Genomic DNA, 55,316 nt, shown 5'->3' on the forward strand with positions numbered 1-55,316 from the left:
CTACATCCTCGGCCATCGCCGTGACGGTGTCGAAGCGAAGATCCCGCTGATGCGCTGCTCGATCGGCGTGATGGAACTGCCTGCGGGCGTCGTCGTCAGCGATATCGACCGCATCAGCAGCGAAATCGCCCATGTGAAGGCACTCGCCAAGAAGAGCACCGCGGGGTTGAGCGTCACCCGCTTCGGCGACGCTCTTGCCGCTGTCGCCTGATGATCCCGCAGGCTTTCATTCGTCGCTGAACCGGCCTATCTCTCCGAACATGCAATCCGGAGACTGCCATGGCCCTTCCCTCAGAAATGCGTTTCATCGATCTGCCGCAACCGGGCGGTCCCGAGGCCATGACGCTCGCGACCGGGCCTCTGCCCGAGGTAAGGCCGGGTGATCTCCTGATCCGCGTCGAGGCATCAGGCGTCAATCGCCCGGATGTCGCCCAGCGCTCGGGCAGCTATCCGCCACCGCCAGGCGCGAGCCCGATTCTCGGCCTCGAAGTCGCCGGCGAAGTGGTGGCCGTCGGCGAGGGCGCACAGGGTTTCTCCATCGGCGACAAGGTCTGCGCGCTCGCCAATGGCGGCGGCTATGCCGAATATTGCACCGTGCCCGCTACCCAGACCCTGCCCTGGCCGAAGGACTATGATGCGATCCGCGCCGCAGCCCTGCCCGAGACCTTCTTCACCGTCTGGGCCAATCTTTTCATGATGGCCGGCCTGAAAGCCGGCGAGACAGTGCTGATCCACGGCGGCTCCAGCGGCATCGGCACGACCGCGATCCAGCTCGCCAAGGCGATCGGCGCGACGGTCTTCACCACCGTCGGCAATGAGGAGAAGGCCGAAGCCTGCCGCAAGCTCGGCGCCGCCAGGGCCATCAACTACAAGACCGAAGATTTCGCCGCCGTCATTAAGACTGAGACCAAGGGCGGCGTCGACGTGATCCTCGACATGATCGCCGCCGCCTATTTTGAGAAGAACCTCGCGTCCCTGGCGAAGGACGGCCGGCTTTCGATCATCTCCCTCCTCGGCGGAGCCATCGCGGAAAAGGCCAATCTCGCGCCGATCATGGTCAAGCGCCTGCACCTCATGGGCTCGACCATGCGGCCGCGCTCCGCCGCCGAAAAGCAGGAAATCCGCGACCAACTGCGGGAGCGAGTCTGGCCGCTCATGGAGGCTGGCAAGGTCGCGCCGGTCATCTACAAGATGTTCGATTTCGAGGAGGTCGTCGACGCGCACCGACTGATGGAATCGAGCGACCATATCGGCAAGATCATGCTGAAGGTTGCTTAGCGAATCTTGTTTCCAGATTGGGAACATGCTATTTGAGAGTGAATGCATGTAATCGCCAAATCGGCCCTGGTGGAATTCTGGGATCGGCAGCCAGCCGGCGCTCCTCGGAGTTCGGCAAAGGCAGCGATGATGGAGTGGTATACGACCGCCTCGGATGCGAACTGGAAAGATTTCGCCGAACTCAAGAAGACCTTCAACTCTGCTGATTACGTGGCCGATGGGAAGGTCGTGTTCGACATAGGCGGCAACAAGTATCGCCTCGTGGGCCTGATCGGCTTTAGAACGAAACGCGTCTTCGTTCTCTTCGTCGGAACCCACGCGGAATATGATCGGATAAACGTTGCAGACCTGTAGGAAGCCCAATGCTTGATCTTTCTGTCCTCCGGACGTTACAGAGCGAAGAAGAATATCGAGCGGCATTGAAAGCCGTGCGGCCGTACTTCGAGAAAGAACCCGCCGCCGGCACGCCCGAGGCCGGGCATTTCGACGCATTGGTGCTGCTCATCGAGCAATATGAATCACGGCACTATGAAATCCCACGCGCGGCTCCGGTCGATGTGTTGAAGTCGGTGATGGTCGCCAATAACTACAGCCGCGCCGATCTCGTCGAGATCGTCGGTTCAAAATCCCGTGCGGCGGACCTTCTCAATGGTCGACGGGAAATCAATCTCGACCAGATCCGCAAGATTAGCCGCGCCTGGGGCATCCCGGCTGGCGCGCTCGTGGGAGTGACAGCGGCCTGAATTCTACAATTTCCGCTGTCACTCGGGGCAGCAGCTCAACACGCCTCTCCCCGACCGCATTGTCACCAGGGCTGTTATCGTGTACCCAGCCGGGAGATCCCATTTCCCCACGAGAACGAAGATAGATGCCTGGTTTTGACCTGATCCTTTTCGATTGCGACGGCGTGCTCGTCGATTCCGAGATCATCGCCGCCGAAGTGGAATCGAAGCTGCTGCGCGATTCCGGCTTCGATATCACCGCGGAAGACATGTGCATCCGGTTCGCCGGCATGGACTGGAAGAGCATCCTGCTGACGATCGAGCAGGAGGCCGACATTCCGATCTCGGCCCAGCTTCTCGACAAGTCGGAGAAGCTGCTCGACGCAGCTTTGGCCCGCCGCGTCAAGATGATCGAAGGCGTGCCCTTCGCACTGTCGAAGCTGCGCGAGCAGCGCTGCATCTGCTCGAATTCCTCGACGCCGCGGCTCGACCTGATGCTGACCAAGGTCGGCCTCAAGCCGTTCTTCGAAGGCCATATCTATTCCGCCAAGGATCTCGGTCCCGACCGGACAAAGCCGCGCCCCGACATCTATATCCATGGCGCCAAGCAGTTCGACGCCGATCCTTCGCGCTGCCTGGTCATCGAGGATTCGGTGCATGGCGTGCATGCGGCCCGCGCGGCCGGGATGCGGGTGATCGGCTTCACGGGCGGCAGCCACACCTATCCCACCCATGCCGACCGGCTGATCGACGCCGGCGCCGAAACGGTGATCGCGCGCATGGTGGAACTTCCGCAGATGGTCGAAGCGCTGAAGAGCTTTAACGAGCTGGTGTAATTGGGATTTACCCCTCACCAAGCGCGCCCAGGCATTCGACCTCTGGTCTCATGCGGGCTTGCTATCCTCTCCCACAAGGGGAGAGGTAGGGTGCCGAACGCTCTGCCCCGGTTGAGGCGAAGCTCTGCCGCGGTTACCTCTCCCCTTGTGGGAGAGGATACGAAGGCCCGGTGAGCAAAGCGAACCGTTGGCCGAAGTTGGTGAGGGGTCAGTCCCACAGCCGCGGGGTGCCACCCCTCACTTCGTATTATACGGACCCTCGTCGATCCCAGCATAGAGCCGGGTCATCGTGCCGATATTGGCCAGCACCACATTGTCCTTGGTGAAGGTGAATTGGGTGCTGCCCTGGCCAGCCGGGACCGTGACCTGGAATTTCGTCAATTCGGAATAGAGCGTGGCGTCGCCGTCGGTCGCCGCGACCCGGAGCGGCAGCGTGTAGGTTCCATCCTTGCCGGACGGCCCCGTGATGACACGGCCACGGACGACGACGGTGACGACGAGGCCCTCGGCCGTCCTGTGGCACTGGCGGGTCGTGGCGTCGAGCGTTGCCTGGATCACCAGCTTGTTGGGATCGGCAAGGCCCTGCACGTCCTTCTTCACGCCGCGGACATATTCGCGATAGACCGCAGTGCCCTCGCGCAGATAGACCTGCGGGCAGGCGCCCTGCATGACGACGATATTGGGATCGTTGCCGGCGGTATCGCTCTCTTTCTTTTTGCTGACACTGGTGAACAGGCCGCTGGTGTCAGTGGAACTGCAGGCGGCCAGCGCAGCCAGGAGCCCGAGCGCGACTATCTTCTTCACAACACTGCCAGACACGTCTACGCCACCCCATCGTCTAGGCCGAAACCAGTCCCGGCTTCAGCAATCAGTCGCTATTTCAGGCCTTTTCATGGCCAAGGAGATCGGTCTATATCAGCCGCGAAACAAAAAATCGACTGAGCCGCACAATTATTCAAGCCAAAAACCCCGGCTTTCCGGACGCAATCCGGACAGGCCATGACGCGGGTTGTTGCTAGAACATGCGGCGACGGACACGAGCTTTTTCGAGGATACGACGTGCGCTATGTTTCGACGCGGGGCGAAGCCCCGGAACTGAGCTTCTCCGACGCATTGCTGACCGGGCTCGCCCGCGACGGCGGTCTTTATGTGCCGAAGGAATGGCCACATTTCTCCAAGAAGGAGATCCGGGCCCTTCGTGGCAAGAGCTACCAGGAGATCGCGCTCGCGGTGCTCACGCCTTTCGCCGGCAAGGATGTGGGCGAGGCCGATCTCAAGCAGATGATCGATGCGGCTTACGCGACCTTCAAGCATCCGGCCGTTGCGCCGCTGGTGCAGAGCGGCGCGAATTCCTTCATCCTCGAACTTTTCCACGGCACGACGCTCGCCTTCAAGGATGTGGCGATGCAGCTGCTCGCGCGGCTCATGGACCATGCGCTCGCCGCCCGTGGCGAACGCGCGACCATCGTCGGCGCGACCTCGGGCGACACCGGCGGCGCCGCGATCGATGCCTTCGGCGGCCGTGAACGCACCGACATCTTCATCCTGTTCCCGCATGAGAAGGTCTCGCCGGTCCAGCAGCGGCAGATGACCACGACCACGCATGGCAATGTCAATGCCATCGCTGTCAGAGGCACTTTCGACGATTGCCAGAACCTCGTCAAAGCGATGTTCAATGACCACGGCTTCCGCGACAGGATGCAGCTTGCCGGCGTGAACTCGATCAACTGGGCGCGCATCATGGCCCAGATCGTCTATTATTTCACGGCCGCGATCTCGCTCGGCGGCCCCGACCGCAAAGTCTCCTTTACGGTGCCGACAGGTAATTTCGGCGATATCTTTGCCGGCTATGCAGCCAAGCGCATGGGCCTGCCTGTTGGTAAGCTGGTGGTCGCCACCAACGAAAACGATATCATGACCCGGACGCTGAAGACCGGCCGCTACGAGATGAAGGGTGTCAAGGCGACGACCTCGCCGTCGATGGATATTCAGATCTCGTCGAACTTCGAACGCCTGCTGTTCGAAGCCTATGACCGCGATCCGCAGAAGGTCCGTGCCGCCATGGACGGCCTCAAGCAGTCGGGCGCCTTCGAGATCGAAAGGCATGCGATGAAGGCCATTGCCAAGGACTTCCGCGCCGGCCGCGTCAGTGAAAAACAGGTCGCCAAGACCATCAAGGACACGCTCGCCGAGACCGGATACCTGCTCGATCCGCACACCGCCGTCGGCATCTTCACCGCGAAAAAGTTCGAGAAATCCAACGCTCCGATGGTCACTTTGGCCACCGCGCACCCGGCAAAATTCCCCTTGGCAGTAAAAACCGCTTGCGGTATTGATCCAGCCTTGCCATCGTGGCTGGACGGACTGATGCAAAGGGAGGAGCGCTTCGAAGTGCTGGATGCGGACATTAAGACGGTGGAAGAGTTCATCGCCCAGCGTGCCCGGATCGGGAACTGACGCGGCGCCGTTTTAGAAGCGATGAATGTTGAAGTAACCAGGCTCCCCTCGGGGCTTACCGTCGTCACTGAAACCATGCCGCATCTGGAGAGCGTCGCTCTCGGCGTCTGGGTCAAGTCGGGTTCACGCAACGAAGCTGAGGATGAGCATGGTATCGCCCATCTTCTTGAGCATATGGCCTTCAAGGGCACGGCCCGCCGCTCGGCGCGCGACATCGCCGAGCAGATCGAGAATGTCGGCGGCGAAGTCAATGCCGCCACGTCTACCGAATCCACATCCTATTACGCCCGCGTGCTTCGCGATGATGTCCCGCTCGCGGTCGACATTCTCGCAGATATCCTGATCGAGTCCGCCTTCGAGGAAGACGAACTGGAGCGCGAAAAGAGCGTCATCCTGCAGGAAATTGGCGCAGCCAACGACACGCCTGACGACGTCGTCTTCGACAAGTTCTCCGAGACCGCCTTTTCCCATCAGACGATCGGCCGCGCCATTCTCGGCACGCCGGAATCGGTGATGGGCTTCGAGCCCAACCAGATCCGGCGCTACCTCGCACGCAACTATCTCTGCGAGCGCATGTATGTCGTCGCTGCCGGTGCTGTGAAGCATGACGAGTTCGTGACCGAGGTCGAGAAGCGCTTCTCGGGCCTCCCCACCCAGTCCTCCGTGCCGCAGATTATCGAGCCGGCGCGCTATATCGGCGGCAGCATCCGCGAGGCGCGCGATCTCATGGACGCCCAGGTCCTGCTCGGCTTCGAGGGCAAAGCCTATCACGCCCGCGATTTCTATTGCTCGCAGATCCTCGCCAATGTGCTCGGCGGCGGCATGTCGTCGCGCCTCTTCCAGGAAGTGCGCGAGTTCCGCGGCCTCTGCTACTCGGTCTATGCCTTCCACTGGGGCTTCTCCGATACCGGCATCTTCGGCATCCATGCCGCGACCGGCGGCGAGAACCTGCCCGAACTGATGCCCGTCATCATCGACGAGTTGAGGAAGTCGTCCGAGGCAATCCATCAGTCCGAGATCGATCGTGCCCGCGCGCAGATCCGCGCCCAGCTCCTGATGGGTCAGGAAAGCCCGGCCGCCCGTGCCGGCCAGATCGCCCGCCAGATGATGCTTTACGGCCGTCCGATCTCGAATACCGAACTGATGGAGCGACTGTCGGGCATTACCACCCAACGCCTGACCGATCTCTCGGGCCGTCTGTTCTTCAACACGACGCCCACGCTTTCGGCCATCGGACCGGTTGACGAGCTCGCCTCGATGGACGAGATATCCCAGCTCCTCAATGGCAGCGCGACTGCGGGGCACAAGACGGCAGCCGAATAAGACGGCATCCAGGCGGCAGGTATGGCAAGATCAGTCTTCGGTTTCTTGGCCAAGCCCGGTGCGCCGGAGGAGGCTTCAGGCCGGGACCATTATCTTCGCCTCCCGCGCAATGCCGACTACAAGGCCTGGCACAGGCTCAGAAGCGACAGCCGCAGCTTCCTCGAAAAATGGGAACCGAGCTGGGAGCCGGACGCGCTCACGGAGGCCAATTTCCGCGCTCGCGTCATCCGCTCAGCCCAGGAATTCGCCTCGGGTGTCGCCGTCCCGCTTTTCCTCTTCTCCCGCAGGGATCACGAACTCGTCGGCGGGCTCACCATCGGCCACATCCGCCGCGGCGCGGCGCAATCCTGCATGGTCGGTTACTGGATGGGTGAGCGCTATGCCGGACAGGGACATATGACCGCAGGGCTCCAGCTTGCGATCGACTACATCTTCGGCCAACTTGCCTTGCACCGGATCGAGGCAGCCTGTATTCCGGAAAACGACCGTTCCATCCGACTGCTTGAAAAAGCCGGATTTCAGCGTGAAGGCTATATGAAAGAATATTTGAAGATCCGGGGGGAGTGGCGCGATCACCTGCTCTTTGCCCTGATTTCCAGTAATCAGAACAAGAGCGGGAAGCCAGTCATCTGATGTCTTATTCGAGGGAGCAGCAAGCCTCCGGCCGGGGCCGGGTTGGCGCATGCCTGGGCATGCTGCTTTTTCTCGTGCTGTCGCTTCTGCCGATCCAGGCGATGGCACTCGAAGCGGTGAAAATCTCGCGGGAAGACAAGGCGCTCGACCTCACCAAGGTGATCGAGATCCATTCCAATCAGGGTGAAGCTTTCCAGGTCTCGACCGCCGCCGGCACCGACGGAATCGTCCGCCGCATCGAGGTGCGGGCGAGCTCCGAGAGCCATGCCGGCGACTGGGCGGTCTTCGCACTTGCCAATGTCTCCGACGAGCAGCTCGAACGGTTGATCGTCGCACCGCATTACCGGCTGGTGAACTCAAAACTGTTCTGGCCCGACCTCGGCTCCGACCGCATCATCTCGATCACGCCGAGCGAAGGTTTTGCGCTCGACCGCGAACCGTCCAACGACGCCGACGTCTTCTCGATCACGCTGAACCCGGGCGCCGTCATCACCTTCGTGGCCGAGATCACCTCGCCGCAGCTGCCACAGCTCTATCTCTGGGAGCCAGAGGCCTACAAGGACACGGTCAACGCATTCACGCTCTATCGCGGCATCGTGCTCGGCATTGCCGGCCTGTTGGCGGTGTTCCTGACCAATCTCTTCGTCATCAAGGGCACCTCGATGCTGCCTGCCACGGCCGCGCTCGCCTGGGCCGTTCTTGCCTATGTCTGCGTCGATTTCGGCTTTCTCGAGCAGCTCTTCGGCCGCAATGCGCTCGACGAGCAGATATGGCGATCGGGTGCGGAAGTGGCGCTCGCCTCGGGCCTCGTCATCTTCCTGTTCACCTATCTCAATCTCAGCCGCTGGCATGCCAATCTTGCCTATGCGACGCTTGCCTGGGTGCTGGGCCTCGGCACGTTGTTCGGCGTGGCGATCTACGACCCATCGATCGCCTCCGGCATCGCGCGCATGTCGTTTGCGCTGACGGCGCTGGTCGGCATCGTGCTGATCGTCTTCCTCGGCTTCAACCGCTACGATCGTGCGATCCTGCTGATCCCGTCCTGGCTCGTCATCATCGCCTGGATGCTGGCGGCCTGGCTCGCCATCAGCGGTCAGCTCGACAATGATATCGTCCAGCCGGCGCTGGCCTTCGGCCTGGTGCTGATCGTGCTGTTGATCGGCTTCACGGTCATGCAGCACGCCTTTGCCGGCGGTGCCTATCAGCAGGGTCTGTTCTCCGACCTCGAACGCCAGTCGCTGGCGTTGACCGGCTCCGGCGATACGATCTGGGATTGGGATGTGGCCCGCGACCGCGTCACCACCATCCCCGATATTGCGCTGAAGCTCGGCGCCGTGCCTGGCGCGCTGCATGGCCCGGCGCGCAACTGGCTGCCGCGGCTTCATCCCGATGATCGCGACCGATTCCGTGCCACGCTCGACATTCTCCTCGCCCAGAAGCGCGGCCGGCTGTCCCACGATTTCCGCCTGCGCGCCGAGGATGGCCAGTATCACTGGCTCTCGATCCGCGCCCGGCCGGTGCTGGCGGGCAATGGCGAGATCAGCCGCTGCGTCGGCATCGTCGCCGACGTGACCGAGCAAAAGAACATCATCAATCGCCTGCTCAACGACGCCCTGAGCGACAATCTCACCGGCCTGCCCAACCGCCAGCTCTTCCTCGACCGCCTGCAGGCCATGCTGGCGCTAGCCGGAGCCGACGAGAGGATGCGGCCGACGGTGATGACCATCGATATCGACCGCTACAAGCAGGTCAACGACTCTCTTGGTATTGCAGCTGGCGACAATATCCTGATCGCGCTGACCCGTCGCCTGCGCCGCCTGCTCAAGCCGCAGGATACGCTCGGCCGCCTTGCCGGCGACGAATTCGGCATCATCCTGACCTCCGAAACCGACCCCGGCCGTGTCGCCGATTTTGCCGATGCCGTCGCCAAGGCGATCTCAGTGCCGATCAATTTCGCCAATGACGAATTCGTGCTGACGGCCTCGATCGGCATTGTCTCCTGGACCGATCCGAGCGTGAATGCCGAGGGCCTGCTCAACGACGCGGAACTCGCCATGTATCGCGCCAAGAAGTCGGGCGGCGACCGCGTCGAGCCGTTCCAGCCCTCGTTCCGCATGGCCGTCTCCGACCGTCTGCAGCTCGAAAGCGACCTCCGCCGCGCGCTTGAGCGCAAGGAAATCTCGATGGTCTACCAGCCGATCGTGCGGCTTGATGATGCCGAGATCGCCGGCTTCGAGGCGCTGATGCGCTGGGACCACCCGCGCCGCGGCAATATCCCACCGGGCGAGTTCATCCCGATCGCGGAAAGTTCGAATTTCATCTCCGAGCTCGGCATGTTCGCCATCGAGCGCGCCACGGCGGATCTCTCAATCTGGCTCGCGCAGATGGGCGATATTCCATTTTTCATGTCGGTCAATGTGTCGAGCACGCAGTTGATCAATTCCAATTTGGCCGACGACGTGCGCCGGGCGCTCGCTCATGCCGATTGCCCGCCGGAGCGGCTGAAGCTGGAACTGACCGAAACCATCGTGATGGAGAACCCGGAGCAATCGCGCCTCGTGCTGGAGAAACTGCGCGAAGCCGGCGTCAGCCTCGCCATCGACGATTTCGGCACCGGCTTCTCGTCGCTCGGCTACATCACCCGGTTTCCCTTCGATACGATCAAGATCGACAAGGCGCTGATCCGCGACCCCTCGGAAAAGCGCGACGTGCTGCTCCGATCCATCGTCTCCATGGCCAATGAACTCGGCATGTCACTCGTCGCCGAAGGCATCGAGAGCGAGGAAGACGCGATCAAGCTCGGCGAGATGGGCTGCCAGTACGGCCAGAGCTTCTATTTCGGCCCGCCGATCGGCTCGGATTCGGTGCAGCGATTGTTGAGGGAACGCTTCCCGCTGCTCAAGCGCGGATAAGCGTCCTGATCCGTCATTTCGGCAACGCGCCTTCGGCACTACCCGATCGCGGTAATCTCCAGCTCCTGGTCGCCGACGCTGATCACATCCCCGACGGCCTTGCCCATCAACCCGCGCGCCACCGGCGACACGAAGGAGATTGATCCGGCCTTCGGATCGGCCTCGTCCTCGCCGACGATCCGGTAGGTCTGCACCCGCCCGTCGTCGCGCTCGAACGTCACCGTGCTGCCGAAGGCAACCACCTCGAAGGAGGTCGGGCTCGGCATCAACTGGGCCGTGCTGACCCGCTGGGCGAAATAGCGCGCGTCCCGGAGCGGGATCGCCGCCTGCCGCCGCCGCTCGTTGACATCCTCGATCGCATTGGTCGCCTCATAGGCGTCGCGCGCCTCAAGAAGCTGTTGCTCCAGCGCCTTCAGACCCGTTTCCGTCACAAGGTTCGGATGCGGTGATATCTCACGGTCGGGAAGCTGGGTTTCCGAAGCTGTTTCGGCACTCTCTTCCTTCATGAAGGCAACGCTCAATGTCGATCTCCGTCCTGCGCCCTGGCCAAGCGTTCATTGATGCCAGAATCATAAACCAGACCCTTAGATAGGAACGCAAGCGATGGATCGCCAATCGCGACGCTCGGCAGCAAAAGCAGGCAGGTACTGAATGCGGTGGCTCACTGAAACGTACCCTGACCATTCGATATCAGCCGACTCGGAGGTCCATGATGCGCACGGCCACTCTCGCCCGGAAATTCACCCTGCTCACTGCCGCGTCAATCCTCGCGGCCTCGGCATCTGCCGCTCATGCGCGTGACCCGGTCGGCAAATATTGCGGCGAACTCCTGTCGTCCGGCGTGGCGTCGGAGGTGGAGACCCGCTTCGTCCGCAACGTCAGCAACGGCACGATCACCGGTTCCTATGTCTTTGACGATCTTGGCCAACCGGCCGAGGGCATGCTGGCGGAAGCCGGCGACGATGGCGATGGCAACGACCTGACCCGTCTCTTCATCTGGCGCGACAAATATGGCTACGGCAGACTGGTCCTGACATTCACGCCGGATTTCTCCGAATTCCAGGGCAAGTGGGGCGATACCGCCTCGGCCACCGCGCCGTGGAACGGCAAACGCTGCAGCAGCGTCAGCAGCTGACGCCGAACCAGCGCTGCTGCCTAAGCCGCCAACATTCCGGCGCGCGCGACATGCGCGTGGATCGCATTGCGGGCATCGGCAAGCGACGAAAATCGCCGGCCATCAAGGCCCATGACATGGAATTTCACGGCGAGGAAGGTGAATGAATCATCCCGGGGCACGAGAACCCCGACCGGGATGCCGGCATATTCGACGACCTGCTTGAGCATGGCTGTTTCCGGACGCGCCGGACTCCTTGTTGTCAGTGGGGGAAGGCACGCATGTCTGCGTCACATTCGCTCGCGACAACCACGCTTGGCACCGATCATACGGGGAGACGGCATGCTTGCGCACAGTTCCATCGCAATCTCCTTTCCGGTTTCAGCATCGCCGCTTCGACGGCGTAGGGTGAAGACTATATTATCTACCAAAATTGTCAATTACAATGATCGTGGATTCGGAATAATTTTCCGTCTTACGTCTTTTATGCACTGCAATATGAAATCCTGTTCTCGAAAACTTAAACATCCGAGATCGCTCATGAACGATTCGCTGCTCGCTCTTGGCCGCTGCTCGATTTGGCAAGAGATCGGCGACCGTGTCGATCACCTCGCGTAATTGGGGTGATGAGCGATGCGGCTGTTGGCCTGAGAGCAGACTTCCGGTAGAAGGCGCTCTCCTATCCCAACGCCGCATCGCAAGAGGAATCCCCATGGAATATCGTCGTCTTGGAAAATCCGGCCTCAAGGTCAGCGAGTTCTCGTTCGGCTCCTGGGTCACCTTCGGCAAGCAAGTCGACGGCGGCGACGCCGTCTCCCTGATGGCGCATGCCTATGACAGCGGCATCAACTTCTTCGACAATGCAGAGGGCTATGAGAGCGGCAATTCCGAGATTGTCATGGGCCAGGCGCTCAGGACGCTCGGCTGGAGCCGCGACAGCTTCGTCGTCTCAAGCAAGGTCTTCTGGGGTGGTTCGAAGCCGACGCAGCGCGGCCTGTCGAACAAGCATGTCACCGATGCGGCGCACGCCGCGCTCAAGCGCCTGCAGGTCGATTATCTCGACCTCTATTTCTGCCATCGGCCGGATATCGATACGCCGATCGAGGAGACGGTGCGCGCCATGCACAATCTCGTCACCCAGGGCAAGGTGCTCTATTGGGGCACGTCGGAATGGTCTGCCCAGCAGCTGACCGAGGCCTATGCCGTGGCCCGCCAGCACGGACTGACGCCGCCGACCATGGAACAGCCGCAGTATAATATCTTCGAGCGCCAGAAGGTCGAAGCCGACTACCTGCCCCTCTACGACCTGATCGGTCTCGGCACGACGATCTGGTCGCCGCTGGCATCGGGCATCCTGACCGGCAAATACAACAACGGCACCCCCAACGACAGCCGCCTCAACCTGCCGGGCTATGAATGGCTCAAGGAGAAGTGGTCGAGCGAAGCCGGCCGCGACCAACTCGCACAGGTTCGCGAATTGACGGCGCTCGCCGAGGAAATCGGCCTGTCGATGACTCACCTCGCCCTGCTCTGGTGCCTCGCCAACCGCAACGTATCGACCGTCATCCTCGGCGCCTCTCGCCTGTCCCAGCTCGAGGACAACCTCGCGGCGCTGGACGGCAAGGCCAAGCTGACACCCGATGTCATGGCCCGGATCGACGAGATTGTCGGCAACAAGCCGGCAGCGCCGCAGCGGTTTTGATGGGCCTGCCGGCATCCTGGTCCTAGACAGATTACCCCTCACCAACTCCGGCCAAGGGGAGAGGTAGGGGTGCCACATGCGCGGCCTTCGCACGTGGCGAGGCGTTGCCGCGAGTCTACCTCTCCCCTTGTGGGAGAGGATAGCAAGTCCGAACGAGACGAAGTCGAGTTCTGGACGCTCTTGGTGAGGGGTGATAAATTCTCCCAAAATTTCCGCGCATTCACCAGCAAAAACAATCCACTAACCTCGATTTTCCACGGGGTTCGAAGCCATGCGAGAATCACTCAGTCCCGTATCGGCTACCACGCATGGCGATGCGTCGAGGCGGGGCCGGTGCCTGGTGTGGAGAGACGACGCAAAGCTCCATGCCCGGGCCCGTCGCAGAAAATGGTCCTCCTCGGTGCTGAAAAAGGTGCCGGCGTGCCTGTGAGGCATAGGAGGCATCGGATGCCAGGCGGGTTGATGGTCCCGCAAGCCCGACATGCCAGCGATGGATGGCGGGTCTCACATCGCGGGCGTGGAGGCTGAACAAGCGTCTGCGTACCCAAGGCATCCGGTGACGCAGAAGGACCGGAGTTGCGCGGGAAAAACCACCGAACGGGGCACGGAAACGGGCCTTATCGGCTGCCGCGAGGCAGTCATTACTAACGTGGCACGGTTTCGTGCCCCGGCCGACATCCTTTGCGAAAGCGGGGGAATCGGGAGACGTGCATGGTCAAACCACGGGGCAGGAAGGCTGGCGTGAACGAGGAGGTATGTCTGGATGAAAGTGCAAGAGATTTACCCCTCACCAAGCGCGCCCAAGCCTTCGCCTGCGGCTCATACGGGCATGCTATCCTCTCCCACAAGGGGAGAGGTAAAGTCGCGGTTCCGCCTCGCGACAAGGGAAGGCCGAGCTTGCGGCGCCCTACCTCTCCCCTTGTTGGAGGGGATAGTAAGCCCATGCGAAGTAAAGCTGAGCACTTGGGCACACTTGGTGAGGGGTTGTTTCGATGTCTGCATCAACGGGCTCGGCTGCGCTCACGCCGACCGTTCCTCACCCATGCCCCGCCTGCATCGAAAGCATTGCCGGATGAATGCCCATCAGCGCCAGGGCGCGCTCATACTTGTTGTCGAGACCATGATCGAAGATCAGGTTCTCGTCGGCCGGGCAGGACAGCCAGCCATTGTTGGCGATTTCGTTTTCGATCTGGCCGGCGCCCCAGCCGGCATAGCCGAGCAGCAGCGAGGCCTTTTTCGGGCCCCTGCCCCGCGACATGGCGCGGATGATGTCGACGGTGGCGGTCAGGCAGATCTCGTCGCTGACGGGAATCGAGGATTGTGTGAGATAGTCGTCCGTATGCAGCACGAAGCCGCGGCCGGATTCGACCGGGCCACCCTTCTGGATCGGGAAATCACGCGTCTCGTCGGGCAGGAGAATTGCATCCTCGTCGCCGACGATCTTCAGATGCTGGAGGATATCGACGAAGCTCAGCTGCTGCGGCTGATTGATGATGAAGCCCATGGCGCCTTCGGCGGAATGGGCGCAGATATAGATCACGGCGCGCGAAAAATTGCTGTCGGCCATCCCCGGCATGGCGATCAGGAACTGACCGTCAAGGAAGCCACGCTCGCCCTTGCACTTCAATGTCTGCAGATCAACCATGCGCGCAGCCTATCAATTCGCGGTGAAATGAAAAGGACGAAGATGCGCATGGCGCGAAAATTTCGTACTAAAGCCCAATTGCGACCGCAAGAATTCACTTCGATCGCTGCCACCGGAATTGCCCGCCTCATGCCTTTCGTCCGCGCTATCCTCGCAATTTTTCTCGCTTTTCTCGCGCTCGTCCCGCTCTCGGCGCATGCCGCCATGGCGCCCTGGGCGACCTCCGAGGGTGGCCGCATGCGGCTCGTCGCCCTCTCCCAGCCACGCAATGGAATTGTCACCGCACTGGTCCAGATCGAACCAAAAGCCGGCTGGAAGACCTATTGGCGCAATCCGGGCGCGGCCGGCATGGCGCCGGAACTCGACTTTTCCGGCTCAACGAATCTTACACTGAAGTCGATTTCCTACCCGGTTCCGGAGATCGGCCAGGACGAGGCTGGCCGCTTCATCGGCTACCATCGCCCGGTAAGCCTGGTCATCGAATTCGAAAAACCCAATGAGACTGCACCGGCGGCGATCGACCTCAAGGCGCTGATCGGCATCTGCGAAGCGGTCTGCCTGCCCTTCATGGCCGAATTCAAACTGTCGCTTGATCCCACTATTCCCGAGGGCGAGGAATTTTCCGCATTGATGATGGCGCAGTCGGAAATGCCCGAGAAACCGCGAGCCGACTTCGCCGTCCGAAGCCTGAAGAAATCGGCGGACGGCAAATCGCTCGTTGCCGATGTCCTGATACCCGATGCGACCGGCGTCGAAGTCGTGGCTGCGGCATCCCGCGGCGTCGATCTCGGCAAGGACCCGACGGTCACGGTCGAGGGCCGCAATGCCAAGGTCATCGTCCCCGTCAAGCAGATCGAACAGACCGGCGAGCCTCACCAGATCACCCTGCTCGTCAAGTCGGGCAAACGCGCCATCGAGACCACGCTGGCCCTCGACTAGCGCCCAGGAATATCCGACAACCACAACCACTCACATTGGAGACATAGTATGACGATTGCGATCGGCGACACCATTCCTGCAGCAACTCTCAAGGAGAAGACCGCCGACGGCGTGTCCGACATCGATCTCTCTGCCTTCCTCAAGGGCCGGAAGATCGTGCTCTTCGCCGTGCCCGGCGCCTTCACACCCACCTGCTCGATGAATCATCTGCCGGGCTTCCTGGAAAACCGCGACAGCTTCTATGCCAAGGGCGTCGACGAGATCGTCGTCATCGCGGTCAACGACCATCATGTCATGCAGGCCTGGGCAAAGCATTCGGGCGGCGAAGGCAAGATCCGCTTCTTCGCCGATGGCTCGGCCGTCCTCACCAAGGCGCTGGGCCTCGAAAATGACATGTCGGCCGGCGGCATGGGCATCCGCTCCAAGCGCTATTCGATGCTGATCGAAGACGGCAACGTGACCCAGCTCAATCTGGAGACCGTCCCCGGCCAGGCCGAGGTTTCGGGTGCAGCGACACTATTGGGGCAACTTTGAGACTGTGACATTGAGAATAGGGCGAGCTCCCGGGCCGTTGCCCGGGCACTCGCCGCCATAGTCACTGCGTCTGGTGATGCTTATGGGCGTCATCGCCCGGCTTGGCGGCGTCGACCTTGAACTCGACGTCGATGGCGCCGGCCTTTTCGAAGGTCAGCGTCGCCTTCACGGTCTCGCCTTCCTTGAAGGGCGCCTTGATGCCCATGAACATGACATGCAGGCCGCCCGGCTTGAGCTCGACGGTCGCACCCGGCGCGATTTCGAGACCATCGGGGATCTCGCCCATCTTCATGACGCCATCCTCCACCTTCATCTCATGGACCTGGATCATGTCCGAAACGGTGGAGGTCACCTTCAGGAGGCGGTCGGGCTCGGTGCCAGTGTTGGTGATCTTCATGAAACCGCCGGCGACAGGCTGGCCGGCAAGCGTTGCCTTGGCCCAGGGGTGCTTGATTTCGAGATTGCCCAGCTTGTAGCCGTGGGCGAGTGCCAGCGTTGCGGAAAAAGCGACGGCGAGAAGCGTCGTGAGGACGCGGGTGAACATGGTCATGGATGTCTTCCTTCGAATTCGATTGGTCCGGCGCAGGCCTGCGCCACGGGTTCAAGCGATGAGCGAAGGTGGGCCGCGAACGGGTGAGCCGGGTCGCGGAAGGGCGCTGCAGAGGAAAGCCGTGCGGAGCGAGAATTCGATGCCGCGGAAATCCTGTGCTGCAGACGCATGGTCCGCCGGCGGCGCCGGCAGCAGGACATTGGAGGCGAGTCGGCAGGCTTCGCAGCCGAGCCTGGATTTACCCGGCTTGCCCTGATCGGTATCACCGCAGAGATCAGCAAAACTGCCATCGGGCAGAGCGTAATAGCTGCTGGCGGGATTGAACGCGGGCGCAGCATAGACCGGCTTGTGCGCGAAGCCGAGCGACAGCAGCAGCGCGGCGCAGAAGATGCGCAACCAGATTGCCGTTCTCGTCGAATTTGCCGTCATGAGCGTCCCTGTTCCGGATCGCTCTAGCGCGCGGCGGCGCAAATGGCAATGCGGATGGCGGACCGGCCAGATAGCCGGTCCACCGTGTTCGAAGCTCAGTTGGTACCCTTGACGTCGACCGGGAAGAACAGCGTCTCGCCCGAGGAGTCATCGACGCCATCATTGTCGGTCACGGCATAGGCCTTGCCCGAGGCGTCGAAGGCGAAGCCTTCAAGCTTGTCGACGACGTAGCCGTTGAGCGCCTTGAGGTCCGGGATGAAGTCATGGACTTCTTCCTTCTTGACGAGCGGCAGTTCGCCACCGAGCTTGGCCGGCTTCAGCGTGGACAAGGCAACGCGGTAGAGCTTCTTGAGCTTGGCCGCATCGCCGATCTGGTTGTCGCGCTCGATGATGTAAGCGAAACCGTCATGGAATGCGATCTCGGAGAGGCCGACCCAGCCTTCGGCGGCCGCTTCGAGCGGGTAGCGAACGGCGCCCCATTCCTTGGACGACGGTTTGTAGGAGACGAGCTTGACGGTGCCCTTCGGATCGTCCTTCCACTCGCGCTGAACAGCCATCCAAAGAACGGTGTTGTCGCCCGTGCCGTCGACGGCGATGCCTTCGAAGCCGAAGCGGGTCTCGCCAGCGAGCAGTTCAGGCGGAAGTGCGATCTCTTCCTTGATCTTGCCCTTCTTGTCGACGTGGTAGAGGCCATGCGGGACCAGCTTGTCGGAATTGCCTTCCGAAGCCAGCCAGAAACCGCCTTCGCCATCAGTCGCGATGCCTTCGACATCGAGCTTCTGGGCGTTGGCACCGTCACGCTTGATGAGAAGCTTGTCGGTGATGACAGCCGGTGAGCGTGTCGCATCGATCGTGAAGATCGCGGGCTGGCCGCCATAGACCGAGTCGGACACGGCATAGAGCTGGCCGGGCTTTTCCGGAACGGCAGCGAGGCCGGACAGAGCGCCCCAGCCGATGACCGCGCCGTCCTTGTCTTCCGAGACGAGCTGCGGATAAGCCGGCGTGCCTTCTGCCATCTCATAGATCATGACATGCGAACGGGCGAGGCCATCCTCGACGAGGTCGACTTCGTTGGCGGTGGCGAGCAGCTTGCGCGACGGAATGGCGACCGCGCCTTCCGGCGAGATGCCCGACGGCAGGATCTGCATAAGAACAGGCTCACCGCCGGTATCCTTGTAGACGGCGACGACCGAGGCCCGCTCGGCGAGAACGGCGAAATATTTCTGGCCGTCGATCTCGAAAGCTTCCAGGCCTTCCGGCTCAATGCCCTTGGGCTTGGCGCGCTTCTCGGGGAAGTGGCCGAGGCGGGCAACCGCGAGTTCGAGCGAAGCGCCGGATTCGTAGAGAACCTTGCCGGTCGAATCGAAGATGGTGAAGCTGCGCGAACCGCCTTCGTAGTCGCCTTCATTGGCAACGACGATGCGGCTGTCGTCCAGCCACTTCACGGCATCGGGCTCACGCAACACGCCCTCTTTCTTCTCGGAGAAATCGAGCTTGCCGTCTGTGGAGGCGTCGATGCCTTCGAGGTCGGTCTTGCCGGCAGAGAAATGGGTCTTCACCGTGCCGGTATTGCCGTCGATGATGACGATCTCGTTGTTTTCCTGCAGCGTCAGCGCGATCTCGTTCTTCGCATTGATGGCAACGAATTCCGGCTCCGGATCGTCCGCGGCGACGCCGGCAATACCCGTAAGCACGACATGCTTGATCGCTGCGCAATCGGCAGCGCCGTCCTTGAGCGGCACGATCACGAGGTCGCCGGCCGGCATCTGCGGGATCACGCCGTCGTTGACATCTTCGTCACGCTCGTTCTCGATCGCGATGACGGCAATGGTCTTGTCCTTGGAGACAGCGATCGAGTCGGGCTGGCCGCCGAGATCGCAGGAGGCCTCGACTTTCTTGGAGGCGAGATCGACGGTCTCAAGATTGCCGGTCGGATGCAGCTTGTCCTTGCCGGTATTGACGGCGACGAGCGCCTTGCCGCCGAGGACGGCGACCGAGGTCGGCTCGCCGTCGAGCATGACCGAGCCGAGCGCCTTCGGCGCATGGGCGTCGGTGATATCGATCAGTCCGATCGCCTTGAGCGGGCTCGACGTGTAGACGAGCGTATTGCCATCTTCGGTCGCCGCGATGATTTCAGCTGATGTTACCGACTTGGCGTCAACATCAGCAGGCGTGTTGGACGCGACCGCGAAGGAGGCCACGCGGTTGAACACCTGCTCGGCCTGGGCAAATGCGGCAGTCGAAGCCAAGAGAGCCGCGACTGCCGCCGCAATTGAAAAGTGTCTCGTCATGGAAAGTCCTCCGTGTTGTTTAGGAGGTATTTGCGCATGTGCATGACAGGCAGATGACAAGGCGATGTCAGATGGATTTGTCGACAGGCATCCTGGTCGATCTAGAACCGCTTCTTGAACGGCGCCATGCCCTCGCGAGCGAGCTCGTCCGCGCGCTCGTTTTCAGGATGACCAGCATGACCCTTGACCCAATGGAGAACCACCTTGTGGCGGTGCTGGGCTTCTTCCAGCGCCTGCCAGAGTTCGACATTCTTGACCGGCTTCTTGTCAGCGGTTTTCCAACCGTTCTTCTTCCAGCCGTGGATCCACTTGGTGATGCCATCCTTGACGTAGACGCTGTCGGTGTAGAGGTCGACTTCGCAAGGGGCCTTCAGCGCCTGAAGAGCGGAGATCGCGGCCATAAGCTCCATGCGGTTGTTGGTGGTGTTGGCTTCACCGCCATTCAACTCTTTCACCGTGTCGCCATAGCGCAGAATGGCGCCCCAGCCGCCCGGTCCCGGATTGCCCGAGCAGGCGCCGTCCGTGAAGACATCGACTTGCTTCATGCCGTCACCTTATCGAGGCCGTATTCGGCGACATCCAGCACATTCTGGTGGAAGCGCAGCTTGCGGAGATATTCCTTGGGGTCCTTCTTCGTCACCATTGCGCCCGGCGGTGTCATGATCCAGTCGTAGAGGCGGGTGAGGAAGAATCGCAATGCCGAGCCGCGGCAGAGGAGCGGCAGGGCTTCGGCCTCGGCGGCGGAGAGCGGTCGCACCGACTGGTAGCCCTCGATCAGGGCCATGCCCTTGGTGATGTTGTAGGACCAGTCCTTCTCGAAGCACCAGGCATTGAGGCAGACCGAGAGGTCGTAAGCGAGGAAATCGTTGCAGGCAAAATAGAAGTCGATCAGACCCGAAAGCTTGTCGTCGAGGAAGAAGACATTGTCGGGGAAGAGATCGGCATGGATGACGCCAGATGGCAGGTCGGTCGGCCAGTGGCTTTCAAGATAATCGAGTTCGGCCGAGATTTCGCCCTTCAGTCCCGTCTCGACCTCGTCGGCCCGGGCCTCGGACTTGTCCCAGAGCGGCCGCCAGCCGGCGACGGAGAGTGCGTTCTTTCGGGTGATCTCGAAACCCTGGCCGGCGATGTGCATGCGGGCCAGTGCCTCGCCGACCTGGCGGCAGTGATGGGCAGCAGGCTTTCTCAGCCACATGCCTTCAAGGAAGGAAATCAGGGCGCCCGGCCGGCCGGCGAGTTCGCCGAGCAATTGTCCATCCTTCCGCGCCACGGGCAGCGGGCAGGACAGGCCGCGGTCGGCGAGATGCTGCATCAGACCAAGGAAGAACGGCAGATCGGCCGGGTCGACGCGCTTCTCGTAGAGCGTGAGGATATAGGGCGCCTTGTCGGTATGGAGCAGGAAATTCGAGTTCTCCACGCCCTCGGCGATGCCCTTGTAGGACATCAGCGAGCCCGCGTCATAGTCACCAAGGAAGCGTCCGAGTTCGTCTTCGGTGATATCGGTATAGACTGCCAACGAACGGATTCCCTTTGATGCTGTCCCGAGCGGCGCAGCGCTCCAATCCTGCTATGTCAGAAGCGTTTTCATCGCAACCGTTTGCGACGATTTCCACCGGGGCAGAGGCGGATTTGGGATGGGCTGGTGCACCCCCTGAGCTTAGCGACAAGAGGGCAGCTTCTTTGCCTCTCCCTCTCCCGGCGCTTCGCATGGCTCCGGGCGCTCGCCGCTGCAATCGATCCACCAGATCGATCGCTCCCGCTATGCGGGTCCGTGGCTCACCCATTTACCCAGGCCATGTCCTCATGCGTCAACTCAATCCGGCGAAGTTCCCGATTAACCGGGAAATGCTCGTTTTCCTCGGCCATTTCGGCGAGTTCGACGGTCGTATCGTAGCGCGCGCGGAAGGCATCAATGATCTCGTTGACGATTACCTCCGGTGCCGAGGCCCCGGCCGAGAGGCCTACGGTCCGGAGCGGGCCAACAACATCCCAGTCGATCTCGTCGGCGCGCTGAACCAGCAACGCTTGCCGGGCGCCGGCCTTGAGCGCGACTTCAACGAGGCGTTTGGAATTGGAGGAGTTCGGCGCGCCGACGATGAGGAACAGGTCGGTGCCGGGGGCGGCGAGTTTCACCGCCTCCTGGCGATTGGTGGTGGCGTAGCAGATCGATTCGGCCGCGGGGTCGTGTAGCTTCGGGAATCGTTCCTTGAGCTTGGCGATCACACCTTCGCTGTCCTCGACGGACAGCGTGGTCTGGGTGACATAGCCGAGGTTATCGGGGTCCGGCGGCGTGTAGCGCTCGGCATCGGCGACGGTATCAACCAGCGACACGGCGCCTTCAGGCAGTTGGCCCATCGTGCCGATCACCTCGGGATGCCCCTCGTGGCCGATGAGGATCACATGGCGGCCGAGGCGCTGGTGACGAAGCGCCTGCTTATGGACCTTGGAAACCAACGGGCAGGTCGCGTCGAGATAGAAAAGGTTGCGCGCTCTGGCGTCCGCAGGAACCGACTTTGGCACGCCATGGGCGGAGAACACGACCGGCTGGGCGCGATGCTCCTCGGGGATCTCGTCGAGTTCTTCGACGAAGATCGCACCCTTGGCCTCGAGCCCCTCGACCACATAGCGGTTATGCACAATCTCGTGGCGGACATAGACCGGCGCGCCATAGGCCTTGAGCGCCAGCACGACGATCTGGATGGCGCGGTCGACGCCGGCGCAGAAGCCGCGCGGGCCACAGAGGCGGATGGTGAGGGGAGCAACAGTCATGTCGGCCTTATTGGGTCGTCGTGGTGGCGGTCGCGGGCGCCGGCTTGCAGCAGTCCGTGACCTCCAGATAGGGATTGGCGAAGGCGATTGTGAGGGCGAGCGCGATCAGTGCCGGCAAGCCCTGTATGATGAGAATGCGGCGGGAAACGGAGTAACCGCCATAGAGCGCCGCAACGATGACGCAGCCGAGGAAGAACATCTTGATGTCAAAGGAGAAGAGCTCGCTCCAGACCGAGACGGCCCAGACCAGCCCGGCGGCAAGGAAGCCATTGTAGAGGCCCTGATTGGCAGCGAGAACTCGCGTGATTTCGGCCTTCTCGGGCGTATTATGGAAAGTCTTGAGGCCAAGCGGCTTGGTCCAGAGGAACATCTCCAGCACCAGGAAGAAGACGTGCTGTGCCGCGACGACGAGCACGAGAATGTCGGACAGCAGGTACATAGCCGGATACTGCATGAGAGGAGTCCCTGATACTGGCTTTCTCTATCGCGCCTTCCGGCGGAATGCCAGCACGGAAACCACCAGCAGAACGGCGGCCAGCCCATACCAAGTGAAGGCGTAGCTCAGATGATTGTTTGGCAGGTCGAGCTGGGTGACGCCGCCTCTGGGCCAGCCGCCCTGATTGGGGGTGGCGTCGGCATCGACGAAGAAGGGCACGAGCTTGCCTTGCGGCACGGCCACATTGGCGGCCATCGCGTCGAGGTCCTTCCAGAAATAGAGCTGTTTGGCCGGCTCGTTGTCCGGCACGGCCCAGGAGGGCTTGGCATCGAGCCTGGCGCGGGCGAGGCCGGTCATGGTCGCCGTGCCGACGGTCTGTCCTTGGGTGCGCCTGGCCGGGTCCTTCAGCGCCTCGGGAACGAAGCCGCGATTGACGAAGACGATCCGCCCGTCGGCGAGAACGAGCGGGGTGTAGACGTGGTAGCCGACGTCGCCCTCGTTGGTGGCGAAGAAATATTGCTCGTGCGCATGTTCGAACGACCCGGATACCGTCACCGGAAGATAGTCGACGTCGGTTCCGGCCTTCGCCTTTTCCTCGACCTCGGCCAGCGTGGCCGGCGGCGCATGACGGCGCGCCTCGATCTCCGCGAGCAGGTGCTCTTTCCACTGCAGCCGGTAGAGCTGCCATGTGCCGAGCGACAGCAGGATGACGAGCACGACGCCGATCGCGACAATGAGACCAGGACCGGCACGGCGGCCGAGTTCAGCCACGGTCGATCTCGCCCTGACGGGCATTGTTGCGATACTGCAGAGCGATCAGCAACGCCTTGAGCACGCGAAGCAGCCAGAGGCAGAGGCCGATGGTGAGCGGGATCCAGAGAAGGAAATGCAGCCAGATCGGAGGATTGTAGTTGACCTCCGTCCAGAGCGCGAGGCCGACCACGACGAAGCCGATGATCAGGATGACGAAGACCGACGGACCGTCTCCGGCATCGGCGAAGGAATAATCGAGCCCGCAACTGCGGCATTGGGGCCGCACCTTGATCAGCCCGTCGAACAGCTTGCCCTGGCCGCAACGCGGACAAGTGCAGGTGAGGCCTGCGCGAACAGGATCTACGGGGGAGAAGAGGGCTTTGTCTTCGCTGTCAGGTGCTTCGGTCATGAATCACTGTTAGCCGATCCCTTCTCGGAAGGAAATGCGACATCAGCGGCTGATCACGTCGTTCCAGTCCGGATGCCGCTCGACCTGCGACTTGAAGAAGGGGCAGAGCGGGATGATCTTCCAGCCGCCCTTGCGGGCTTCCTCGACGGCATGGGCGGCAAGCTTGGCGCCGACGCCCTGGCCGCGATAGATGTCGGGAACCTCTGTGTGGTCGATGATGATCAGGCGCGGGGATGCGCGCGAGAAGGTCATAATCGCTTCCTGGCCCTGCTCGCCTGTTGTGTAGCGGCCACCCTTGGCGCTGTCCTCGCCGTGAATCTCGTCCATGTCACACTCCTGAATCCAAAATGAAACGGGCGGCCCGATCTCGGCCGCCCGCATGTATTTCATGCCTGTCCAGGCTTAGCCATGGGCGAGCGGCGCACCCCAGCCACCCCAGATATAGATGGAGAAAAACAGGAACAGCCAGACGACGTCGACGAAGTGCCAGTACCAGGCAGCTGCCTCGAAGCCGAAATGCCTTTCGGGCGTGAAGCCGCCGGTGGCCGCGCGGATCAGGCAGACCGTGAGGAAGATCGTGCCGACCAAGACGTGGAAACCGTGGAAACCGGTCGCCATGAAGAAGGTCGCGCCGTAGATCGAGTCCTTGAAGCCGAAGGGAGCGTGAATGTACTCGTAGGCCTGCACGGCGCTGAAGAGCACGCCGAGCGCAACCGTGAGCACCAGGCCCTGGACCACGGCCTTGCGATCATTGTGCAGCAGTGCGTGGTGCGCCCAGGTCACGGTCGTCCCGGACAGGAGCAGAATGATGGTGTTATAGAGCGGCAGGTGCCAGGGATCGAGGACTTCGAGACCCTTCGGCGGCCACTGGCCACCGAGAAATTCGACGCGGCTGGCCTGGATGGCTTCGCTCGAATAGAGGCTGGCGTCGAAGAAGGCCCAGAACCAGGCGACGAAGAACATGACCTCAGAGGCGATGAACATGATCATGCCGTAGCGGAGGTGCAGCGAGACCACCCGGGTATGATGGCCTTCATTGCCCTCCTTGATCGTGTCCGCCCACCATGCACCCATGGAGTAGAGCGTGATGATCAGGCCGATGGCAAAGAGCCAGAACTTGAAGACCGCGGCCAGATCGGCGCCGAAGAGCATGAACTCGGCACCCTGCAGCCAGCGCATGTAGCACACCGCGCCGAACATGAGCACGAAAGCCCCGATCGAGCTCAGGATCGGCCACGGGCTCGGATCGATAATGTGATAGTCGTGTTGTTTGCCTTCAGCACTGGCCATGTCTCATCCCCGGCTATTAACTCCGCTGCGCGACCCCCGGCCGCCCAGCCGAACTACAGATTCTTTGACTTGCCGTCCGCCTTGATTACCGAGACAGGCTTGGGCTTGTCACTCGGATAAAAGGTATAGGACAGCGTGATGACTTTGAGATCCTTCGTCTCCGGCTGGTTCACGATGTCAGGATCGACGAAGAAGACGACAGGCATGTCCCTCGTCTCGCCGGGCTTGAGCGTGAGATCAGTGAAGCAGAAGCATTCGAGCTTGTTGAAATAGGCCCCAGCGGCCATCGGCGTGACGTTGAACACGGCCCGGCCGGCCTGCGTCTCGTTGAATGGATTGGCGATGCGGAAATTGACCTGCACCGTCTCACCGATCTTCGGCTCGACGAAGCGATCGATTGCCTTGAAGTCCCAGCTCAGTTCGGACGCCATATTGGTGTCGAGCTCGACACGGATCTTCTTGTCGAGGATCACCGACGAGGCCTGTTCGACGCGCATGGTCGTGCCGTTGTAACCCGTCACGCGGCAGAACATGTCGTAGAGCGGCACCGCGGCAAAGGCCATGCCGAGCATGGCGGCAACAAACACGCCGCACGCGACCATGACGCTCGCGTTGCGCCGGTCGTTCTTGGCAGCATGCGTGGCCGGGGTGCTCAATGCGTTGCTCCCGGAACCATCTTGATGATCGTTACGGCGTAGAAAAGAACCACGAGCGCACCAAGCGCGACAGCGATCGCGACGTTGCGATTGCGGCGCGACTTGCGCTGGGCGTCGGTCAGATCGATCTTTTCGACCATATCAGAGGCCTCCCTTCATGCCGGACCACGCGAGAACAGCGTAGTGGTCGACAATAAGAGAGGAGAACACCGCGAAGAGATAAAGCATCGAGAATGCGAAGAGCTTCTTGGCCGGCACCATACTGGCGTCTCCGTCCGGCATCCGGCGACAGAGCACCGAGAACCAGATGAAGGCAGCGCCGAGAATACCGGCGACGACGCCATAGGCGAGCGAGGCGAAACCGAGAAAGGCCGGCGCGACACCCGCGGCAGCGGTCAGCACGGCATAGATCAGGATCTGGTCCTTGGTGACCTTCTCGCCCGAGACATTCGGCAGCATCGGCACGCCGACGGCAGCGTAGTCGCGCATCTTGAACAGAGCGAGCGCCCAGAAGTGGGCCGGCGTCCAGAGGAAGGTGATCAGGAAGAGCGTGATGCTTTCGATCGACACGCCACCGGTAACGGCGGCCCAGCCGATCATCGGTGGGAAGGCGCCAGCGGCGCCGCCGATGACGATATTCTGCGGCGTCCAGCGCTTGAGCCACATCGTGTAGATGACGGCATAGAAGAAGATGGTGAAGGCGAGCAGGCCGGCCGCCAGCGCATTGACAGCGAGGCCGAGAACGACGACCGAGAAGCCCGAAAGCGTGATGCCGAAGGCGAGCGCCTCGCCGGGCAGGATGCGACCCGACGGGATGGGACGGCTCGACGTGCGGGTCATCACCGCGTCGATGTCGGCGTCATACCACATGTTGAGCGCGCCGGACGCGCCCGCGCCGACGGCAATGCAGAGGATCGCGATGAAGCCGATCACGGGGTGGATATGGCCGGGGGCCACGACCATGCCCGCAAAAGCCGTGAAGATGACGAGCGACATCACGCGCGGCTTGAGCAGTTCGAAATAGTCGCGGAACGTCGCTTCCGAGATCCGGACCGGCTCGGTCACCGCCACGTTTGCTTCGCTTTCAATCAAGGCCATGAAATCAGCACTCTCGTCTCAAGGGAGAAACCGCCCGAAGGCGGTTTCCGGTTTTCAGCGCTTACTTGATGCGCGGAAGCTGTTCCCACTGGTGGTAGGGCGGCGGAGAAGAGAGCTGCCATTCGAGTGTATCGGCACCCTCGCCCCACGGATTGTCGCCCGCGACGCGCTTCTTCATGAAGGCTTCGACGATGCCGACGAAGAACACCAGCACGCCGACCATCGAGATGTAGGAGCCGATCGAGGACACGTAGTTCCACCCGGCAAAGGCATCCGGATAGTCGACATAGCGGCGCGGCATGCCGGCGAGGCCGAGGAAATGCTGCGGGAAGAAGACCAGGTTCACGCCGACGAACATGATCCAGAAATGCAGCTTGCCGAGGAACTCGTTGTACATGTAGCCGCTCATCTTCGGGAACCAGTAGTACCAGGCCGCGAAGATGGCAAAGACGGCGCCGAGCGAGAGCACGTAGTGGAAATGCGCGACGACGAAATAGGTGTCGTGCAGCACGCGGTCGAGGCCGGCATTGGCGAGCTGGACGCCGGTGACGCCGCCCACGGTGAACAGGAAGATGAAGCCGATCGCCCAGAGCATCGGCGTGCGGAAATCAAGCGAGCCGCCCCACATGGTGGCGATCCACGAGAAGATCTTCACGCCCGTCGGAACGGCGATGACCATGGTGGCGAACACGAAGTAGCGCTGCGCCTGCAGCGACATGCCGACCGTGTACATGTGGTGCGCCCAGACGATGAAGCCGACGCCGCCGATTGCCGCCATCGCATAGGCCATGCCGAGATAGCCGAAAACCGGCTTCTTCGAGAAGGTCGAGACGATGTGGCTGATGATGCCGAAGCCCGGCAGGATCAGGATGTAGACTTCAGGGTGACCGAAGAACCAGAACAGATGCTGGAACAGGATCGGGTCGCCACCGCCCGATGGCGAGAAGAAGGTCGTGCCGAAGTTGCGGTCGGTCAGCAGCATGGTGATGGCACCAGCAAGCACCGGCAGCGACAGCAGCAGCAGGAAGGCGGTGATCAGCACGGACCAGGCGAAAAGCGGCATCTTGTGGATGGTCATGCCGGGGGCGCGCATGTTGAGGATCGTGGTGATGAAGTTGATCGCACCGAGGATCGACGACGCGCCGGCGATATGGATCGAGAGGATCGCCAGATCGACCGACGCACCCTGCGAGCCGGTGGTCGATAGTGGCGGATAGAGCGTCCAGCCGCCGCCGACGCCGAAACCGCCGGCCATGCCGGGGGTGAACATCGAAAGCAGCAGCAGCATAAAGGCAGGCGGGATGAGCCAGAACGAGATGTTGTTCATCCGCGGGAAGGCCATGTCAGGCGCGCCGATCATGATCGGCACCATCCAGTTGGCGAAACCGCCGATCAGCGCCGGCATGACCATGAAGAAGATCATGATCAGCGCATGCGCGGTGGTGAACACGTTGAACATGTTCTTGCCGGCGTCGAGCGCAGCACCTTCCTCGAGACCATAGACCATCTGGGCCAGACCGTGGAAGATCTGGATGCCGGGCTCCTGGAGCTCCATGCGCATCATCAGCGACAAGAAGCCGCCGACGACGCCCGCGAAGATCGCGAAGATAAGGTAGAGGGTGCCGATGTCCTTGTGGTTGGTCGAAAAGAGCCAACGCGCAGCGAAACCGGGCTTGTGATGATGATGCTCGTCGTGAGCATCGTGCACGCCATGAAAGTCGGGGGAGGAATGTCCAGCCATTGTGGTCGCTTTCCTTAGAGTATCAATTGCCAGCGACATCGACGGTCTTGGGACCATCGACGGCGGCCATCAGGGCCTTGTTGGCGCCGGTCACGTCGGTCGCCGCGGCTGTGAGCCAGGCCTTGTACTTGTCTTCAGAAACCACACGGATGGCGATCGGCATGAACGCATGGTCCTTGCCGCACAATTCCGAACACTGGCCGTAATAGAGACCTTCGCGGTCCGGCTTGAACCAGGTCTCGTTCATGCGGCCCGGCACTGCGTCGATCTTGACGCCGAAGGACTGCATGGCAAAGGCGTGGATGACGTCTTCCGGATCGGCGGTGACGATGAGACGGACGACCTTGCCGACCGGCAGCACCATCTCGTTGTCGACGGCAAGCAGGCGCGGATACTTGGCCTTGTCTTCCTTGCCGAGGCCGGCGCGATCCTTGTCTTCCAGGATCAGCGAGTCGAAGGCCGGGCCATTCTCAACCGACGTATATTCGTAGGACCACTTCCACTGCGTGGCGATGGCCTTCATCGTAATGTCCGGCTTCTCCGGCTGGGTGAGCTGGTTCGTCAGGATCTGGAACGAGGGAACCGCGAAAAACAGCAGGATGACGACCGGGCCGACCGTCCAGATGATCTCGATCAGCGTGTTGTGGCTGGTCTTGGACGGAACCGGATTGGCCGACTTGCGGAAGCGGATGGCAACGATCACAAGAAGGGCAAGCACGAGCAGCGTAATCGGAACAATGAACCACAGCGTATAGTGGTTGAACCAGCGCGCTTCTTCCGCCAGGCTCGTTGCGGCCGCCTGAAGATCGAGCTGCCACGGATACGGCTGGTCGGCGAGAGCGCTTGTCGCAGACAGAAGGCCCGAACAGATGGCCAGCGCCGCAAGAGCTTTGTTGTTCACGAATATTCTCCCCAAGTGTTTGATCAGGGTCAAACCTAACACGCAGAATCCCTGCAATAAGGCCCTCTTAAAACCATAGTTTGCCGCCAGCCGCAACAGGCTGCGCTTCGGTTTCATGCGGCATTTTTGCGCAATTTCAAGCCCTTCGACTCTACTTTACCGGCGAGCCCGAGGCCAGCGCTAATTCCACTTTGCAGTCAACGAGTTGCCGCGTTTTTGCCTCACTGCTGCTATTCAAGCAGAGTGTGGACAGAGACCTGCACGGTCAGGGCGGCGCAAGGCCCCATGGCCAGAATGATGTGGGAGCAGCGTGGCGGACCGAAAATGCCGCTGGCGCGGTGCCATGCCGCAACTATGATAGCGGTCGATGATTCGAAGCCGAGGTTTTGATGGTTTTTCGTAGTCTTTTGCGTGCAGTCGCCGCAACCCTCGTCGTCTCGGCCGTAAGCCTCCCGGCTTCCGCACAAACCCAGACGGAGCAGAAGGCACAGCAGCCCGGCGTGGTGAAGTCCAACCACGGCGCCTGGTCGATCGTCTGCGATACGCCGGCGGGCGCCAATGGCGAACAATGCGCACTGATGCAGAACGTGATCGCCGACGACCGGCCCGAGGTCGGCCTTTCCGTCGTGATTCTCAAGACAGCCGATCGCAAGGCGACGATCCTGCGCGTGCTCGCACCGCTCGGCGTGCTGCTTCCGAACGGCCTCGGCCTCAATGTCGATGGCAACGATATCGGCAAGGCCTATTTCGTGCGCTGCTTCTCCGACGGCTGCTATTCGGAAGTCGTGCTCGACGACACCAAGGTGAAGGATGACGAGCAGACGCTGAAAGTGCTGCTCGCCGGCAAGACTGCCACCTTCATCGTCTTCCAGTCACCTGAGGAAGGCGTCGGCATCCCCGTGGACCTCAACGGCTTCCGCGAGGGGTATGAGGCGCTGCCCTGACTAGTCGAAGTCCGTGGGCGAGATAAGTTCGACGCCAGGGAAATATGTCCTATACCGCCCTACGTCGCGAGTAAGGACAGGAATTCCTAGGGCTGCGGCGTGTGCACCGATGAAAAAGTCTGGCAGAACCCCTGTACGAGTTCCACCGGCACGACGATATGCTGAGAACGCCTGGCCTGCGAGAAACAATCCAGGCCTCGGGATTTCGATCATTTTCAGACTTGTTCCGGCGATGAACTCCTCCAAATCCTCGATTGTCGGATATCCGACGGCCAGTTCGGAGTAAATCACTGGATTGATCGCAAGCGGGCCTTCCAGCAACGCGCTCTGCAGTCTCGACATGGACCATCTCGCCCAAACAGGGTCGTCCTTTATGACGTCGAGAAGAATATTGCTGTCGACGAGAATCATTCTTCCCCGCGGGTCATGGCCATGATCTCGTCGGAAGTAAGCCCGCCTCGAGCGTGTCCAAGAAATCGCTCAAATGGGTTCCGAGGCTTAGCATCGTTAGCCGCTACCAGGACGATGCTGCCATCCGCCGCCCGCTTGAAATCCACCTTGCTCCCAGGTCCGATCCCGAGAAACTCGCGCACAGCCTTCGGAATTGTTACCTGGCCCTTTGCAGTCACCGTCGTTGCCATAACTTGCTCCGGTAATACCTGTTTTCCATAAGGTATTACCGCCGCCCGCCCGACGCAAGAGGCGATGCACTTGCCTCGCCCCCTCCGCGGGCATACATGGTATCAAACAAATCAGGACGATCGCCTTGAAAACCGACCTTCTTTCCAATTTCGACATCAGCGAAGCGGCGGTCGAGTCCTTCGTTTCCGATACGCTCCAGGGCGCCGATGACGGCGAGCTCTATCTCGAATATTCGCAGTCGGAATCGCTGACCTTCGACAATGGCCGCCTCAAGGGCGGCAGCTTCAATACCGACCAGGGTTTTGGCCTGCGCGCGGTGGCTGGCGAAGCCGTCGGCTATGCCCATTCCGGTGAAATGTCCGAGGGCGCGCTGAAGCGTGCCGGCGAAGCGGTGACCGCCGTCACCCGCGGTTATTCCGGCAGCTATGCCGCCGCCCCTGCCCGTACCAATTCCAAGCGCTATGGCGATGAAAATCCGATCGGCGCGCCGAGCTTCGAGGAAAAGGTCGCGCTGCTGACCGAGATCGACAGCTATCTCCGTGCGGCCGATTCCAAAGTGCGGCAGGTCACGGCGTCCATCGCCGCCTCCTGGGAGACGATCGAGATCATCCGCGCCGACGGCAGCAGGATGCGGGACGTCCGGCCGATGACACGCATCAACTTCTCCGTCGTGACCGGTGAAGGCTCGAAACAGGAAACCGGCTCCTACGGTTTCGGCGGCCGCAGGGCGTTCTCCGAAATTCTCACCGAGGAAAGCTGGAAGCACGGCGCGGACGAGGCGCTGCGGCAGGCGCTGGTCAATCTCTCCGCCGATGATGCCCCGGCGGGTACGATGGATGTCGTGCTCGGCAACGGCTGGCCGGGCGTGATGCTGCATGAGGCGGTGGGCCATGGTCTGGAAGGCGACTTCAATCGAAAGAAGACCTCTGCATTCGCGGGCCTGATGGGCGAGATGGTGGCGGCACCTGGTGTCACTGTCGTCGACGATGGCACGATTGATGGATTGCGCGGCTCGCTCACCATCGACGACGAGGGCACGGCCGCGGGCTACAATGTGCTAATCGAGAACGGCAAGCTGGTCGGCTACATGCAGGATCGGCAGAATGCGCGGCTGATGGGCATGAAGCCGACAGGCAACGGTCGCCGGCAATCCTATGCCCATGTGCCGATGCCCCGCATGACCAACACCTACATGCTGTCGGGCGATAAGACGCCCGAAGAGATCATTTCCTCGGTCAAGAAGGGTCTCTATGCCGTGTCTTTCGGCGGCGGCCAGGTCGATATCACCTCCGGCAAATTCGTCTTCTCCTGCACCGAGGCCTATATGATCGAGAACGGCAAGATCGGCCGACCGGTCAAGGGCGCCATGCTGATCGGCAACGGGCCGGATGCGATGAAGCGGATCACCATGATCGGCAACGACACCAAGCTCGATACCGGCATCGGCAATTGCGGCAAGGGCGGCCAGTGGGTGCCCGTCGGCGTCGGCCAGCCGCATCTTCGCATGAACGACGTGACCGTCGGCGGCACAAGGGCCTGACGCTCACATTCGGCCGAGCAGCCAGTCGCCAAGCAATCGCGCGGCTGGCCGTTCGACGATGGCCGTCGTTGATACCAGGTAGAAAGCGTCTGAGGGCACGAGCGGGATCGTGTCAAGCTCGACCAAGCGTCCGTCGCGAACCAGGTCCCCAGTGATCGACTCCCAGCCCAGCATCACGCCCTGCCCGTCGAGCGCGGCCTGTGTTGCCTGCACATAATTGGTGAAGCGGCGGCTCGGCGCCCGGCTTTCCGATAGTCTCAGGCTCTTGAGATAGATCGGCCAGCCGATCCAGGCAGGGTCGTCGGCATTGACGTGCAGCAGCGACGTGCGATCCAGGGTGACGCCCTCCACTGCCATCCGATCGCGATAGGCGGCGCTGCAGACCGGCACGACGCGCTCGTCAAACAGCTTTTCCACCATGCCATCCGTCCACTTGCCATCGCCATAGCGGATTGCCAGATCGACCGCCGGATTGAGCCGCGGCGCGCCTTGCTGGGTGGTCATGACGTTGACTGACGCCAGCGGATGCTCGGCGGAGAAGCGGGCAAGGCGCGGCATCAGCCAGTAGGTGGCGACACCGACAGAGCAGGCGATCGTCTTCGATTCCTCGTTTGCCTGCATACGGCCGATATGGTCGATGGCGTCGGCGATGCGGCCAAGACCCTCCGTCACCGCGCTTTCGAGAATACGGCCGGCTTCCGTTCGCATCGCCGGTCGCGTCGAGCGGTCGAGGAGGCGTGTGCCGACATGCTCTTCGAGCTGCCGCAGCGACTGACTGACGGCTGGCTGCGTGACATTCAGTTCCGCCGCCGCACGCTGGACGCTGCCACAGCGGATGACGGCTTCAAAGACTGTCAAGAGGCGGAGCGGCGGCAGGGCTGGTGGCATCAATATAATCCATGAGTTATCTTACTATAAGTGTTTCCAGCCTTCATGGAAAGCTGCGAAGCCACTAATCTCAGCGCATCAGGCGGTCGAATCTCGCCAAGAGCCAATCGCATAAATATTAGTCATCGCAGGATCAAAAAATGGACATCAGCCTCACGCAGAGCATCAGGCTCAGGGAAAACGGCATGGACGTGCCGCTGCTCGACGGCACCACGGCCTACTTCAACTATTACTGGCTGCGCGACAATTGCCCGACCTCGTTCGACAGCCAGACGCGCGAGCGGACCTTCGACATTTTCCACGAAGTTGAGGCGCCGCGCCCGGGGCGTGTCGAGATTGCCGATGGTGCGCTGACAATCGAATGGGCCGGCACCGGCCATGTGACCCGGCATGCGCTTGCCTTCCTGGCAAAATACAGCAGGGGCACGCCACGTCCCGATCCGGCAGACCTGCCGCGCCGCGCCTGGTATTCCGATCATTACCCTGCAATCGCCCGTTTCCCCCAGCCGGAACTGCTGAAGGACAAGGTGCTGGTGGCAAAGTGGGTCGAGGCGATGCTGGTGGAAGGCGTCGCCATCATCACCGAAATGCCGGATTCCAACCAGGGCCTCGACGATCTCGCGCGGCTGATCGGCCATATCCGCCCGACCTTCTTCGGCGAATATTTCGACGTGCGGACGCATATCAAGCCGACCAACCTCGCCTATACGGCCAAGGCGCTGGAAATGCACACCGACACGCCGGCCGAGGACGTGGCGCCGGGCATCCAGTTCCTGCATTGCCGGGCAAATTCGGTCTCGGGCGGCGCCAACCTCTTTCTCGACGGCGTGGCCGTGGCCAACGATCTTCGCAAGGAATTCCCTGAGGATTTCAGGATTCTGACGGAGACCGACGTCGCCTATTACTGCGAGCACGACCATTACGACATGCGCTCGCGCCAGCGGGTGATCGAGCTCGACCAGCATGGCGAAGTCTCGGGCGTGACAATCAGCCAGCACATGTTCGACATTTCCGACCTCGATCAGGGATTCCTCGATCGCTTCTACCCTGCCTTCTGCCGCTTCGGGCGCATGCTGCAATCGGACAAGTATCTGATGCGTTTCCGCCTCGAGGCGACGGAATGCATCGTCTTCGACAATCATCGCATCGTCCACGGCCGGGCGGCCTATTCGGCGACCGAAGGCGATCGGTATCTGCGGGGTTGCTATACGGATCGTGGCGAAATGCGGAGCACCTATCGGGCGCTGACGACCGAGGGGCGGTTTAAGGGCTGAGCTATGGCGAGGGGATTTACCCCTCACCAACTTCGGCCATTCGCTTCTCGCGGCTTTGTTCGTCACTGCAATCGATTCACTGGATCGATTGCTCCGCTTCGCGGATCGTTCCTCACCCTCTCCCACAAGGGGAGAGGTAGGGTGCCACGCTCTCGGCCTTCACGTGTGGCGAGCCGGTGCCGCCAACTTACCTCTCCCCTTGTGGGAGAGGATAGCAAGTCTACATGAGACGTCGTCAAATGCATAGACGCGCTTGGTGAGGGGTGAACTACACCACCGCGCCCCCCGGCGTCATCGCCGCCACAGCCTTGTCCTTCAGCTCCCGGAATTTTCCTGAAACCTCGGTCAGCTTGCGGTCCCATTCCGGGTTCGGCACCTGGCCCTCGATGACCTCGAAGTAGACCGCTATCAAAGCCGCGATCGCGAAAGGCTCCAGCACCGCAGCCTTGAAGGCCCAGGCGCAGACGATGGCGGCGACAAAGGACCAGCCGGCGATATGGCCAGGCATGATGTAGAACAGCGCCGCCATCGGCGCGAGCATGACGAGGAAGATAACGATGGCCAGCACATAGAGCATCAGCGTCAGCCAGATCGCGTTCTTGACCATGCGCTTGCCGTTCTGGGCGTAGAGCACCAGGGCGTGGCGGGAGGTTTCCCAGGGATTGGTCGCGCCGACCTTGATGTTGTAGCCGAGGATGATCTCATCGACATAGGTCAGCGACATCCGAATGATCGTGTTGAAGAAGCTCAACAGCCCCTGGAGCCCGGGGATCGGCAGGATCATGGCGACGCCGCCAACAAGGCCGGTGATGGCGCGGATGACGCCCTTGATCAGTTGGTCGAGCACGAAGAGCACATTGGCCTCGCCGAAGCGGGCGGTGACGACCTGGCGGGCGTGTGAGATCTGCCCCTGCCCTTGCGGCAAAGGCTTGCCCTGCATCAGCTCGACCATGACGGCGATATGACCGGCCTTGAGGACATAGAGGATATATTCGCGGATCCAGTAGACGGCGATCGAGACCACGCCGATGCCGATCACGGCGCCCCAGACGGTGAAAGCCGTCGGATCGTCGCTGACATGGCCGACGCCATAGCCGATCGCCGCCCCTCCACCGGTCGCAACGATATAGGCGAAGGTGATGCCGAAATAGACCAGCATGCGGAGGAGGATGAAGGGATAGGTCTGCGCCAGAAGCCCGAGGGTACGCCCGATCGAGAAATCCCACATGCCCGCCTGCTCTCCTAGAAGCCCAAGGTCCTTTGAATGTATCGCCAGGTCCGCATGACCGGCGATTTCGTCCAGGGAACGCGGCCCGCCTTCAATCTATTCGCCGAATCCTCGAGAAGTTCGGCGATTCCCGGCTGCATCGCAAGCCGGTCCATGTCGTAGGTCTTCGCGTGGATCGCCTCGCTGCCGAACAGGCGGCCATCCGAGGGCAGCGGATGGAGGCGCGGACCGAGCCGGGCGACCAGATCGGCCTGCAATTCGGAATACCAGGCAGCATCGCGATCGAGTTTGACGACCTGCTGGAAGTCCGCGCCCGCCGTCTTCATCACAGCGACGATCCGCTCGATGTCCTCAGGTTCATGGCAGGCGGTGAAGAGCCGCGAGAACATCATGTCGCTTTTCTTCGGATCGTGCTCGACCTTTGCCGAAAGCGCACGGAGATAGTCGGTGAGTTCGATCGGGAAGGAAAAATTCTTCGGCTTGTCGCGGGATGGCTCCATGCCGTCCAGCCCGAGAATGTCGCGGCAGAAAGCGGTATAGATATCCTGGTTGGCAGCCCGTACCGCCTCATAGTCAAGGACTGCGAGACGCAGCTTGGGATGATCGAGGATCGGGCCGAGCTCTGCGAGAGGATTGAGCGCCTCGGATTTGGCCGGGTCCCTGAGTTGCTTGGCGGCATAGTCCGGGAAGGAGCGCGTGCGGCCGTTCTTCACGGTTTCGCCCCAGACCGACATCAGCATGGTGAAGGGATCGCGCAGCGTATAGGCGATCATGATATCGGACTGGCCAAGCACCTTGCCGAGCTTGACGAAGTCCTTCGGCGTCCATTTGCGAAAACCCTCCGAGGAGATCAGCAGGTTGGCGTTCCTCTTGAGTGCATCGTCGGAGGCTCGCTTGAGCCGCTTGAACAGCGCTCCCTCGCCCGCCAGCACCTCTTCCTTCGACGATACGACCTGATGATGCGCGTTCTGGGCGCGAAGCGAGACGACAGGATAGACCCAGCCCTTGGCCAGCAACTGCTTGCTATTGCGGTAGAAGTTGGACTGCAGATAGGTCGTGGCGGTCTTGCGCGGGCCGATATGGATCACGAACATGGCTTCACCGGAACCTGTTGGTGAGACGTCGCCAGCCAAGAAGTGCCGTGCGCGCTGCACCTGCCATCCGCATGCGGAGGCCGCCGGGGCGGAATTTCCTGGTCAGGTCGTCGAGCAGCGCCTTCACCTTCGGGTCGGACTCAAGCACCGTCTCGTCGTAATAATCGCAGTTTGCCGGGCCTTCGAGGAAGAGCTTGCCGCCAGGTGCCGGCACCATGGCGGGAGTATATTTCTTGAGAAGCTTGCGTTCCATCCTGATGAGGGCCTCGTCGTCACGCGAGACGGTCATCACGCGCCGCGCCTGCGGTACTGCGGCGACAGCGGCGACGATTTCTTGCCGCGTCGACTCAAGCAGCATGTGCTTGAAGACACGGCCGACATTGACGCGCTCGCCGCCCTTCCAGCGACCCATGCGCACCAGCATGGCCCGCATGAACTCCGTGATTTCCAGCGGTTCGCGGTCGTTGGCGGAACCGGCATCGTCGTGTGGCAGCGTGCCAACGCCCAAAATATCTTCGCAGAAGACGTCGAAGATATCGCGGTTCTGACGACGGATCTCGTCGTAGAGCAGGACAGAGAGCGTGGAATTCTCGATCGCGGCAAACTTGTCGATGTCGGAGAGCGGGTCGAGCGAGCGCGACTTGCCGGCCTTGCGGATCTGCTCGTCGTAGTGCTCGGGGAAGGATTTCGGGCCGCCGGTCTTCACCTTCTGCGCCCAGATCGAATAGACGAGCGAGATGGGATCGCGCAGCGTGTAGACGATCTTCAGTTCATGCGGCGCGACAAACTCGCGGAGCCTCGCCAGCGCGTTCGGGCGCCATTTGTCGAAACCTTCGGACGAGAGAAGGATGTTGAGGTTCTTCTCCGCCGCCCGGTCGAGGATCTTGCGGAACTGGGCGACCTTGCGGCCTTTCTCGTCCAGAATTTCCTTCTGATTGTCCGAGAGATCGTGATGGGCGATCGCGACGCGTTCGCCCGTCTGGGGATAGAGCCAACCGGCTTTCTCGAGCGCGGCGGCATTGTGATGGAAGTTCCTCTGCAGCCAGGTCGTCGCTGTCTTGTGCGGCCCGACGTGAAGGACGAACATCAGATGAGCTCCGTGCTCGCGATCTTGATGCCGAAGCCTTCGAGGCCGACATAGTGGCGCTCGCGGGATGACATCAACCGGATCGAGGCGATGCCGAGCTCCTTCAGGATCTGTGCGCCCAGGCCGATTTCGAGCCACTCACTCTCACGCGCCTGCGCTTCGGAATGGCCTTCGCGGCCATGGCCCATCTTCCTGTTGTGTTCGACGGAGCCGACGCCGACCGAGCCTTCGCGGAGATAGATGATCACGCCGCGGCCTTCCTCGGCGATGCGGCCGAGAAAGCGATCAACGGGACGCGGGCTGCCGAACACGTCGGCTGCGACGCTTTCCATATGAAGGCGGACCAGGACGTCCTCGCCGTCGCGGATATCGCCGAAGACCACGGCGAGGTGCTGCATCGGATCCCAGGGCAGGGAATAGGTATGCGCCTTGGCCTTGCCCTGCGGCGTGTCGATGGTGAACGAAGCGACGCGCTCGATCAGCGTTTCCTTGCGCTGGCGATAGGCGATGAGGTCGGCAACGGTGACCTGTTGGAGGCCGTGCTCTTCGGCAAAAGCTTCGACTTGCGGGCCGCGCTTGACCGTGCCGTCATCATTGACGAGTTCGCTGATCACGCCGATCGGCGGCAGGCTCGCGAGCCGGCAAAGATCGACGGCTGCCTCGGTATGACCGGAGCGCATCAAAACGCCGCCCTCGCGCGAGACAAGTGGGAAGATATGGCCGGGCCGGACGAAATCAAAAGCGCTCGCATTGGGATTGGCGAGATTGCGGACGGTGACCGTGCGGTCGTCGGCGGAAATGCCGGTCGTCGTGCCGTGCTTGAAATCGACCGAGACGGTGAAGGCAGTGGTGTGGGCGGAGTCGTTTTCCGCCACCATGGCATTGAGATTCAGGCGCTTGGCCTCCTCTCGCGGCATCGGCGCGCAGACGATGCCTGACGTATGGCGGACGATGAAGGCCATCTTTTCCGGCGTACAGTGGACGGCAGCCACGATCAGGTCGCCTTCGTTCTCACGCCCGTCGTCATCCATCACCACGACGATCTCGCCGCGCTCGAAGGCACGGATCGCATCGACGACGCGTTTCTGGTCGTAAGCCATATTCTTGAACCCCTGAATTAATCGAGCCGGCCGGTCTGGCCCCTGTCACGCAGATAATGATCGGCGATGATGCAGGCAAGCATCGCCTCGCCGACAGGAACGGCGCGGATTCCGACACAGGGGTCATGTCTGCCCTTGGTGCGGAGGGAAACATTATTGCCGTCGGCGTCGATCGACAGTCGTTCGGTCAGGATCGACGAGGTCGGCTTGACGGCGAAGCGGGCAATGATCGGCTGGCTCGTGGAGATGCCGCCAAGAATGCCGCCAGCGTGGTTGGACAGGAAGACAGGCTTGCCGTCATTGCCCATGCGCATCTGGTCGGCATTCTCCTCGCCGGTGATTTCGGCGGCGCCGAAGCCATTGCCGATCTCGACGCCCTTGACGGCGTTGATCGACATCAGCCCTGAGGCAATGTCCTGGTCGAGCTTGCCGTAGATCGGTGCGCCAAGCCCTGCGGGCACGCCTTCAGCGATGACTTCGATCACAGCACCCACCGAGGAGCCGTTCTTGCGAACGCCGGAGAGGTATTCTTCCCAGACCGGCACGATCTCGGGATCGGGCGCGAAGAACGGGTTGTTGCCCACCTCGTCCCAGTTCCAGTTCTTGCGGTTGATCTTGTGGGTGCCGATCTGCACCAGGGCACCACGGACCGTGACGCCTGATATAACCTTGCGGGCAAGGCCGCCGGCGGCGACACGCGCCGCGGTCTCACGGGCCGAAGAACGGCCGCCGCCGCGATAGTCGCGGATGCCGTATTTGGTATCATAGGTGAAGTCGGCATGGCCGGGACGATACTGGCGGGCGATCTCGCCATAGTCCTTGGAGCGCTGGTCCATGTTCTCGATCATCATCGAGACCGGCGTGCCGGTCGTGATCAGCGTTTCGCCATCCTCGTCGGGCATCACGCCCGAGAGAACCTTGACGATATCGTCCTCCCGGCGCTGGGTGACGAAGCTCGACTGGCCAGGCTTGCGCTTGTCCATCCAATGCTGGATTTCGGCGAGCGTGAAACGGATGCCGGGCGGGCAGCCGTCGACCACACAGCCAAGCGCCGGCCCGTGGCTTTCCCCCCAGGTCGTGACGCGAAAGAGATGTCCGAATGTATTATGCGACATGAACGACTATTTCCGGGCCGCCAGCGGCCAACCCCCGTTGTTTCTCGCGGGCACTCTTAGAACCTCCTCGCGAAAAATAGAAGCGGAAAAGCGCTGAACAATCCGTGCAAAAGAGGCGGTGCACAGTCGGGCACGGACGCCGCCGGTCGCTTGAACAAAGGCAAATTCCTGTTAACACTTCGGGCCGGAATAACCTAAATTCGAAGAAAATTTCGCCACATTCAGGAGCGAGAGATGGGCAAGTCAAGCGTTGCACAGAAAAACGTCCAGGGAACACCCATGCGCTTCATCCTCACTCTCTTTCTGGGCCTATCCGGATTGCTGAACCCGCTCAGCGCTTTTGCCGAAAGTGCTGACGTGGAAGCGGTGATCGAAGGGGTCGATGAGGACAAGCTGACGCTGACGCTGGACGACGGCAAGAAATACCAGGCGCCGGAAGAGTTCAATTTCGATGGACTCAAGAAGGGCGTGAAAGTCGTGGTCTTCTACACGGAGACCGACGGCAGGCGCGTGATCAACGACCTCCAGGTGGTCGAATAAAGACCACCTGCTGAATATGACATTCAGCAAGGGTTAAGAGGCCGCTGATAGGTTCCGGGTTCACATGAAGCGAACTCGGAACGCTATATGCTGCGCCTGATCAAGAGTCTCACCTCACCCGCCGTCAAGCGCACCATCATCACGACGGGGCTCGAAGTCGCTGCCATGCTCGACGGGCTCGGGCTTTCCGGAGGTGCACGGGGCCGGGGCGCGATCTTTACGCTGCACCATGTCCGGCCGCGGTTCGTGCGTCCGTTCCATCCCAACGATATTCTGGAAGTGACGCCAGCTTTCCTTGATGAGGCGCTCTCGACACTGAAGGCGCGTGGCTACGACTTCATCCGCCTCGCGGAGCTGCCGGATCGGCTGGCGTCGAGTTCGGCGCAGCCTTTCGCCTGCTTCACGCTCGATGACGGCAACCGCAACAACAAGACAGAAGCTGCGCCGGTCTTCACGCATCACGGCGCGCCCTTCACCATCTTCATCACGAAGGGCTTTATCGACGGGACGCATTCGCTCTGGTGGGAGACGCTGGAGGCGCTGCTCAACAAGGCGCCGGCGATTGATTTCGATTTCGGACTCGGCCCGGAACCGGTGCCGACCGCGACGCCACCCCAGAAGCTCGCGGCCTTCCAGCGCATCACCGATTTTGTCAGCACGGCGGACGAGGCTTATGCCGTCGAGCAACTCGACACCGAAGCCCACAAGCACGGCATCGATCCGCTGGCGATCACACGTGACCTGACGATGCGAGCTGACGAGCTGCGCGAACTTGCGGCCAATCCGCTCGTCTCCTATGGCGCGCACACGGTCAGTCATCGCGGACTTGCGCGGCTGCCTGAAAGCGAAGCGCGGCGTGAAATCTCGGAGTCCATCGCCGCGGTTTCGACGATGACCGGCAAGACGGCCAATGCCTTTGCCTATACCTACGGCGATGCCCGCTCCGTCTCAGTGCGCGAGCGGCAGATCCTGCGTGACATGGGCATGCGCATCGGTGTCACGACGCGGCCGGGCGTGCTGACGGCGGATTTGCTGGGTGATATGACGGCACTGCCGCGCATTTCGTTCAACGGCCTCTATCAGAAGGGCCGTTACGTGCGGGCGCTGGCGAGCGGGATTCCGTTCAAAGTCATGAAGTAATGGCCCCGGCTGAGAGCCGCGTTGATGCTTGACCTCTTCCTGGAAACATTGAACGGCCTGCTCTCGATACCCTCGCACTGGGGAAGATGGAAACGCTGGCTCGCCGCTTTCGTTCTGATCCTTTGTCTTGTGCTGATCTGCATGGTTGCACTTTTATAGCCTCGATCAGAAAGGGCGGAGCACCCTACGGATACATCCGCACCTTCTCCCAACCCTCCTCCGCCCGCGTGAACTCCATGCGATCATGCAGCCTAAACGGCCGGTCGGCCCAGAATTCGATCGAGACGGGCTTCAGCCGGAAGCCCGACCAGTGGGCTGGGCGGGGGATATGGCCGATGCCGAACTTGATCGTGTATTCGGCGACCGCCTTCTCGAGCGCGAAGCGGCTTTCGAGCGGACGGGATTGTTTCGAAGCCCAGGCGCCGATGCGGCTGCCGCGGGCCCGGGTCTCGAAATAAGCGTCGGCCTCGGCATCCGAAACGGTCTCGATATCACCGCGGACGCGCACCTGGCGGCGCAGCGACTTCCAGTGGAACACCATCGCCGCCTTCTTCTGGCCGAGGAGTTCTTCGCCCTTCCGACTCTCATAATTTGTGTAGAACACAAAACCGTCTTTATCGAAGCCTTTAAGCAGGACCATGCGGACATTGGGCATGCCATCGGCATCGACGGTGGCGAGCGCGAGTGCGTTCGGATCGTTCGGCTCGCTCGCTTCCGCTTCCTTCAACCATGTGCCGAACAGGGAATACGGCTCGTTTTCCTGGGTGAAGTCACTGGTTGTTAACTCATTTCCGCTCATGATGTGGATTAAGCCCTATCCTAGGTCCCGAGTTTTGCAGGCGTAGTTTGCGACACATATCAAAGCCTTATGGCGGCCAAAAGGGCCTTGTCGCGGCCGTGGCGAAATTCGCTGCGGCAGCCGTTGTGCCTTTGCTACTCTCCGGCTGCATGGGTTTCGGCGTCGACGCGACCGACAGCAAGATGACCACAAATTCCGTCGACAATCCATCCAATCGCGCGCCGGCCGATACCGTCTCCGATGAAGCCACGATCCGCAATGCGGTCTCGTCGGCGGATCTCAGCCGCATGAACCAGAGCGTGTCCATTCCCTGGGCGAATACGACGACGGGCAGCGCCGGCGTCATAACGTCTATCCGCGAGGAGAACAACGGCTCCTATGTCTGCCGGACCTTCATCACGACGCGCCATTCCTATCGCGGCATTTCCAACTATGGCGGCAAGGCGTGCCTGGTCGGTTCCGGCGAATGGCAGGTCGTCGCCTTCAAGGAACTTGCCTGACATTCTTCCGAATAGGCAGCAAGCCGCGCGCGTGATTTACCGAACGGATACGAAATTTTGCGATAACTCAAGAAACTGACTTTCGTGACAGGCAGAGCCCGACCCATGGCCGTCGATAACAGGATGCGCGATCCTTATGCAGTTCTCGGTGTCAGCCGCTCGGCTGACCAGACGGAAATCAAGGCCGCTTGGCGGTCGATGGCCAAGAAGCTGCATCCCGACCAGAACCGCAGTGACCCCAATGCGCAGAGCCGCTTCACCGAAGTCGGGCGCGCCTATGACCTGCTCAAGGATCCCGACAAGCGCCGCCGCTATGACGAGATGCTGAACCGCGCCTCCTTCAACGGCGGCTATGGAGCAAGCCCCAGCGGTCAAAGCAGTGGCAGCGCCCGCGCCGGCAAGGAGCCGACCTTCATGGAAAAGCGCGCCGAGAAGGCGCGCCAGGAGGCCGAGGCCCGCGCACGAGCCGAGGCGGAAGCGAGAATGCGCGAGGAGGCGGAAGCCAAGGCGCGGATCAAGGCAGCCGCGGATGCCGCCCGCGCCAGAGCCGAGGCCAGTGAAGCGGAGCCGGTTGAAGAAGCACCCGAGGCAGACGTGACCCCGGAGCAGCATGAACAGTTTTTCGAGAAGCTGTTCGGCAGTCGCAGAAGTTCCGATCGCAGCCGCACCGGAGAAGCACCGCAGGCCGAGCGACGTGGCGCGGCGAAGGGGGAGAAGCCGAGGGCCGAAGCTCCCGGACCCGAAGCGTCGAGGACCGAAACTCCGAAAGCGGAGGCTCCAGAATTCGAAGCCCCGAAATCCGAGGCTCAAAGATCCGAGGCCCCGCGATCGGAGGCTTCTCATGCCGATGAGCGGTCCCACGCCGAGGAACAGGCTCGCTCAGCCTATGCCCAGGAGCCCGAGGAAGCGCACGGCGAGGCCAGCGCTTCGCCAGCCCGCAATCTCTTCAGCTATCTGGTCCAGCGCCTGACGCGCCAGGCATCGGCGCCGGAGAAGGCGCCCGACCACAATGTCGACGCCCATGTGACGATCGAGGATCTGCTCACCCGCGTGAATCCGACCATCACGCTGCCCGACGGCAAGCTCCTGAGCGTGCCGCTGCCCGACGATGCCATGGACGGCACGACGGTGCGGATGGACGGCTATGGCCACAAGCTGCCCGGCATGAAGCGCGGCGACGTGCTGGTCACGCTGCGCATCAAGCCGCACAAGTGGTATCGCGTCGATCACTATGATCTCGTCACCTTCCACGAAATCGACATCGAGAATGCCGTGCTCGGCTGCGATGCCACGGTGGAAACCCCGGACGGTCCGGTCCGCATCCGCGTGCCGGAATGGTCGGGCTCCAACCGCACCGTCAAGATAGAGGGCAAGGGCCTGCCGCGTGGCAATGGCCGCCGTGGCAACCTGATCGTCGAAATCCGCGTCATGCTGTGGGATCGTCCCGACCAGAAGGTCGTCGACCTCATGCGCTCGATGCGCGAGGGTCTTTTCCTGTGACAGTCGTGTGAATTCGCCTGTTGAAAAGCGGTCGTAGCGGATGGCACCACCGCGCTGCCGCAACACCAAATCTTGCTTTTGCTAACATTTGATGATTTGTGCGGCGCTTGAACCGCCTGTCCGCCCGTGCGATAGGCGACAACGGATTTTCAGTTCTGGAGGGCTACATGACCGGATTGATGACGGGCAAGCGCGGCATCATCATGGGCGTCGCCAACAACCGTTCGATCGCCTGGGGTATCGCCAAGTCGATTCATGCGCAGGGCGGCGAGATCGCGTTTACCTATCAGGGCGAAGCGCTCAAGAAGCGTGTCGAGCCGCTGGCGGCCGAAATCGGCGCCATCGTGGCGGGCGATTGCGATGTCAGCGACGAAGCGTCGATTGATGCGGCATTTGCCGAAATCGAGAAGATCTGGGGCAAGATCGATTTTCTGGTCCACGCGATCGGCTTTTCCGACAAGGATGAACTGACAGGCCGCTATGTCGACACCTCGCCCGAGAATTTCGACAAGACCATGCGCATTTCGGTCTATTCCTTCACCTCGGTCGCACGCCGCGCCGAGAAATTGATGACCGATGGCGGCTCGATGCTGACGCTGACATATTACGGCGCTGAGAAGGTCATGCCGAACTACAACGTCATGGGTGTGGCGAAGGCAGCACTCGAGGCGAGCGTGAAATATCTTGCGGTCGATCTCGGCCCGAAGAACATTCGCGTCAATGCGATTTCGGCCGGCCCGATCAAGACGCTCGCGGCCTCCGGCATCGGCGACTTCCGCTATATCCTCAAGTGGAACGAATATAACGCACCGCTGCGCCGTACCGTCACTATCGAGGAAGTCGGCGATGTCGGCCTCTACATGCTGTCCGATCTCTCACGTGCCGTCACAGGCGAGACACATCACGCTGATAGCGGCTATCACGTCGTCGGCATGAAGGCAGTCGACGCACCGGATATCTCCGTCACCAAGGACTGAAACGCCTGAGCCGCACATCATGCCCGTGACCCATTACATCATCCGTCACGGGCAGACCGATTGGAACGCCGAATGGCGGCTCCAGGGCCAGAAAGATATCCCGCTCAATGACACCGGGCGACAGCAGGCCCGCGAAAACGGCCTGCGCCTGAAAACACTCATGGACAGTTTCGAGGGCTACGATTTCGTCGCAAGCCCGCTCGGTCGTGCGCGGGAGACGATGGAACTGGCCCGCGCTGCGGCGGGCCTCGATCCCCTCGCCTATCGCATCGATGACCGGCTCAAGGAAATCTGCTTCGGCGACTGGGAAGGCTATACCGGCCGCGAACTCAAGGCGCTCGACCGCGCGCGCCATCGCGAGCGGCGGGAGAAGAAGTGGGATTTCCTGCCGCCGGGCGATCTCGCCGAGAGCTACGAGATCCTTTCCTGGCGCGTCGGCTCCTGGCTGAAGTCGCTCAACCAGCCGACTGTCGCTGTCTGCCATGGCGGCGTGATCCGCTGCATTTTCAAGCTGGTCGGCGGCGTTGCTCGCGAGGACGCGGCCAGTCTCGATATTCCACAGGACCGGGTGCTGGTCTATTCGGAAGGTCGGCTGGAATGGGCCTGAGAGCACGACTGTCTCAGTTCTGGCCGAAGAGCGTTGACGACACTTTGGCCGCATCACTCGGCGCGGGATCGCTCAAGAGAGAATATTGCAGTTGCTGAGGACCGTCGCCGGTGGCGATTGTGCGCAGGCTCTCCGTCCCGGGAAACTGCCAGGCGCTGTTGGTGTCGGCGAAGGTCACACATCCCTCGTTGAGGACCGAGCCAAAGGCGTATTGGACAATGTAGTAGCCGTCCGGAATGCCGTTCAGTGCAGCGCTGGCATGCGGATACATGTAGACCGCCGCGATCAGCCGCTTGGAAAAAGCGCTCCGCACCTTCACGATCGCCGCATCCTTGGTGTCGTTCATAATCGCGATTTCATGGCCCGGTGCGACGCGTGGATTGATACGGTAGAGAACCTCGCCATTCTCCGGCTCCTTCCAGCAGTGGCGCAGTGCCGAGTCTCCCGGCACGGAATCGTCAGGGACGGATGCTGTCATGGGTTCGACGGCCGGCAGGGCGGTTGCGATGGCGCGTGTCCGCGCTTCGTTGACCTCCCCGAACTCGACTGCCTGAAGGGCAACACCCCCGATGCCGACCGGCAATATCGCGGCGAGCGTAAGGTGCGTCATGGCCGCAAGCGGCTTGATGCGCCAGGGGTCCTTCAGCTTGATCTTCTTCGGGTTTGCGCCGCGCGCCTCCATGTCCTCAGTGAACTCCCGGGCGCCCTCAGCGATCTCACTGTCGTCGGCATCGGTCAGCTTGGTCGCGAGCGCATAGCTAAGCTTGCGGTTTCCCTGGGCCGCAAAAGCGCGGCTGTTCTGCCACAAGAGTTCCTGCTCGGTTTCGAGGTCGCGCGTCCCGCCCAGCGCGTTGCGAGCGATCGCCCTGAGCGTCAGGAACGGAGCGAACGGAACGGCCCACCAGCCGAACAGCGCGGTGGCAAAGGAGGCCCGTACCGAAGCGGTCTGGGCACAACGGGTGCAGAAAACGCCTTCTGTCGGCCGGTGGAAGGAGAAGAAGAGGAAACTAAAAATGCGGTCAAAGGTGAGCACACGGGGTTGCGCAGTGACCTTATGGCAGCGTGAACATTTGACCGGGTGGATACCGAGCCAGGAATGTTCGGCATCATCCAGCGTGAAGCGGCGATCGTAGCGGGCACGCGCTTCGATGTCGGAGAGGATCTTGTAGGCGTTGTAAATCTTGTGGAACTGGAATTCCGAACTGCCACGGGCGGTGTCGGGATGAGTTTCCTTAGCCAACCGTCGATAGGCGTTCTTGATCTCGTCCGGGTCGGCCGCCGGCGAAACTCCCAGGGCGCGGTATAGGCCCTCAGGATCGCTATGTCGCATGCCACCCATCCTCAAGTGCAAATCAGGAAAACACTAGACGAAAATCATCTGCGTTTCCACCGGTTGCATTGCTGCCATCCGCTCGTTTGGAACCGGCCGTTGCCGTCATGCATCGGGTGGGAAGAGCTTGGTCTCTTCGAAACCCTCCGCGACGATCTGATCGCAGAAATCCGACCACGGACATCGACGGCAGGCGCCCCTGATCGAGCCCGCTGCGAAGGCGGCTCTTAGCCTTGCGACCATGGCCCGATCGATCTCGATCGGGCTGCCGAAATCGAGGCCGAGGAGCCCCCCCACCTCCTGGACCGCCAGCCGATCGAGTTCCATCGTTTCCGCCTTGCCGCAATCATGGTTGCAGGCGCGGCGGTCGTCGGCCGTCAGGCCGCCGCATATCGCGTCCGGTCCCTCGGCCAGTTGGACGGGACGGCCGCGACCGATATCGGCGACGATGTCGGTCATGTTGGCGACGAATGCCGGTGTGTAGCCATAACCGCGATAGGTCAGGATGCATAAAAAATGATGCCCGCGCAGTCGCACGGGCATCGTATTCAGTCCAGCAGAGGAAGGGTGGTCAGAGCTGGGCAAACCGTGCAGCGCCCTTGAGCACGCCTTTGGCCATAGCAGCTGCAATGGCAAGCTTCAGCAGATCGGCCATCCAGAACGGGTAGAAGCCGTATTCGAGCGACTTGTCGAAGCCATAGAGATAGGCGAGATAAGCGACGCCAAGGCCGAAGATGACAACTTCGCCGGCAAAGAGGGTGGCGATCATGCCGACCCATCCGCGGGTGACGCCACGATCGGCAAGATAGCCCATGAGCGCGGCTGCGCCGAGGAAGCCGAAGAGGTAGCCGCCGGTACCGCCGATGAAGACAGCCGGGCCAGAGAAGAAACCTGCGAAAACCGGGAAGCCGACAAAGCCTTCCAGCAGGTAGAGCGCGACAGTTGCCGTCGCCATGCGGAAGCCGAAGGTCACGCCGATCAGCATGACGGCCAGCGTCTGCAGCGTCATAGGAACCGGATAGAAGAAGACGGTAATCTGCGACATGACCGCCAGGAAAACGCTGCCGAGAACGACGATCGCCGCCTTCTTGGCGAGAGAACCGCCTGCGAGCGCTTCAAGAGTTGAAATTTCGGTTGCTGCCTGGGCCATCTGGATACTCCCCGTCCGAATGATGATGGGTCTTTCTGTCATGAAAGCATTTCATATTGCAATCGCGAAATGCGTCTTAGCGGTACGGTGCCGGAACAGTCGGTCGGCGCCTGTTGAAAACAGTGGCCATGTGATTTACCGCATCGCCGCCAGCATCTAAGGTCTCGTCATGGCCACCATCCTGTACGAGCACCCGGTTTTCCTCGAACACCACGTTCCGCCCGGTCATCCGGAACGGCCGGACCGGTTGAGAGCGCTCAACGCCTTGCTGGAGCACGAGAATTTCCGAGCGCTCGGCCGCCGCGAAGCGCCGACGGCCAATGAGGACGCGGTGACACTGGCGCATCCCGAATCCTTCCTGTTCGAGGTCATGCGGATGATGCCCGAGGAGGGCGTGCGGCAGATCGAGGCCGATACCCACGCGAGCCCGGAGAGCCTGAAAGCCGCGCTGACCGGTATCGGTGGCGCGATGGCCGGCGTCGACGATGTCTTCACGGGCAAGGCCGACAACGTCTTCGTCGCGAGCCGCCCGCCCGGGCACCATGCCGAGCATGACAAGGTGATGGGCTTCTGCCTGTTCAACACTGTGGCGATCGCAGCACGGCATGCGCAAAAAGTCCATGGCGCCGAGCGGGTCGCCATCATCGATTTCGATGTGCATCATGGCAATGGGACCCAGGATATCTTCCAGGCCGATCCGAGCGTACTCTATTGCTCGACACACCAGATGCCGCTCTATCCGGGCACCGGCGCCAAGGGCGAGACCGGCGTCGGCAACATCGTCAACGCGCCGCTCAACCCGTATGACGGCAGCGCCGACTTCCGCGACGCGGTGCGCGGCCGGGTGATGCCTGCGCTGCACAATTTCCGGCCCGACTTGGTGATTATCTCTGCCGGCTTCGATGCGCATCATCGCGACCCCCTCGCCCAGATCAACCTCGTCGGCGACGACTTCGACTGGATTACGGGCCAGCTGATGGACGTGGCGGCCAAATATGCCGGCAACCGGGTCGTCAGCGTATTGGAGGGCGGCTATGATCTCGAGGGGCTGGCCGAGTCGGCGGGCCTGCATATCTGCCGCCTGATGAAAGGTTAAATGACCGCATGACCGCCGAAACGCCCAATCTCGTGACCGCGCTTTCCTTCGAGCAGGCGGTAAGCGAGCTCGAGAACATCGTTGCACGGCTCGAGCGCGGCGACGTGCCGCTCGACCAGTCGATCGAGATTTATGAGCGCGGCGAGGCGCTCAAGAAGCATTGCGAGACCTTGCTCAACGCCGCCGAAGCCCGCATCGAGAAGATCCGAATCGATCGCAACGGAAAGGCGACCGGAACGGAGCCTTTGGACCGGGAATAATACGATCTCTTGCATCCATGCGTGCAGTATACAGGTGTATTACTGCTCTCCAGTAGTAAAACCTGCCTTTCTTGAAGCCAAAATCAGTATTGTGTGATTAATTTTTGTTCAATTCATTTCCGCTAATTTTACGGCGAGGACGGATTTCCACAATCTTCCAGCTAGTTCCGCCCAGTTAGCTTGATAATCCAAGAAGATTATCCGGGGGATCCGTCATTTGCCCCGGAGACCACGCATGTCCATCAAGACTAGGCTTATCGCCTGCATTGCCATTCTGGCACTTTTCATCGGAGGGCTGATCACTTCCGCCTTCCTGATCACCGGCAGTATTTCGTCGAGCCTCAAAACTGTTGTCGAGGACCGGCTGGTTCCGACAAAACAGCTCAAGACGATCGCCGACCTCTACGCGGTCAACATCGTCGATACCGCCCACAAAGTGCGCAACGGCGGGCTTGGCTGGGGCCAGGGCGAGACATCGATCGAGGACGCATTGGCGACCATCGATTCCCTCTGGTCGGCCTATATCGCGACCTACCAGACCGAGGAGGAGAAGGCGCTATCCGTAACCTTCCAAGGCAAGAAAGAACAAGCGCTGCCCGAGATCAAAACGTTGCTTGGGATCCTTAAGGCCAAGGACCAACAGGCGCTGGATCGCTTCGTCGTCGAACGACTCTATGCCGTGATCGACCCACTCGGCGGCGATGTCAGTGCTCTGATCGACCTGCAGATTCGCGTCGGCAACAATGAATATGCCAAGTCGCTGGAGGCTCAGTCGCTTGGGAACGTGATTCTCTGGGCGGTTTCGGTGTCGGCGTCCCTGGTTACCGCATTTTCGCTCTGGATCGTGATGTTCGGAGTCAGCAGACCTATCTCTGCCATTACCGGTTCGATGAAAGCCCTTGCCTCCGGCGAGATCGAAAGGCCGATTCCTTTTGCCGGACGCACGGATGAAATCGGCTCGATGGCAGTGGCCGTCGAGTTCTTTCGCCAGACGGCCATCGCCAACAAGCGCATGGAGGACGAGACCGACGCCACGCGGCGCCAGGCCGAAGCCGATCGCATCGCGGCGCAGGAGAAGGCCGAAGCCGATGCTGCCCGCAAGCTGCGCGAGGCGACGGCCGGACTGGCGGCAGGCTTGAAGCGGCTGGCCTCCGGAGACCTCGCCTTCCAGCTCGACGAAGCCTTTTCGTCTGAGTTTGAGGCGCTGCGGCACGATTTCAATTCCTCGGTCCGCCAGCTCGGCGATACCCTGCTTGCCATCACCGACGCTGTTTCCAGCATGGACAATGGCACGCGCGAAATCGCGTCCGGTGCCAACGACCTGTCACGACGCACCGAACAGCAAGCCGCAGCCCTGGAAGAGACAGCCGCTGCGCTCGACGAGATCACCGCCAATGTTCGCAGTTCGGAAACGCGGACGGCCGAGGCGCGCGGCGTGGCGAGACAAGCCAACGATAGCGCAGCGCATTCCGCCGATATCGTCACCCAGGCCGAAAGCGCCATGGGCCGCATTGAAACGTCGTCGCAGCAGATCTCCAACATTATCGTCGTCATCGACGAGATCGCGTTCCAGACCAACCTGCTTGCCCTCAATGCAGGCGTCGAGGCGGCCCGCGCCGGAGAGGCCGGCAAGGGTTTTGCGGTGGTGGCGCAGGAAGTCCGCGAGCTGGCCCAGCGCTCCGCCAATGCCGCCAAGGAGATCAAGGGCCTGATCCAGAACTCGACCACGGAAGTGACAGGCGGTGTGAGGCTGGTGCGCGAGACCGGCACTGCCCTCAAGACGATCTGCACCTTCATCGGCGAGATCAACGAGCACATGCAGGCGATCGCGACAGCGACCAAGGAACAGGCCACGGGGCTGGTCGAGGTCAACCAGGCCGTCAATGCCATGGATCAGACCACCCAGCAGAATGCTGCGATGGTGGAGGAATCCACGGCCGCTGCGGCGACCCTGGCATCAGAGGCTGAACGGCTGCGCGGTCTGATCGACCGCTTCAAGGTTGCGGGTGGCGGCAGCGCTGCCGAAGCGCTGCGCTCGACAGCCCGCGCCATGGCTCGCCCGTCAGCTGAAACATCCGCGAAGCTCCCGCAGGCGCGCCCGCGCATGGCGCCCACCTCGGCCGCGTCGGGCAACAGTGCGGCTGCACAGAGTTGGGAAGAATTCTGAGCGCATCACCTCTCGGAGAGCCTCATAAAAGTCGACGGAGCCCCGGTCATTCCGGGGCTTTGCTATTTGTGGCGCATTGACTGCCCGGTGCCTGCGCCATAGCGTCGACTCCATCAGGAGGTCAAAGATGAACCGAGCAGCTCTCGTCGCCTTTCTTACATGCCTTGCTGCGTCGCCAGTGCTCGCCAATGACACGACCGCCGTGCTCAAGACAGGCGGACTGTCATTCACCCGCAGCGCCGATATTTCGATGGAGGAGGAAGATCTCTTCATCTCGCCCACCGAGGTCAAGGTCAACTATGTGTTCCGGAACACCTCGGACAAGGCAATCGACACCATCGTCGCCTTCCCGATGCCCGCGATAACAGGAGGCCCGGCATCGAACATGGCCGCTGGCGACCCCGAGGCCGACAACTTCCTCAATTTCACCGTCGTGCAGGACGGCGTCGAGATCAAGCCAGAGTTGCAGCAACGCGTCTTCGTGGCGGATATCGACATGACCGACGTGCTGGTCAAGGCAGGCGTGTCGCTGATGCCGCTCAGCACAAAAACATCCGAACAACTCGCCAAGCTGCCGAAGGACGTGACCGACGACCTGATTGCACGCGGACTGATCATGGTCGAGGAATATGACGCCGGCCAGGGCATGCAGAAGTCCTTTATGCCGCTCTGGACGCTGAAATCGGCCTATTGGTGGCGCACGACGTATCCCGCCGGCAAAGACGTCAGCGTGTCGCACCGCTACAAGCCGAGCGTCGGCGGCACCGTGGCCATCACCTACATCATGGAAGGCAAGGTGCGGGAAGCCGAGTATGCGGAATACCAGAAGAAGTACTGCATCGACGACACTTTCCTGAAGATCGGCCTGAAGGCGGACCAGGACATGCGGGACGGCAAGAAGTACCTCTACGAGAGCTGGATATCCTACATTCTGACGACGGGCGGCAACTGGTACGGCCCGATCAAGAAGTTCACGCTGACGGTGGACAAGGGCGACAAGTCCAACTTCGTCAGCTTCTGCGGCACGGGAGTCAAGAAAATCGGCCCCACAAGCTTCCAGATGACGGCGACGGATTTCTATCCCGAACGAGACCTCGACATCCTTCTGCTCCAACCGACCCAGTGGCAATGATGGGCCGCAAATCAGGCGACCCCGAGCAACAGGCGCACAAGGAGGTTAAGATGAGATACAGATACGTTCTGGCTGCCCTTTTCCTGCTTCCGGCGCATGCCGCGCTCGCATTCGAGGACAGCGGCGATAACATTTCCCAGCTGGTGCTCGAAAGCCTGCAGGTGCCAAAGACCACGCTCGTGTCTCTCGCCGAAGCGACGGTGCGGATTTCGTCAAAGCAGGTTCAGGTGGATTATGTCTTCCGCAACGCGAGCGAATCCACCATATCGTCGGTCGTGACATTCCAGATGCCGGATGTTGAGGGCCCCTATGTCAACATCGACGCCGGCGATACCGCCAGCAAGAATTTTCTCGGATTCACAGCGACCCAGGATGGCGCTGAAGTCAAACCGGAATTGCAACAACGGGTCTACTCGACCGGCCTCGACCAGACGGTTACGTTGATTGACAGCAAAGTTGCGTTCAATCCTTTGTCGGAGGCTGCAAAGGCGGACGTACAGGCGCTTCCGCAAGCGATAGTCGACAAGTGGCTGTCCCTCGGCTTGCTCGTCGAGGATCCGAGCGAGACCAGCGATGATGGCAAGAAGGTCTATGCACCGACCTGGACGATGAAATCGACCTATTCCTGGATCGTCGCATTCCCGCCGGGCAAGGATGTCCACATTACCACAGTGCATGCCAATAGCATCGGCTCCAGCGTGGCATTCGGCCTCAGTGCTGACGCCGGACCAGATGACCCAGGCCTGAAATCGATGCAGGAGAGATATTGCGTCGATGACCCCATCATCAAGGCGGCGAAGGAACTGCGCGAAGGCCAAAGCGCATTCACCGCCTCCTGGAGTTCCTTCAGACTGAATGCCGCCAGTGCATGGTCGCCGGGCATCGGCACATTCAGGTTGATCGTCGAAAAGAGCAGCCCATCGAGCCTTGTCAGTGTTTGCGGAGCCGGGGACAAAAAAAGCGACCCGACTTCCATCGAGATGACTTTCCGCGACTTCACGCCGGACCGAGCTATCGACGTCCTTTATCTCGATCCTGCTGAAGCGCCCTGATTACGCCGGCGTCGAGCAGCGCCGCACCCATCCGGAATCTGCCGAAACATCCGCCAGCTTCGCGCTATTCTTGATTGCGCTTCATCGGCCAAGGTCGAGCAAGCCGGCGAGAGACACCGTCCCTGGAAACAATAGAAACAATAAACTGCTCCGGCTGAAATAGGCCGGAAAGGTTGCGTCGTCACCCAGCACGGTGCCGACGTCTGGATCTCGCTTGGCAACGGCGACCGGCTTGTCCTCGCGGACGGTCGTTGCCAAGCCCGATGGGACGGACTTCTCGTTCTGAGCCGTGCCCTCGATAAGAAGCGTTGGACGGACCCCGCTCTCACCGAAAAGACGGTTGGGCAATAACCTGAACGACATATGGACCGCAGAAGGCAGCGACAAGCACCACCGAAGTAACTGACTACTCCGCCGCGCCGATCGCCATCGGCTTTTGGCCGAGCATGTCGAAGACGGTGGCGACGATGCCTTTGCGGTCGATGCCGGCAAAGGCGTTCATCGCTTCGGGCTTGGCCTGTTCGACGAAGAGGTCCGGCATGCAGAGCGGGCGGACCCTGAGGCGGCCGTCAAGCAGGCCCTCATGGGCCAGATAATGAAGCACATGGCTGCCGAAGCCGCCGATCGAGCCTTCCTCGACGGTGACGAGCACTTCGTGATGCCGCGCCAGCTGGCGGATCAGGTCGTGGTCCAGCGGCTTGGCGAAGCGGGCATCGGCAACGGTAGTCGAAAGGCC

At 61.4% G+C, this 55,316-nt stretch carries 59 protein-coding genes and 1 pseudogene (1 of these 60 running past the window's edge); 27 read left to right on the plus strand and 33 right to left on the minus strand.

Annotation, left to right across the window (positions count from 1 at the left end):
* The 5 genes and pseudogenes from AC2YI2_RS00005 to AC2YI2_RS00025 form a co-directional block, all read left to right on the plus strand.
* Positions 1-211: pseudogene (locus AC2YI2_RS00005) on the plus strand (GGDEF domain-containing protein); the annotation flags it as partial.
* Between the two features lie 68 nt (positions 212-279).
* Entirely contained in the window at positions 280-1,278 is a 999-nt protein-coding gene (locus AC2YI2_RS00010) for an NAD(P)H-quinone oxidoreductase (protein ID WP_487384359.1), read from the plus strand.
* A gap of 42 nt (positions 1,279-1,320) precedes the next feature.
* Positions 1,321-1,632, plus strand: a complete 312-nt coding sequence (locus AC2YI2_RS00015; RefSeq protein ID WP_487384360.1) for a type II toxin-antitoxin system HigB family toxin — start codon at positions 1,321-1,323, stop codon at positions 1,630-1,632.
* Between the two features lie 8 nt (positions 1,633-1,640).
* Positions 1,641-2,021 (plus strand): helix-turn-helix domain-containing protein, encoded by a 381-nt coding sequence (locus tag AC2YI2_RS00020; protein WP_487384361.1) that lies wholly within the window; start codon positions 1,641-1,643, stop codon positions 2,019-2,021.
* A 125-nt stretch (positions 2,022-2,146) separates the two neighbouring features.
* A complete protein-coding gene (locus tag AC2YI2_RS00025) occupies positions 2,147-2,836 on the plus strand; it encodes an HAD family hydrolase (protein WP_487384362.1) in 690 nt (229 codons plus the stop codon).
* A gap of 237 nt (positions 2,837-3,073) precedes the next feature.
* Here the strand turns inward: AC2YI2_RS00025 and AC2YI2_RS00030 are convergent, their stop codons facing one another.
* On the minus strand, positions 3,074-3,655 hold the full coding sequence (locus tag AC2YI2_RS00030; protein WP_487384363.1) for a hypothetical protein: 582 nt from the start codon (positions 3,653-3,655) through the stop codon (positions 3,074-3,076).
* A gap of 180 nt (positions 3,656-3,835) precedes the next feature.
* On the opposite strand from AC2YI2_RS00030, the gene thrC reads away from it, so the two are divergent.
* The 4 genes from thrC to AC2YI2_RS00050 are packed head-to-tail and all read left to right on the plus strand — an operon-like array spanning position 3,836 to position 10,161.
* Complete coding sequence (thrC, locus tag AC2YI2_RS00035; protein WP_487384364.1) at positions 3,836-5,293, plus strand: threonine synthase; 1,458 nt, start codon at positions 3,836-3,838, stop codon at positions 5,291-5,293.
* Positions 5,294-5,314: 21 nt separating this feature from the next.
* The gene (locus tag AC2YI2_RS00040; protein WP_487384365.1) at positions 5,315-6,616 is read left to right on the plus strand and encodes a M16 family metallopeptidase; all 1,302 of its coding nucleotides are present in this window, start codon (positions 5,315-5,317) and stop codon (positions 6,614-6,616) included.
* Positions 6,617-6,637: 21 nt separating this feature from the next.
* Positions 6,638-7,249, plus strand: a complete 612-nt coding sequence (locus AC2YI2_RS00045; protein ID WP_487384366.1) for a GNAT family N-acetyltransferase — start codon at positions 6,638-6,640, stop codon at positions 7,247-7,249.
* A 59-nt stretch (positions 7,250-7,308) separates the two neighbouring features.
* Complete coding sequence (locus AC2YI2_RS00050) at positions 7,309-10,161, plus strand: EAL domain-containing protein (RefSeq protein WP_487384367.1); 2,853 nt, start codon at positions 7,309-7,311, stop codon at positions 10,159-10,161.
* Between the two features lie 38 nt (positions 10,162-10,199).
* Here the strand turns inward: AC2YI2_RS00050 and greA are convergent, their stop codons facing one another.
* Positions 10,200-10,682 carry a transcription elongation factor GreA gene (gene greA, locus AC2YI2_RS00055; RefSeq protein ID WP_487384368.1) on the minus strand — a complete coding sequence of 161 codons (483 nt, stop codon included), beginning with the start codon at positions 10,680-10,682 and terminating at the stop codon, positions 10,200-10,202.
* Between the two features lie 191 nt (positions 10,683-10,873).
* Between greA and AC2YI2_RS00060 the strand changes: the two genes are divergently transcribed.
* Positions 10,874-11,296: a hypothetical protein gene (locus AC2YI2_RS00060; protein WP_487384369.1), complete on the plus strand. Its 423-nt coding sequence runs from the start codon at positions 10,874-10,876 to the stop codon at positions 11,294-11,296.
* 20 nt (positions 11,297-11,316) lie between these two features.
* Here AC2YI2_RS00060 and AC2YI2_RS00065 read toward each other — a convergent pair whose 3' ends face one another.
* On the minus strand, positions 11,317-11,505 hold the full coding sequence (locus tag AC2YI2_RS00065) for a hypothetical protein (RefSeq protein WP_487384370.1): 189 nt from the start codon (positions 11,503-11,505) through the stop codon (positions 11,317-11,319).
* A 482-nt stretch (positions 11,506-11,987) separates the two neighbouring features.
* Here AC2YI2_RS00065 and AC2YI2_RS00070 point away from each other — a divergent pair, with 482 nt between their 5' ends.
* Entirely contained in the window at positions 11,988-12,977 is a 990-nt protein-coding gene (locus AC2YI2_RS00070; RefSeq protein ID WP_487384371.1) for a potassium channel beta subunit family protein, read from the plus strand.
* A 1,036-nt stretch (positions 12,978-14,013) separates the two neighbouring features.
* On the opposite strand, the gene AC2YI2_RS00075 is transcribed toward AC2YI2_RS00070, so the two are convergent.
* Entirely contained in the window at positions 14,014-14,622 is a 609-nt protein-coding gene (locus AC2YI2_RS00075; RefSeq protein ID WP_487384372.1) for a YqgE/AlgH family protein, read from the minus strand.
* A 129-nt stretch (positions 14,623-14,751) separates the two neighbouring features.
* On the opposite strand from AC2YI2_RS00075, the gene AC2YI2_RS00080 reads away from it, so the two are divergent.
* Positions 14,752-15,561 carry a protein-disulfide reductase DsbD domain-containing protein gene (locus AC2YI2_RS00080; RefSeq protein ID WP_487384373.1) on the plus strand — a complete coding sequence of 270 codons (810 nt, stop codon included), beginning with the start codon at positions 14,752-14,754 and terminating at the stop codon, positions 15,559-15,561.
* 48 nt (positions 15,562-15,609) lie between these two features.
* On the plus strand, positions 15,610-16,095 hold the full coding sequence (locus AC2YI2_RS00085) for a redoxin family protein (protein WP_487384374.1): 486 nt from the start codon (positions 15,610-15,612) through the stop codon (positions 16,093-16,095).
* Between the two features lie 61 nt (positions 16,096-16,156).
* Here AC2YI2_RS00085 and AC2YI2_RS00090 read toward each other — a convergent pair whose 3' ends face one another.
* From AC2YI2_RS00090 to coxB, 16 genes are all read right to left on the minus strand, one after another.
* Entirely contained in the window at positions 16,157-16,645 is a 489-nt protein-coding gene (locus tag AC2YI2_RS00090) for a copper chaperone PCu(A)C (protein ID WP_487384375.1), read from the minus strand.
* 51 nt (positions 16,646-16,696) lie between these two features.
* The gene (locus AC2YI2_RS00095; RefSeq protein ID WP_487384376.1) at positions 16,697-17,074 is read right to left on the minus strand and encodes a hypothetical protein; all 378 of its coding nucleotides are present in this window, start codon (positions 17,072-17,074) and stop codon (positions 16,697-16,699) included.
* Between the two features lie 95 nt (positions 17,075-17,169).
* Complete coding sequence (locus AC2YI2_RS00100; RefSeq protein WP_487384377.1) at positions 17,170-19,365, minus strand: esterase-like activity of phytase family protein; 2,196 nt, start codon at positions 19,363-19,365, stop codon at positions 17,170-17,172.
* Positions 19,366-19,466: 101 nt separating this feature from the next.
* Positions 19,467-19,910 (minus strand): ribonuclease HI, encoded by a 444-nt coding sequence (rnhA, locus tag AC2YI2_RS00105; RefSeq protein ID WP_487384378.1) that lies wholly within the window; start codon positions 19,908-19,910, stop codon positions 19,467-19,469.
* The gene (locus AC2YI2_RS00110; protein WP_487384379.1) at positions 19,907-20,881 is read right to left on the minus strand and encodes a homoserine kinase; all 975 of its coding nucleotides are present in this window, start codon (positions 20,879-20,881) and stop codon (positions 19,907-19,909) included. The genes rnhA and AC2YI2_RS00110 overlap by 4 nt, the downstream gene beginning before the upstream one ends.
* Positions 20,882-21,141: 260 nt before the next feature.
* Positions 21,142-22,134: a 4-hydroxy-3-methylbut-2-enyl diphosphate reductase gene (ispH, locus tag AC2YI2_RS00115; RefSeq protein ID WP_487384380.1), complete on the minus strand. Its 993-nt coding sequence runs from the start codon at positions 22,132-22,134 to the stop codon at positions 21,142-21,144.
* A gap of 7 nt (positions 22,135-22,141) precedes the next feature.
* A complete protein-coding gene (locus tag AC2YI2_RS00120) occupies positions 22,142-22,588 on the minus strand; it encodes a DUF1304 domain-containing protein (protein ID WP_487384381.1) in 447 nt (148 codons plus the stop codon).
* A gap of 27 nt (positions 22,589-22,615) precedes the next feature.
* Positions 22,616-23,365 carry an SURF1 family protein gene (locus AC2YI2_RS00125; RefSeq protein ID WP_487384382.1) on the minus strand — a complete coding sequence of 250 codons (750 nt, stop codon included), beginning with the start codon at positions 23,363-23,365 and terminating at the stop codon, positions 22,616-22,618.
* Entirely contained in the window at positions 23,334-23,732 is a 399-nt protein-coding gene (locus AC2YI2_RS00130; protein WP_487384383.1) for a DUF983 domain-containing protein, read from the minus strand. The genes AC2YI2_RS00125 and AC2YI2_RS00130 overlap by 32 nt, the downstream gene beginning before the upstream one ends.
* A gap of 42 nt (positions 23,733-23,774) precedes the next feature.
* Positions 23,775-24,059, minus strand: coding sequence for a GNAT family N-acetyltransferase (locus tag AC2YI2_RS00135; protein ID WP_487384384.1), 285 nt, complete (start codon positions 24,057-24,059; stop codon positions 23,775-23,777).
* 75 nt (positions 24,060-24,134) lie between these two features.
* Positions 24,135-25,022: a cytochrome c oxidase subunit 3 gene (locus AC2YI2_RS00140; protein ID WP_487384385.1), complete on the minus strand. Its 888-nt coding sequence runs from the start codon at positions 25,020-25,022 to the stop codon at positions 24,135-24,137.
* Between the two features lie 53 nt (positions 25,023-25,075).
* On the minus strand, positions 25,076-25,678 hold the full coding sequence (locus AC2YI2_RS00145; RefSeq protein ID WP_487384386.1) for a cytochrome c oxidase assembly protein: 603 nt from the start codon (positions 25,676-25,678) through the stop codon (positions 25,076-25,078).
* Positions 25,675-25,818, minus strand: coding sequence for a hypothetical protein (locus tag AC2YI2_RS00150; protein WP_487384387.1), 144 nt, complete (start codon positions 25,816-25,818; stop codon positions 25,675-25,677). Before AC2YI2_RS00150 ends, AC2YI2_RS00145 begins: the two co-directional genes overlap by 4 nt.
* Before the next feature lies 1 nt (position 25,819).
* Complete coding sequence (locus AC2YI2_RS00155) at positions 25,820-26,776, minus strand: heme o synthase (RefSeq protein ID WP_487384388.1); 957 nt, start codon at positions 26,774-26,776, stop codon at positions 25,820-25,822.
* Positions 26,777-26,837: 61 nt separating this feature from the next.
* Positions 26,838-28,517 carry a cytochrome c oxidase subunit I gene (gene ctaD, locus AC2YI2_RS00160; protein ID WP_487384389.1) on the minus strand — a complete coding sequence of 560 codons (1,680 nt, stop codon included), beginning with the start codon at positions 28,515-28,517 and terminating at the stop codon, positions 26,838-26,840.
* Positions 28,518-28,539: 22 nt separating this feature from the next.
* Complete coding sequence (gene coxB / locus AC2YI2_RS00165) at positions 28,540-29,418, minus strand: cytochrome c oxidase subunit II (RefSeq protein ID WP_487384390.1); 879 nt, start codon at positions 29,416-29,418, stop codon at positions 28,540-28,542.
* A 389-nt stretch (positions 29,419-29,807) separates the two neighbouring features.
* On the opposite strand from coxB, the gene AC2YI2_RS00170 reads away from it, so the two are divergent.
* Positions 29,808-30,362, plus strand: a complete 555-nt coding sequence (locus tag AC2YI2_RS00170; RefSeq protein ID WP_487384391.1) for an invasion associated locus B family protein — start codon at positions 29,808-29,810, stop codon at positions 30,360-30,362.
* Here AC2YI2_RS00170 and AC2YI2_RS00175 read toward each other — a convergent pair whose 3' ends face one another.
* Together AC2YI2_RS00175 and AC2YI2_RS00180 are read right to left on the minus strand one after the other, a co-directional pair.
* Positions 30,363-30,773, minus strand: coding sequence for a type II toxin-antitoxin system VapC family toxin (locus tag AC2YI2_RS00175; protein ID WP_487384392.1), 411 nt, complete (start codon positions 30,771-30,773; stop codon positions 30,363-30,365). It lies immediately after the preceding gene.
* Positions 30,770-31,003, minus strand: coding sequence for an AbrB/MazE/SpoVT family DNA-binding domain-containing protein (locus tag AC2YI2_RS00180; RefSeq protein WP_487384393.1), 234 nt, complete (start codon positions 31,001-31,003; stop codon positions 30,770-30,772). The genes AC2YI2_RS00175 and AC2YI2_RS00180 overlap by 4 nt, the downstream gene beginning before the upstream one ends.
* 125 nt (positions 31,004-31,128) lie before the next feature.
* Between AC2YI2_RS00180 and tldD the strand changes: the two genes are divergently transcribed.
* Positions 31,129-32,544 carry a metalloprotease TldD gene (gene tldD, locus AC2YI2_RS00185; protein WP_487384394.1) on the plus strand — a complete coding sequence of 472 codons (1,416 nt, stop codon included), beginning with the start codon at positions 31,129-31,131 and terminating at the stop codon, positions 32,542-32,544.
* Between the two features lie 3 nt (positions 32,545-32,547).
* Here the strand turns inward: tldD and AC2YI2_RS00190 are convergent, their stop codons facing one another.
* Positions 32,548-33,432 (minus strand): LysR substrate-binding domain-containing protein, encoded by an 885-nt coding sequence (locus tag AC2YI2_RS00190; protein WP_487384395.1) that lies wholly within the window; start codon positions 33,430-33,432, stop codon positions 32,548-32,550.
* Between the two features lie 140 nt (positions 33,433-33,572).
* Here AC2YI2_RS00190 and AC2YI2_RS00195 point away from each other — a divergent pair, with 140 nt between their 5' ends.
* A complete protein-coding gene (locus AC2YI2_RS00195) occupies positions 33,573-34,706 on the plus strand; it encodes a TauD/TfdA family dioxygenase (RefSeq protein WP_487384396.1) in 1,134 nt (377 codons plus the stop codon).
* A 268-nt stretch (positions 34,707-34,974) separates the two neighbouring features.
* Here the strand turns inward: AC2YI2_RS00195 and AC2YI2_RS00200 are convergent, their stop codons facing one another.
* Genes AC2YI2_RS00200 through aroC form a run of 5 tightly spaced genes read right to left on the minus strand, consistent with a single transcriptional unit; the run spans position 34,975 to position 40,330 of the window.
* Positions 34,975-35,934 (minus strand): hypothetical protein, encoded by a 960-nt coding sequence (locus AC2YI2_RS00200; RefSeq protein ID WP_487384397.1) that lies wholly within the window; start codon positions 35,932-35,934, stop codon positions 34,975-34,977.
* A gap of 14 nt (positions 35,935-35,948) precedes the next feature.
* Positions 35,949-37,028, minus strand: a complete 1,080-nt coding sequence (locus AC2YI2_RS00205) for a hypothetical protein (RefSeq protein WP_487384398.1) — start codon at positions 37,026-37,028, stop codon at positions 35,949-35,951.
* Positions 37,029-37,032: 4 nt separating this feature from the next.
* Entirely contained in the window at positions 37,033-38,115 is a 1,083-nt protein-coding gene (locus AC2YI2_RS00210) for a hypothetical protein (protein ID WP_487384399.1), read from the minus strand.
* Positions 38,115-39,215 (minus strand): 3,4-dihydroxy-2-butanone-4-phosphate synthase, encoded by a 1,101-nt coding sequence (ribB, locus tag AC2YI2_RS00215; protein WP_487384400.1) that lies wholly within the window; start codon positions 39,213-39,215, stop codon positions 38,115-38,117. Before ribB ends, AC2YI2_RS00210 begins: the two co-directional genes overlap by 1 nt.
* A 17-nt stretch (positions 39,216-39,232) precedes the next feature.
* Positions 39,233-40,330 carry a chorismate synthase gene (aroC, locus tag AC2YI2_RS00220; protein WP_487384401.1) on the minus strand — a complete coding sequence of 366 codons (1,098 nt, stop codon included), beginning with the start codon at positions 40,328-40,330 and terminating at the stop codon, positions 39,233-39,235.
* A gap of 279 nt (positions 40,331-40,609) precedes the next feature.
* Here aroC and AC2YI2_RS00225 point away from each other — a divergent pair, with 279 nt between their 5' ends.
* Entirely contained in the window at positions 40,610-40,870 is a 261-nt protein-coding gene (locus AC2YI2_RS00225) for a DUF1344 domain-containing protein (RefSeq protein ID WP_487385265.1), read from the plus strand.
* 87 nt (positions 40,871-40,957) lie between these two features.
* Positions 40,958-42,010 (plus strand): polysaccharide deacetylase family protein, encoded by a 1,053-nt coding sequence (locus tag AC2YI2_RS00230; RefSeq protein ID WP_487384402.1) that lies wholly within the window; start codon positions 40,958-40,960, stop codon positions 42,008-42,010.
* 184 nt (positions 42,011-42,194) lie between these two features.
* On the opposite strand, the gene pdxH is transcribed toward AC2YI2_RS00230, so the two are convergent.
* Positions 42,195-42,809, minus strand: a complete 615-nt coding sequence (gene pdxH / locus AC2YI2_RS00235; protein WP_487384403.1) for a pyridoxamine 5'-phosphate oxidase — start codon at positions 42,807-42,809, stop codon at positions 42,195-42,197.
* Between the two features lie 47 nt (positions 42,810-42,856).
* On the opposite strand from pdxH, the gene AC2YI2_RS00240 reads away from it, so the two are divergent.
* The 4 genes from AC2YI2_RS00240 (at position 42,857) to AC2YI2_RS00255 (ending at position 46,393) form a co-directional block, all read left to right on the plus strand.
* Positions 42,857-43,309, plus strand: coding sequence for an RT0821/Lpp0805 family surface protein (locus AC2YI2_RS00240; RefSeq protein ID WP_487384404.1), 453 nt, complete (start codon positions 42,857-42,859; stop codon positions 43,307-43,309).
* A gap of 105 nt (positions 43,310-43,414) precedes the next feature.
* Positions 43,415-44,809 carry a DnaJ C-terminal domain-containing protein gene (locus tag AC2YI2_RS00245; RefSeq protein ID WP_487384405.1) on the plus strand — a complete coding sequence of 465 codons (1,395 nt, stop codon included), beginning with the start codon at positions 43,415-43,417 and terminating at the stop codon, positions 44,807-44,809.
* A 167-nt stretch (positions 44,810-44,976) separates the two neighbouring features.
* On the plus strand, positions 44,977-45,786 hold the full coding sequence (gene fabI, locus AC2YI2_RS00250) for an enoyl-ACP reductase FabI (RefSeq protein ID WP_487384406.1): 810 nt from the start codon (positions 44,977-44,979) through the stop codon (positions 45,784-45,786).
* 19 nt (positions 45,787-45,805) lie between these two features.
* Positions 45,806-46,393 (plus strand): histidine phosphatase family protein, encoded by a 588-nt coding sequence (locus AC2YI2_RS00255; RefSeq protein ID WP_487384407.1) that lies wholly within the window; start codon positions 45,806-45,808, stop codon positions 46,391-46,393.
* Between the two features lie 13 nt (positions 46,394-46,406).
* Here the strand turns inward: AC2YI2_RS00255 and AC2YI2_RS00260 are convergent, their stop codons facing one another.
* From AC2YI2_RS00260 to AC2YI2_RS00270, 3 genes are all read right to left on the minus strand, one after another.
* Entirely contained in the window at positions 46,407-47,723 is a 1,317-nt protein-coding gene (locus AC2YI2_RS00260) for a J domain-containing protein (RefSeq protein ID WP_487384408.1), read from the minus strand.
* Between the two features lie 105 nt (positions 47,724-47,828).
* Positions 47,829-48,266 carry a DUF1284 domain-containing protein gene (locus AC2YI2_RS00265; RefSeq protein WP_487384409.1) on the minus strand — a complete coding sequence of 146 codons (438 nt, stop codon included), beginning with the start codon at positions 48,264-48,266 and terminating at the stop codon, positions 47,829-47,831.
* Between the two features lie 28 nt (positions 48,267-48,294).
* On the minus strand, positions 48,295-48,873 hold the full coding sequence (locus AC2YI2_RS00270) for a biotin transporter BioY (RefSeq protein WP_487384410.1): 579 nt from the start codon (positions 48,871-48,873) through the stop codon (positions 48,295-48,297).
* A gap of 169 nt (positions 48,874-49,042) precedes the next feature.
* Between AC2YI2_RS00270 and AC2YI2_RS00275 the strand changes: the two genes are divergently transcribed.
* The 5 genes from AC2YI2_RS00275 (at position 49,043) to AC2YI2_RS00295 (ending at position 54,580) form a co-directional block, all read left to right on the plus strand.
* Positions 49,043-49,969: a histone deacetylase family protein gene (locus AC2YI2_RS00275; protein WP_487384411.1), complete on the plus strand. Its 927-nt coding sequence runs from the start codon at positions 49,043-49,045 to the stop codon at positions 49,967-49,969.
* 8 nt (positions 49,970-49,977) lie between these two features.
* A complete protein-coding gene (locus AC2YI2_RS00280; RefSeq protein ID WP_487384412.1) occupies positions 49,978-50,229 on the plus strand; it encodes an exodeoxyribonuclease VII small subunit in 252 nt (83 codons plus the stop codon).
* A gap of 235 nt (positions 50,230-50,464) precedes the next feature.
* Positions 50,465-52,396, plus strand: coding sequence for a HAMP domain-containing methyl-accepting chemotaxis protein (locus tag AC2YI2_RS00285; protein ID WP_487384413.1), 1,932 nt, complete (start codon positions 50,465-50,467; stop codon positions 52,394-52,396).
* A gap of 127 nt (positions 52,397-52,523) precedes the next feature.
* Positions 52,524-53,528: a DUF4424 domain-containing protein gene (locus AC2YI2_RS00290; RefSeq protein WP_487384414.1), complete on the plus strand. Its 1,005-nt coding sequence runs from the start codon at positions 52,524-52,526 to the stop codon at positions 53,526-53,528.
* A gap of 50 nt (positions 53,529-53,578) precedes the next feature.
* The gene (locus AC2YI2_RS00295) at positions 53,579-54,580 is read left to right on the plus strand and encodes a DUF4424 family protein (RefSeq protein ID WP_487384415.1); all 1,002 of its coding nucleotides are present in this window, start codon (positions 53,579-53,581) and stop codon (positions 54,578-54,580) included.
* A 406-nt stretch (positions 54,581-54,986) separates the two neighbouring features.
* Here AC2YI2_RS00295 and dxs read toward each other — a convergent pair whose 3' ends face one another.
* On the minus strand, positions 54,987-55,316 hold the end of the coding sequence (gene dxs / locus AC2YI2_RS00300) for a 1-deoxy-D-xylulose-5-phosphate synthase (protein ID WP_487384416.1). It continues 1,590 nt past the right edge of the window; 330 of the gene's 1,920 nt are visible here — the last part of the coding sequence; the start codon falls outside the window, past its right edge; it ends in the stop codon at positions 54,987-54,989.

It is taken from the genome of Rhizobium sp. SRI_017 (assembly GCF_057586295.1).

Bases quoted from the DNA above. Each gene is read 5' to 3' on its own strand.
- AC2YI2_RS00080 (WP_487384373.1), top strand. From the start codon at position 14,752: ATGCCTTTCGTCCGCGCTATCCTCGCAATTTTTCTCGCTTTTCTCGCG.
- AC2YI2_RS00180 (WP_487384393.1), bottom strand. From the start codon at position 31,003: ATGGCAACGACGGTGACTGCAAAGGGCCAGGTAACAATTCCGAAGGCT.
- AC2YI2_RS00210 (WP_487384399.1), bottom strand. From the start codon at position 38,115: ATGTTCGTCCTTCACGTCGGGCCGCACAAGACAGCGACGACCTGGCTG.
- AC2YI2_RS00070 (WP_487384371.1), top strand. From the start codon at position 11,988: ATGGAATATCGTCGTCTTGGAAAATCCGGCCTCAAGGTCAGCGAGTTC.
- AC2YI2_RS00285 (WP_487384413.1), top strand. From the start codon at position 50,465: ATGTCCATCAAGACTAGGCTTATCGCCTGCATTGCCATTCTGGCACTT.
- AC2YI2_RS00065 (WP_487384370.1), bottom strand. From the start codon at position 11,505: ATGCTCAAGCAGGTCGTCGAATATGCCGGCATCCCGGTCGGGGTTCTC.
- AC2YI2_RS00020 (WP_487384361.1), top strand. From the start codon at position 1,641: ATGCTTGATCTTTCTGTCCTCCGGACGTTACAGAGCGAAGAAGAATAT.
- ribB (WP_487384400.1), bottom strand. From the start codon at position 39,215: ATGGCTTACGACCAGAAACGCGTCGTCGATGCGATCCGTGCCTTCGAG.
- aroC (WP_487384401.1), bottom strand. From the start codon at position 40,330: ATGTCGCATAATACATTCGGACATCTCTTTCGCGTCACGACCTGGGGG.
- AC2YI2_RS00140 (WP_487384385.1), bottom strand. From the start codon at position 25,022: ATGGCCAGTGCTGAAGGCAAACAACACGACTATCACATTATCGATCCG.
- ctaD (WP_487384389.1), bottom strand. From the start codon at position 28,517: ATGGCTGGACATTCCTCCCCCGACTTTCATGGCGTGCACGATGCTCAC.
- AC2YI2_RS00295 (WP_487384415.1), top strand. From the start codon at position 53,579: ATGAGATACAGATACGTTCTGGCTGCCCTTTTCCTGCTTCCGGCGCAT.
- AC2YI2_RS00040 (WP_487384365.1), top strand. From the start codon at position 5,315: ATGAATGTTGAAGTAACCAGGCTCCCCTCGGGGCTTACCGTCGTCACT.
- AC2YI2_RS00075 (WP_487384372.1), bottom strand. From the start codon at position 14,622: ATGGTTGATCTGCAGACATTGAAGTGCAAGGGCGAGCGTGGCTTCCTT.
- rnhA (WP_487384378.1), bottom strand. From the start codon at position 19,910: ATGAAGCAAGTCGATGTCTTCACGGACGGCGCCTGCTCGGGCAATCCG.
- thrC (WP_487384364.1), top strand. From the start codon at position 3,836: ATGACGCGGGTTGTTGCTAGAACATGCGGCGACGGACACGAGCTTTTT.
- AC2YI2_RS00135 (WP_487384384.1), bottom strand. From the start codon at position 24,059: ATGGACGAGATTCACGGCGAGGACAGCGCCAAGGGTGGCCGCTACACA.
- AC2YI2_RS00025 (WP_487384362.1), top strand. From the start codon at position 2,147: ATGCCTGGTTTTGACCTGATCCTTTTCGATTGCGACGGCGTGCTCGTC.
- AC2YI2_RS00060 (WP_487384369.1), top strand. From the start codon at position 10,874: ATGCGCACGGCCACTCTCGCCCGGAAATTCACCCTGCTCACTGCCGCG.
- AC2YI2_RS00195 (WP_487384396.1), top strand. From the start codon at position 33,573: ATGGACATCAGCCTCACGCAGAGCATCAGGCTCAGGGAAAACGGCATG.
- AC2YI2_RS00190 (WP_487384395.1), bottom strand. From the start codon at position 33,432: ATGCCACCAGCCCTGCCGCCGCTCCGCCTCTTGACAGTCTTTGAAGCC.
- AC2YI2_RS00290 (WP_487384414.1), top strand. From the start codon at position 52,524: ATGAACCGAGCAGCTCTCGTCGCCTTTCTTACATGCCTTGCTGCGTCG.
- AC2YI2_RS00270 (WP_487384410.1), bottom strand. From the start codon at position 48,873: ATGGCCCAGGCAGCAACCGAAATTTCAACTCTTGAAGCGCTCGCAGGC.
- AC2YI2_RS00085 (WP_487384374.1), top strand. From the start codon at position 15,610: ATGACGATTGCGATCGGCGACACCATTCCTGCAGCAACTCTCAAGGAG.
- AC2YI2_RS00015 (WP_487384360.1), top strand. From the start codon at position 1,321: ATGCATGTAATCGCCAAATCGGCCCTGGTGGAATTCTGGGATCGGCAG.
- AC2YI2_RS00150 (WP_487384387.1), bottom strand. From the start codon at position 25,818: ATGGTCGAAAAGATCGATCTGACCGACGCCCAGCGCAAGTCGCGCCGC.
- AC2YI2_RS00130 (WP_487384383.1), bottom strand. From the start codon at position 23,732: ATGACCGAAGCACCTGACAGCGAAGACAAAGCCCTCTTCTCCCCCGTA.
- AC2YI2_RS00225 (WP_487385265.1), top strand. From the start codon at position 40,610: ATGCGCTTCATCCTCACTCTCTTTCTGGGCCTATCCGGATTGCTGAAC.
- AC2YI2_RS00125 (WP_487384382.1), bottom strand. From the start codon at position 23,365: ATGCCCGTCAGGGCGAGATCGACCGTGGCTGAACTCGGCCGCCGTGCC.
- AC2YI2_RS00260 (WP_487384408.1), bottom strand. From the start codon at position 47,723: ATGCGACATAGCGATCCTGAGGGCCTATACCGCGCCCTGGGAGTTTCG.
- AC2YI2_RS00230 (WP_487384402.1), top strand. From the start codon at position 40,958: ATGCTGCGCCTGATCAAGAGTCTCACCTCACCCGCCGTCAAGCGCACC.
- ispH (WP_487384380.1), bottom strand. From the start codon at position 22,134: ATGACTGTTGCTCCCCTCACCATCCGCCTCTGTGGCCCGCGCGGCTTC.
- AC2YI2_RS00100 (WP_487384377.1), bottom strand. From the start codon at position 19,365: ATGACGAGACACTTTTCAATTGCGGCGGCAGTCGCGGCTCTCTTGGCT.
- fabI (WP_487384406.1), top strand. From the start codon at position 44,977: ATGACCGGATTGATGACGGGCAAGCGCGGCATCATCATGGGCGTCGCC.
- AC2YI2_RS00090 (WP_487384375.1), bottom strand. From the start codon at position 16,645: ATGACCATGTTCACCCGCGTCCTCACGACGCTTCTCGCCGTCGCTTTT.
- AC2YI2_RS00010 (WP_487384359.1), top strand. From the start codon at position 280: ATGGCCCTTCCCTCAGAAATGCGTTTCATCGATCTGCCGCAACCGGGC.
- pdxH (WP_487384403.1), bottom strand. From the start codon at position 42,809: ATGAGCGGAAATGAGTTAACAACCAGTGACTTCACCCAGGAAAACGAG.
- AC2YI2_RS00255 (WP_487384407.1), top strand. From the start codon at position 45,806: ATGCCCGTGACCCATTACATCATCCGTCACGGGCAGACCGATTGGAAC.
- AC2YI2_RS00120 (WP_487384381.1), bottom strand. From the start codon at position 22,588: ATGCAGTATCCGGCTATGTACCTGCTGTCCGACATTCTCGTGCTCGTC.
- AC2YI2_RS00045 (WP_487384366.1), top strand. From the start codon at position 6,638: ATGGCAAGATCAGTCTTCGGTTTCTTGGCCAAGCCCGGTGCGCCGGAG.
- AC2YI2_RS00175 (WP_487384392.1), bottom strand. From the start codon at position 30,773: ATGATTCTCGTCGACAGCAATATTCTTCTCGACGTCATAAAGGACGAC.
- AC2YI2_RS00275 (WP_487384411.1), top strand. From the start codon at position 49,043: ATGGCCACCATCCTGTACGAGCACCCGGTTTTCCTCGAACACCACGTT.
- AC2YI2_RS00280 (WP_487384412.1), top strand. From the start codon at position 49,978: ATGACCGCCGAAACGCCCAATCTCGTGACCGCGCTTTCCTTCGAGCAG.
- AC2YI2_RS00170 (WP_487384391.1), top strand. From the start codon at position 29,808: ATGGTTTTTCGTAGTCTTTTGCGTGCAGTCGCCGCAACCCTCGTCGTC.
- AC2YI2_RS00205 (WP_487384398.1), bottom strand. From the start codon at position 37,028: ATGTTCGTGATCCATATCGGCCCGCGCAAGACCGCCACGACCTATCTG.
- AC2YI2_RS00095 (WP_487384376.1), bottom strand. From the start codon at position 17,074: ATGACGGCAAATTCGACGAGAACGGCAATCTGGTTGCGCATCTTCTGC.
- AC2YI2_RS00200 (WP_487384397.1), bottom strand. From the start codon at position 35,934: ATGTGGGATTTCTCGATCGGGCGTACCCTCGGGCTTCTGGCGCAGACC.
- AC2YI2_RS00155 (WP_487384388.1), bottom strand. From the start codon at position 26,776: ATGGCCTTGATTGAAAGCGAAGCAAACGTGGCGGTGACCGAGCCGGTC.
- AC2YI2_RS00265 (WP_487384409.1), bottom strand. From the start codon at position 48,266: ATGCCCGTGCGACTGCGCGGGCATCATTTTTTATGCATCCTGACCTAT.
- AC2YI2_RS00245 (WP_487384405.1), top strand. From the start codon at position 43,415: ATGGCCGTCGATAACAGGATGCGCGATCCTTATGCAGTTCTCGGTGTC.
- AC2YI2_RS00050 (WP_487384367.1), top strand. From the start codon at position 7,309: ATGCTGCTTTTTCTCGTGCTGTCGCTTCTGCCGATCCAGGCGATGGCA.